The organism is Brevibacterium aurantiacum, from assembly GCF_900169065.1.
Taxonomy (GTDB): domain Bacteria; phylum Actinomycetota; class Actinomycetes; order Actinomycetales; family Brevibacteriaceae; genus Brevibacterium; species Brevibacterium aurantiacum.
On record NZ_FXZB01000015.1, the window covers coordinates 57,012 to 114,682 of the forward strand.

Below are 57,671 nucleotides of genomic sequence, written 5' to 3' on the forward strand. Positions count from 1 at the left end.
TACCCAATCATCATCCTGCCCTTGCTCTGGTTGCTTAGTCTGATCCGCAACGAACTGCGCCACCGGCCGCTCACCGTCGCTCTGAGCCGCCACCCCTGAGGAGTCCTCGCCATGCCAATCACTCTCTTGAACCAATCCACCGCCGAAGTCACCCACACCCGTGTTCCCCCGCTGGTCATCGCTCACCGAGGAGCGTCCGAGCAGCATCCCGAGAATACGATCCCCGCCTTCGTCGCCGGCATCGATCAGGGTGCGGACATGATCGAGATCGACGTCCACATGAACAAAGACGGCGACCTCATCGTCATCCATGACGACACCCTCGACCGCACCACCAACGTCGGCACGATCTACCCCGACCGTGCCGATACCAGCGTGAGCGCCATGACGACTGCTGAGATCGCCGCCCTCGATGCGGGCTCGTGGAGGGGGCAGGTGTACAACGGCGTCAGGGTCCCTCACCTCGCCGAGGTGCTGGATCTGGTGCACGTGACCCGCACCGGGCTGCTCCTCGAGGTTAAGAAGCCCGCCCAATATCCCGGAATCGCCGAGGTGCTCGTTGAGTCCCTGACTGCCGTGCCTGAATATCTGGACCGGGCTTTGGCCGCGGGAATGCTCGTCGTCCAGTCCGGCGACTGGGCCTTCGTTCGCGAGTTTCACGCTTTGGCCCCAGAAATCCCTGTCGGTGTTCTGGGTCGGCCCTGCCCCGATGAACTGCTCGACTTTGCTACCTGGGTCGATCAGATCAACCCGCAATACACCGCAGCCGACGCGACCTTCCTCGGCCACGTCCACGGGCTGGGAATGTCGAGCCTGGTGTGGACCGTCAACAGTGTCGAGGACATGGAGAAGGCCATCGACCTCGGCGCCGACGGCATCATCACCAACAGGCCCGACCGACTTCTCGAGGTCGTCGAAGACCTCTGAGGCGGGCTTCAGAACAGCCGGGCTTCAGAGCAGCTGGCCCTCAGGATCGCCGAGACTTCGCCACTGCCGCAGAGACGAACAGAGCCACTGCGCCGATGAAGAGCCCCAGCACTGCTCCCTGCCACAACACCGGGATCAGGGCGCCAAGAGGTAAGAAAGCCACCAGCTGGCCTGTGGCGAGATTGCACAGATACATTCCGCAGACCAGGGTGATGAAGCCGGAAGCTCTGATGGCCAGCGACCATCCCGGTGACGAGGCGTTGACCTGTGCGCGCAAAAGCAGGAACACTGCGGCGACCGTGGCGACTGCAGAGCTCAGGGCGATCGGCCACTCCGACCGATACCACGAGGGCAGCGCAATCTGTTCGAAGGTTTGGAACATCAGCGCGTGGCAGCAGAACACGATCACCACGCAGGCGAGGAGAACGAGTCCCGGGCCGGTTGTCGCCCGGTCTGCCGCCGCAGCCTTGCCCATTACAGTAACGAGGACCCCCGCGATGACGAACGGGAACACGAACGCGCCGATGAGCAGTGCGGATTCTGTGAAGGTCAGCGCCAACATTTCCGGCCTCGGTCGTTCGATGCTTCCGACGACCTCGGCGATGGCCGAGATTCCGAAGATGGCGATGCTGAGCACGGTGATGATGCTGCGCGGGATGGGCGAGAGCTCGCGTGCGATGACGATGGCAGCGGCGCCGGCCAGGCAAGCCAGGGCGGACATGGCAATTCCGGCTGGCAAGCTCTGGGCTGAATAGTACTCAGCCTTCGCGTACATGAGAGCACAGAAGCCGACCCAGGCGACGAAATGAACGATGAACGCGAGTGCGACGATCGTGAAGCGCATCGGAGACGGGCCAACGTCGGTTGCCGAATTCTGGCCGTCGTCAGGGGAGGCCAAGCGGTCTGCTTCCTGCGAATATGTCAGCTCATCCATGGGGGAATCCTCTCATGGGAGTCGCATTTTGTGGCCACTTTCCTTGCTGGAATAGGGAGGGCTGGCTGTGGTGGTGTCCTGAAGTCCGTCGATGTAGAAGCTGGGAGTTTGGACTGGCGGCTTCCGGTTAAAGATTCATTTATATCTGGAAGCGATTTACACTTATATCTGAAAGGTGGAGGTTGAGTTGACTGGAAATCGCGAAATGACGTTTGACTCAGCGACGTCTGCATCCGTTGCAGAACTGCTGGATCGAACGACGAGGACCGACAACGAGTGGGTCATCCGGAAATCTGATTTGGCTCCCCGCGTCGCTGACCTCATTGAAGCCGTGCTTGAGTCGGTTGCTCACGGTGATGCCATCACCGTCGGGCGAGTACCAGAAGTGCTGACGACCACTATGGCGGCGAAGATACTGGGAATGTCGCGTCCGACGCTGATGAAGCACATCCGCGATGGCCGCCTGACTTCACACTCTGTTGGCACTCACACTCGCCTGCGGCGTGAAGACGTCGTGGAATTCAGGCGTTCGCTTCGGGCAGATTGCGCTCGAGCGATTCAAGACCTCATGGAGTTGGAAGACGAACTCGGGATCTGAGGCACAGCTTCTCAACTCGGGCCGCCCAATGAGACGCTGGGGGCATGGCCAATGAACTCGCGTCGTCCACCAGCCCGTACCTCCGCGCCCACGCTGACAATCCCGTCGACTGGCGGATGTGGACGAAGGGCAACCTCGCCGAGGCGGCCCGTCGTGACGTGCCCCTGCTCATCTCGATCGGCTACTCCACCTGCCACTGGTGCCACGTCATGGCCCACGAATCCTTCGAAGACGAAGCCATCGCCCGCATCATCAACGAGAATTTCCTGCCGATCAAGATCGACCGTGAAGAGCTGCCGGACATCGATGCCTATTACATGAACGCACTCCAGGCCATGCGTGGACAGGGCGGGTGGCCGATGACCATCTTCGCCACCCCTGCCGGCAGTCCCTTCTACGCCGGCACGTACTTTCCGCCGGCTCCGCGAGGCAATCTGCCCGCGTTCACGCAGGTGCTCTCGGCTGTGTCCCAGACGTGGACGGATCGCCGCGACGAGGTGACCGAGATGACCCAGCGCATGGACCGTGGATTGGCCGACATGGCCAGCGCCGTCTCCGACGCACTGCCGGCTGAAGCCGCCTCTGAACTGTTGAGCGCCGAGGAACTCGACTCGGCCGCCGAATCCCTGCTCGATTCCTACGACCCGGCCTGGGGCGGGTTCGGCAAGGCTCCGAAGTTCCCGCCGCTGATGAACCTCATGCAGCTCCTGGCCACGTTCGTGCGATTGGGCGGAACCACCTCGGCGAGGGAGGAAGCACTTGCTCCGGGAAGGGTCGACAGGGTCGGCGCCGACGGACACCTCGAGGGTGAACTCGTCCTCGACTGCCTCATTGCGGTGCGCAGCACCTTCGCGCGGATCGCCAGCGGCGGCATGCGTGACCAGGTGCGCGGCGGCATCGCCCGCTACAGCGTCGACAGGCAGTGGTTCGTGCCGCACTTCGAGAAGATGCTCTACGACAACGGGCTCTACCTGCGCGCTGCTGTGCAGTGGGCGAAGGTCGAACGCGCGCTCAACCCAGACTCGAAGTGGCTGGCGCTCGCCGAACGCGAGATCACCGACACCGCGAACTTCCTCACCACGGACCTGTCCGACGGCGATCGCTTCATCGCAGCCCTCGACGCGGACTCCCTCAACGGCGACGGGGTACTCGAAGAGGGTGCCGCATACGTCGTCACACCCGAGGAGTTCGCCGAGGTGGGGGAGGAGGGGCTGCTCCAGCTCGTCGATTCCCCCGCCGCCGCGGAGCTGTCTGGCTCCGTCGTGGCTGCGATCCGCATCATCGACTGGTTGGGCATGGACGAGGTGCCCTTCGATGAGGACCACCCAACTCCGTGGGAGACCTCCGCGACGGCTGCGCAGAGGGACGGGCTCAGGAAGCTGTTGGACCAGCGGTCCCAGCCTGCTCGCGATGAGAAGACGATCACCGAATGGAACTCGCTGGCGATCACGGCACTGGCCGAGGCAGCGCTGTACACGGATGCTGCGCTGTCCTCTGATGCAGCGGCGGGCTGGGGGAGTCAGGCCGGGCACTTGTGGGATGCAATGGTGGCGCGCTTCGGCGGTCCCGGTACTGCCGCTGGCTCCGAACATGGTGCCGGTACGTTGCTCGACGTTCGTCGCAGCTTCACTGGTGAGACCCCGGGACCTGGTCAGGCGGGCCTCGCCGACTGGGCCCAGTTCATCACCGCAGGGATCACGGTCCGCCAGCTGCCGGATGCATCGGTGCAGGTGAACGACCTCAAGTCATGGGGTACGACAATGTTCGCAAACTTCACCGCCGAGGATGAGGTGCTCGAGGTCTTCGACTCCATGGGTGATGAGATCCTCGATGTGAGAGCTTCCGACCCGGTCGACAATACGGTGCCCTCCGGCCGCTCGGCGGCGGCAGAAGTGGCTCTTCTGCTCGCGGAGATCGGCGTGGACGGAAGTGCAGGCAGCAGTGTTCATGCCGGCAACGACGTTGCCGATGACCTCAGCGCCGGCGGACTTCTAGAACTGCGCGACCGACTACTCGGCGTCTACCGGGCGCTCGCCGGCCGAGCACCTCGCGGCTGCGGCCACGCGCTGTGGCAATCGGAACGGGCACTCAAACCGGTTCGCGTCGCAACGCGCAATGCGACACTGAGCGACATCGCGGCCAAGCACCCGGCGGTCACGCTCATCACCGGAGCAGCAGGCGTTCCTGCCGAAGACGGTTCCGAGGTTGAGGTGCCCGAGGGCGCCGCCATCGTCTGTCAGGGAACGCAGTGCTCATTGCCGGTGACGACGGCCGAGGATCTGAAAAAGCTGCTCGACGCTTAAGCGTCATTCGACGAGCTGCAGCCCCCGGAAGCGGTTGAGAGCGGCCGCGATCTCCTGGGCTCGCGGTCGGGCGACATGTCCCGGATGGTCGCGGTTGCCGGTCAGGCCATCGACGCCCTGCGCATCGAGCATGTCGTCGATCTCGGCCAGCGCCTCGGTCAGTGAGGTCCGGTTGTCGAAGATCTCTGCCATGTACTCCAGCGCCTCGGCGATGCCCGCCGTCTGCTGCACATCGACGAGCTGAGACACGGCGCTGAGGTCGATGAATGCCTTGCCGAACTGGACCTGGCCGAGGCCCTTCGCCTTCGCTGACTTCGTCTTCGAGCTCGGGCGCAGTGCCTTTGCCGTCGGTATTCGGGGCCGAGGCGTTGCAAATGTGTCGCTGCTGCCACCGGCTGAGTCGGACTTGTCATCGCCTGAGCCGGCTGGGCTCGTACTCGCGAAATCTGCCGGGTTCACACCGACGAGCTCATGCGCCTTCTCGGTGACCTCCTGCGGTACGTAGGCGTCGAGGGCGATGACGTGGTCGGCGACTTCGAAGAACGCACTCGATCCACCGGCGACTAAGACCGTGGACACCCCTCGTTCGGAAAACAGCGGGCGGATGCGGTCGACGAACGGTGTGATGGGTTCGCGGTCGGCCGGGATCAGCGCACGCATGCGCTCATCGCGGATCATGAAGTTCGTCGCCGAGGTGTCTTCGTCGATGAGCAGTGAACGTGCACCGACCTCAACAGCCTCGACGAGGTTGGCCGCCTGCGAGGTCGAGCCGCTCGCATTCGTTGTGGTGAAGGATCCTGTGTCAGTGCCGGATGGGAGATTGTTGATGAAGGGCGAGATGTCGTCGCCGGTCACGGCGCGACCGTCCTCGGCCCGGATGGAGGTGGCGCTGGGTTCAGTGATGACCCATTCGCGTCCGTCGCCTGCGATGTGCGGGTAGACGCCGCGTTCGAGAGCACGCAGGATCGTCGACTTGCCGTGGTACCCGCCGCCGACGATGACGGTGACGCCATGCGGGATCGCCATGCCCGTGAGGCTGCGTCCGCTCGAGAGCGTGACGGTGTGTTCAAGTGAGGTGGGGCTGGTGAACGCCACAGCGTGAGAGTCCATGGGCAGATCCGAGTCTCCCGAACGCCTCGGCAGGATCGAATCGTTGCCGATGAACGCGAGGAGCCCTTCCTCGCCGAGGTGGTTCTGCAGTTCCAATTGATCCCGGTGGAGCTGGACGTGCTCGTGTAGGCCATCAGCGCGCAGATTGGAGTGAACGAACATGGCCTGAGCGAGCTCGGGCACATCGCGGGTGAGGATGTCGGCTGCCTGATGGCCCAGGATGCGCCGGCCGCGAGCAGGGAGATTGACGAGCAGGCGAGCTTCGAAGCCGTCATCGTCGATGACGACATTGGTGCGCTCAAGAACTTCTTGGCCCGGACGTCCGAGGATGATCGAGCGCCGGTCGTTGCGGTGCAGGAACGAATCACCGACGCGGAAGAGGAAGTCAGAGGCGGCGATGCGATCTGCCCGTTCGGTGGTGATGTCAGTGGGGAACCCCGCCTCGGCGCGGTTGATCCTGATTCGGACCTTCGACGGGGAAGCAAAGGGGTCGACCTGGACTCGATCGATGAACACGGTGACCGGCCCGAACTCGTAGCTGCCGCGGATCTGCTTGTAGTTTCCGTAGCTGCGGCCATCGAGGTTGTGCAGGGTGGATGCAAGATTCGATCGTGGGGAGTTCATCCGTGGAATGCTACTTGATAGAGGTCAACGCAGGCCAAGAGTCAGCCCGTGCTGGGTGCGTTCACCAGGGTCGGCTACACGCATGCCGCAGGGTCAGTCGCGTGCGCGTCCCAGGTAGAACTTGGCGGCGTTGTCCCAGAACACTGCGGTGAGCTCGTCGGGTGACAGGGTGTCTCGGATGATGTCGAAGTCTGCGTTCTCGAACGGTCGAGGTGCCCTGGTCGATGGCAGGTCGGTGCCCACCATGAGTGCCGAAGGATCGACGTCGACGATTGCTCGCATCGTGGTGGCCGGGTCGAGTTCGACACGACCGAAACCTGTGGCCTTCACCTTCACACCCCGTTCAACCAAGCGCAGAAGCGCAGGCAGTCCGTCGCGGTGCATGCCGAAATGGTCGATGCTCACCGAAGGCAGTCCGGCGATGCGCTCGCCCAGGTCGTCGTCGATGCTGCGGGAATCGATGTAGAGCTCAGAGTGCCATCCGGCGAGGTCATGGACCCGGCGCGCCATGTGTTCCATGTCGTCTAAGACCGCGGAGCCTCCTCGGGCGACGTTGAAGCGCAGCGCCTTGATTCCGTCGCGGTCGAGTTCGAGGATGCGTTCGTCGCAGGTATCGGTCGGAAGCTGGGTCACGCCGACGAAGTCGGGCCCAAGAGTGCTCAAGGCATCGACGAGGTAACACTGGTCGAAACCTTGGAATGATCCGGCGACGACGACTCCACCTGCGATGCCCAGGCCGCTGATGCGCATCAGGTAGTCCTCGACCGTGAACGGATCCGGCAGGTAGCCGTTGTTCTCAACCAGGGGATGTTTGGGATCGATGATGTGCAGGTGCGCGTCGAAGACCGGAGTCGGAGAATTCATGGCCCCAATTTACCCCCGTATCCGGCAAGCTACGTTCCATCTCAAAGGGTGGCCACTCGGTCGGCAAGAGTGAAACTCGAATGGCTGAGTCCCGGCCTGTGTCGGGGTGCCCTGCGACGAGATGGGGTGCATTGCCGTGAGAACTAAGGCTTAGTCCCACCTATCGGCACTGCGGGTAACGATCTCGACAATATGACCACAGGTCGGGACGCGAGAGAAGAAGGTGAGCGGACGCTCGGTATATTGTGAGGTGGTTCACAACAGGCCCTGAACAAATTGGCTTGAGCTTTTCGGCCCGAGCATCTGAAAGGACAACGATGTCCGGACGACCTTCCGAGGCGCCGCCTGCGAATCCGCTTCCGCAGACGAACGTCGACGAACTGATCGCGCAATACGATGAGGAACTTCCTCAGCGCACCCTGACCCGCAGGCTCGACCTCGGTGTGGGGATCGTGTGTTTCGTCGTGTCATTGTTCGTACTCAAACAGGTCTTCTTCCCGTTGGCCCAGGGCAACCAGTACTACCTCATGTGGTTCCTGGCATTCGTCCTACCGCTCGTCTTCATCTGCTATCGGCCAGGATTCGGACGCAAGACCGACGTCGCAGACCAAGCAGCGGAGGTTGCCGAGGCTGTCGATAGCACCGGCACGGTCGACAGCGCCACGACAGCTGGCAACCCCAAGACGGCCGGCCAAACCAAGGCGAAGCGTCGGTCGAACGACAACCCCTCGATCATCGATTGGGTCCTCGTCGCCCTCACGTTCCTCACCTGTGCCTACCCGGTGCTGCCCTTCTTCTCCGGCGGCTTCAACGAGTTCCTCAACCGGCAGGGTTCGCTGACCTCACTCGACGTCATGATGGGCGGAGTTCTCCTGCTCCTCGTTCTCGAGGCAACACGGCGAACCACGGGCCTGATCCTGCCGATCTTCTGCCTCGTCTTCTTCCTCTACAGCTACTACGGGGCCTATATTCCGGTCAGTTGGCCAGGCTCCCACGCCGGCCAGAACTTCGATCAGATCGTCAACGCCCTCTACAACGATGCCTCCGGCTTCTACGGCATCCCCCTCGACGTCGCTGCCACCTACATCGTCCTCTTCACGATCTACGGTGCGGTCCTCGACAAGACCGGGGCAGCCAGCTTCTTCATCGACCTCAGCTTCTCCCTATTCAAGAAATCGAAGGCCGCACCCGGGCGCACCGTCGCACTCTCCGGTTTCCTTCTGGGTACGGTCTCCGGCTCCGGCACAGCCACAGCGGTCTCACTGGGCGCCGTGACCTGGCCGGTGCTGAAGAAGGCCGGGTATCCGAAGGAGAACGCAGGCGGAATGCTCGCCGCCTCCGGCATCGGCGCGATCCTCTCACCCCCAACCCTCGGCGCCGCAGCCTTCATCATCGCGGAGCTGCTCAACGTCTCCTACGGTCTCGTCCTGCTCTGGGCAGTGGTCCCGACCCTCCTGTACTACCTGGGCATCTTCCTCGCCATCGAGATCGACTCCCGCAAGATCGAGGTCGACTACACGCCGCCCCCAGGCCTGCGCGCGTGGCCCATCCTCAAGAAGGGGTTCTACCACTTCATCTCATTGGGCATCATCGTCGTCTTCCTCTCCATGGGCATGGCACCCTTCAAAGCCGTCGTCTACGCCACCTTGGTCGGGATCGGCTTCGGCATCATCGAAATCGTGCTCTCCCGCCTCGGCGAGCCGAAGACCATCCTGGCCGCAATCTGGGACGTCTTCTACGGTGCTCTGTCATCGGGTATCCGTTCGGTCCTGCCGGTAACCAGCGTCTGTGCGGCCGCGGGCATCATCGTCTCAACGATCACGAAGACCGGCCTTGGCCAAGTCATCTCCGACATCCTCATCAAAGGTGCGCAGGCACTGTCGACAGACCCGACTGCGGTCCTCATCTTCACCTGCATCTTCGCTGCCGTTGCCGTGACCATCCTCGGCCTGGCAGTGCCTGTGACGGCCTCGTTCATCATCAGCTGGGTCATCGTCGGCCCGGCGCTGATCTCACTCGGTGTCCCCGAGGCCGCCGCCGCGATGTTCATCTTCTACTACGCGGTCCTGTCCGAGGTCTCACCCCCGACGGCTCTCGCGGCCGTCGCGTCCTCAGCGATCACCGGCGGTCGGGTCATCGCAACGATGTGGCAGGCCTGCAAGTACGCGATCCCCGCCTTCCTCGTCCCACTGGCCTTCACCTTCACCCCCGAAGGCGCCAGCCTCGTGGCCCAGGGCGGATTCATCGGCGCAGTGTGGACCGGGCTCGTCTCCGCGTTCGCCGTGGCCGCACTCGCCGCCGGTGCCGGTGGCTGGATCATCCGCCGTGCGGGCTGGCCCGAGCGCATCCTGTGCTTCATCGCCGCAGGAGCCCTGCTCTACCTCCAGCCCATGTCGATGATGATCGGGTTCTCCGCTCTCATCCTCGCCGTCATCGTCCACCTGCTGCTGCGTCGCAAACCGAAGACCACCTCGGCGACTACCAGCGATATCGGATCCACCGAAACACGCTCGACCGGATCTCCGGCCGAGTCCAACTGAGAAAGGGACGAAGTCCATGAAGCGAACAAGGATGTTCACAATCACGGCATCAGCCGTTGCCGCGGTGCTGGCGTTGAGCTCATGCGGCGGTAAGCAGGAAGCCAAACCGGCAGGCGAGGGAGGTGGCGACTGCACCGCGGCCTCAGGGCAGATTACGGTTGCCACAGGTAACTCGACGGGCGTGTACTACGTCCTCGGCGGCGGTCTGGCGCAGATCATCTCCGACAACACTGACCTCAAGGCCACCGCGGCCGAGACCGGTGCCTCCGTGCAGAACCTGCAGCAGCTGGCATCCGGGGACTACGACATCGCGTTCTCGCTCGCCGATACCGCAGCCGATGCCGTCAACGGAGATGCCGACTTCAAGCAGCCCGAGGATATCTCGGCCCTGACCCGCATCTACTCGAACTTCACACACGTGGTCGTGCGCAAGGACGCGGACATCAAGTCCGTCAAGGACTTCAAGGGCAAGACGATCTCCACCGGCTCACCGAAGTCGGGCACCGAGGTCATCGCCAACCGTCTCATCGAAACGGCTGGGCTCAAAGAAGGCGACGTGACCACCCAGCGCCTCGACCTGACCAAGACCGTCGACGGGATGAAGGACGGCACGATCGACGGCATGGTGTGGTCCGGCGGCCTTCCGACAGCCGGCGTCACCGACCTCTTCACCTCCAACGGCAAGGACGTCGAATTCCTCGACATCTCCAAGCTTGAGGACCCGATGAAGGAGATCAACCCGGTCTACGAGGTCGACGAGATCCCGGCCGACACATACAAGGGCGTCAAGGCCGTCAAGACCATCGCCACCCCCAACGTCCTCATGGTCCGCAATGACATGGACGAAGGCACCGCGTGTGCGCTGACGAAGCTGGTCTATGACAAGAAGGCCGATCTGGAGAAGGTCCACGCAGCGGCGAAGGACATCGAGCTCGACACCGCCGAGGCACCCGATCCGATCAAACTCCACCCAGGCTCGCAGAAAGCCCTGGACGAACTGAACAAGTAAGTAGGTCGGCTGACGCCACGCGGCGGGCTGTGCTGGAGGCTTCAGGCGGCCGCGCCGAGCCGAGCCGAGCCGAGCCGAGCCGCGCCGTTGAGCGTCAACCGAAAGGGATCGATCGAAGTTTCATAGCCCACGTTCAAAGCGGGGCTATGAAACTTCGATCGGTTAGTTGCTGCGTGTAGCCGCGGGCAGCCCGGGCGGGATCGTCGCAAACCGCGTGTGGCCGCGGGCGGGAGGCGCGCGACAGGGGCGATCGAGTGGACTGCGCGCGAATCAGACAGTCTGAGTCAGACTGATCGGGTTGCAATCAGCTCAGTCTGACTCAGTGTGGCGAACTCCGTGAGTTGGAGCGCTCTGCGTGCGAATACTCCACCGCAGCCCCGGCGCCCCCGCCCCCACGGAAGCGCCCCCGCGTTCACCCCTGCAGGAATGCCTTCGCAGCAGCACCGAGCGAGACGACATCCTCAATCGCGACCATTTCGCGCGCCGAGTGCATCGAGTACAGTGCCGGTCCCACATCGACGGTGGTCATGCCCAGGCGGGTCGCGGTCAGCGGGCCGATCGTCGACCCGCAGGGCATCGCATTGTTCGACACGAAGTTCTGGTACTCGACCCCGGCCGCCGCGCAGGCCTGTGACCAGGCCGCGGTGCCCACGGCATCCGTGGCATAGCGCTGCTGGGCGTTGAGCTTGAGCAGCGGACCACCGCCGAGGCGGGGGCGGACATGAGGGTCGTGGCGTTCCGGATAGTTCGGGTGGGCGGCATGCCCGGCATCCGAGGATACGCATATCGACGAGGCCAGTGCAGCCAGGTACTCGCTGCGCGTCGAGCCCGGGAACAGGGAGGCGATGATGCGTTCGGTGACGTCAGCGAGGAGCGGCCCGCAGGCACCGGAACGCGAGTTCGACCCGATCTCCTCATGATCGAATCCGGCGAAGAGCGCGATGGAATCCAAGGACGCAGCATCGACGTCGACCAGGGCATTGACTCCGGCGTGGACGGAGAGCAGGTTGTCCAACCTCGGCGCGGCGAAGAACTCTTCCTGGGCACCGAAGAGCCCTGGGGACTGGACGGGGATCGTGTAGACGTCGTGTCCCACGACCTGCTCAGGATCCACCTCGGCGGAGGCGGCGAGGATCTCGATGACATCGGCTTCGGCCAAATCTGCCAGGCCGATGATCGGAGTGGTGTGGCGCTGCTTGTCCAACGTCAGACCGTCATTGACCTGCCGGTCGAGGTGGATGGCCAGCTGCGGGATGCGCGCGATCGGCGGGGTCTGAGCGAGGATGACGGAGCCGTCGGCGAGACTGAGCTGCCCGGCCAGTGCCAGTTCCCGGTCGAGCCACGAATTGAGCAGCGGGCCGCCGTAGATCTCGACGCCGATCTGGCGGGTTCCCTCGGTGGTGAACTCATCGCCGGGCTTGAGTTTGAAGGCTGGGGAGTCCGTGTGAGAACCGAAAACGCGGAAGCCGGGAATCGTGGTGAGGCGTCCACCCGAGTTATCGGACTGTTCACTCGCGTCAGTCTCGGCGGCATCGGCTTTGCCTGCTGGAGTCCGCCATGCGATGATCGCACCGTCGCGAATGACATAGTGGCCCTGACCTGGCTCGAGAGACCAGACCTTGCGCTCATTGAGTCGGCAGAAACCTGCGGCCTCCAATCGTGCAGCCGCCGTCGCGGTGGCATGATAGGAGCTGGGAGAAGAACTGATGAAGTCTGTCAGATCGGCTGCGACCTGGGTTTTCGTACGTGATCTCACGGGCGATGTACTCATTTCCACAGCCTATCGTTTGCGGTAGCTTTGGCCACAAGGGCATTGGTTCTCGAATCCGCGTCGACACGGCGGCGGGGGAGGGGCCAGTGTCACAGGAGCCATCGACCGCTCGGACTTCGTCGTCCATCGCCCGAGTACCAGCGCCGAGAAGTAACGCAATGCAAGGAGTGTTCGAAGTGAACCAGTTCGTGACCGAATGGAACACCTGGAGGGATTCTAGGAACTCGGCACTGGCGACTCCCTTCGGCTGGCTCAGCGTGTCCGGTCTGCACTGGCTCGAAGAGACGACGACCTGGCCCGAGGCTCCCGGTACCTTCACCATTGATGACGATGGCTGGGTCAGCGTGGCCCTTGAACCCGGGACCAAAGCCGGTCCTGCTGCCGCGACCTTCGACCTCATGAGCAAGTCCGCCGAGGCGGGCCCGAACACCAATGATGCGTCTCCTTCCAGCTCGGCTTCGGTGCCGAGCGACACCACGGTCCTGCCGAAGATCCCAGAGATCTCAGGGCCGGAGGTGCGCGTGGAAGAGAACGGATTCAGCGCGAAGCTGCCCACCGGTGGGTCCCTCCAGTGGTTCACCGTCGGCAGTGTGCTCTACGAACTCATCGACCGTGCCGGCCGAATCGGGATCCGGGTGCGTGATTCCAAATCGCCGCTGCTGGGCAAGTTCTTCGAAGTTCCCGTCTTCGACCCGAACCCCAACTTCGTATTCCTCGCCAAGTTCACTCCCTTCGACAAGCCCGAAGTGCACACGATCAACACCGCGCAGGATGACCTGCAGGTCCAGACCCCTGCAGTCGGAACCGTGACCTTCACCAGCGAGGCAGGCGAGGTGACGCTCTTGGCCACAGGCAACCCGGCCAGCGGTCTGCAGCTGGACTTCCACGACTCCACGAACGGCGTCTCAACACCCGCGTGGAGAACCCTCGACCTGGGCATCCCGAACCATGACGGCTCACTGGTCGTCGACTTCAACCGGGCCGTGAACTACCCGTTCGCATTCACCGCCTTCGCCACCTGCCCGGCCCCGATCGAGGGCAACGTCGTTCCGTTCGACGTCACCGCGGGGGAGCGCACACCACCGTTCTACTTCTCTGAAGCCGGCATCAACGTGCCGTTCCTGTTCTATGTGTGGTGGGACGAGGAGAGCGCCAAGGTGACCCGGCCGTGGTATGACCGGTTCGGGCTCGACATCACGCTGCTCAACCCGAACCACGAACACAGCGCTCTGTCGCTGGTCGGCTTCGACGGTGTCGCCATGTCCGGAGCCGACGTCACCCCACTGTCCCGCAAGGCACGGTCGCGCCTGATCAAGGTCGCGACCGAGGCACTGACTTCTCGTATCCCGGTGATCGGCATCGGCGCCTATGCGGAGTTCGTCATCCGGGCGCAGCGTGAACTGCGCGAATCCGAAGGGTACGTCGACGGCATCGAGCAGGAGTACGCGGGCACGGACGGCAAGCTGCTCATCGTGATGAACAATGAGCTCGCGCCCCAGAACGCCGGCTTCGACGTCGTGCACACCGATGCCAGCGGACTCCTCTACATCGAGATGCCCTATGACATTCCGCTGGAGTCGAATTTCGCTGAGATCGAGGACTTCGAAGCCGCGATGGAGTCCGATGCCCCGATCAACAGTTGGGAAGAGTTCGACTTCCGCGTGGTCAGCCTCATCCGCCAGCACCGCTGAGGACTCGGCGGCACACGCACACGCCGAATGAGCCGAATGAGCCGAGAGCCCGAATCTCAGCAACCCGAAGGGCGCTGAGCAACCCCGCTAAAGGTTGCCCAGCGCCCTTCGGGTTGCCGGGATGAAGCCCGCCTACACGCTGCGCCTACACGCTGCGCCTTCGTGCCGATCTCACCAGATGGTGACGCGCTCTTCGGGGGCGAGGTACATGCCGTCGGATTCGGTGACCCCGTAGGTGTCGTGGAAGGCGGTCATATTCTTCACTACCTGGTTGCAGCGGAACTCCTCCGGAGCGTGCGGGTCGATGCTCAGCCGACGCACGCGCTCCTCGGTGCGCATCTTCGCCCGCCAGGCCTTGGCCCAGGCTTCGAAGAACGTCGCGGCCTCATCAGCTGACGGCATCCGTCCCAATTCCAACTCGAGGGCTTTCCAGCCGATGGACAGTCCGCCCAGGTCTCCGATGTTCTCACCCACGGTCAGCGCGCCGTTGACGTGCTGCGCTTCGTCCAGACCGGCGGGAACAAGTGCCTCGTACTGGGCGATGAGGGCGTTGGTGCGTTCCTCGAAGCGCTCCCGATCCTCGCCCGTCCACCAGTCGACGAGGTTGCCGTCGCCGTCATAGCGTGAGCCCTGATCGTCGAAGCCGTGCCCGATCTCGTGGCCGATGACCGCGCCGATGGCACCGAAGTTCGCCGCCACATCACCGGCGGCGTCGAAGAACGGTGGCTGCAGGATCGCGGCCGGGAAGACGATCTCGTTCATCACCGGGTGGTAGTAGGCGTTGACGGTCTGCGGCGTCATCAGCCATTCGGTGCGGTCGATCTCCTTGCCGATGCGCTTGATCTGACGCGCATGCTCGGCGCGGGCGCAGCGGCGGACGTTGCCGACCAGATCGGAGGAGTCGATCGCGGCCGGGTACTCGCGCCACACCTCGGGGTAGCCGACCTTCGGCGTGAACTTCGAGAGCTTGACCAGGGCCTTCTGCTTCGTCTCCTCACTCATCCAGTCGAGCTCGTTGATCGACTTGTCGTAGGCCTTGATGAGCATGTCGACGAGGTGGTCGATGGCGTCCTTGGCCTCCGGTGGGAACTCCTGGGCCACGTAGAGCTTGCCCACTGCCTCGCCGAGGAGGCCCTGCACCAGTCCGACACCGCGCTTCCAGCGCTCCCGCAGGGCAGGGGTGCCCGAGAGGGTGCGGGCGTTGAAGTCGAAGTTCTCCTCGACGATCTCATCGGTCAGCAGCGAGGCTGTCGCGGAGAGGACCGAGAAGCGCAGCCAGATCTTGATGGTCTCGATGTCGGTGCGCTCCCACTCCTCGGCCATGCCGGTGACGAAGGAGGGCTGGCCGATGACCAGGTAGGTCAGCTCGTCGTCGGCATCGGCGGTCAGGGTGGAGAACCAGGAGTCGAAGTCGAAGCCTGGACCCAGTTTGCGCAGCTCATCAAGGGTGACCTTGTTGTAGGTCTTCTCCGCGTCGCGGCAGGCGACCCGGTCCCAATGGTGGCGGGCCAGGGAGGTTTCGAACGCCATCACCTTGGCGGCCACCTCGGCGTCGGAGATGTTGCTCCTGGTGCCGATCCCACCGAGGGCGGACATCTTCTTCACGTGCTCGACGAACTTCACGCGCACCTCGGCGTGGTCGTCGTTGAAGTAGTAGTCCTCGTCGGGCAGGGAGATCCCGGCCTGGTCGAGGTAGAGGGCGTAGATGTCGGAGTCCTTCGCATCTGCGGTGACGTAGCCGCCGAGCACGCCGCCGATGCCTTCGACCTCGAGGCGGCCGAGGAGATTGGCCAGTTCGGACTTGTCCTCGGCAGCGTCGATGGCGGCGAAGGAGGAGTCCAGGGGAGTGACTCCGAGTGAGTTGATCTGGTCGAGATCCATGAACGAGGAGAACACGTCGGCGACCTTCTGGCCTTCGCTGCCCGGCTCCTGCGGGGCGTCGGAGACGGAGGTGATGATGTCGCGGACCTTGGTCTCTGCGGTGTCGAAGAGTTCGCGCATGGCGCCGTCGCCGGCACGGTCGTCGGGGATGGTGAACGTGTCGATCCATTCGCCGTTGATGTGGCGGAACAGATCGTCCTGAGGGCGCGCCGAGGCGTTCGATGTTTCAGAAGTCATGGTGCAACAGTATCGTGATCAGTAGACAGAATGGCCAGGTGTCACCGGTGCGGATTCGCTGGTGGCCCGCGACAGTTGTGGGTATCGGATCGAGCAGGAGAATCGTATGAAGATGGCATCCGTGGTGTTCGTGTGCACGGGCAATATCTGTCGTTCGGTCACGGCCGAGCGTGTGCTCCAGCATCATCTGGAGCTCAACGACGCCGAGGCTGTTGTTGACTCGGCCGGCATCAGTGATGAAGAGGCCGGCAACCCCATCGACCCCACCCAGGCGCGGGTGCTGGCCACGGCCGGCTACCGCACCGATGATCATGTCGCCCGGCAGATCACGTCCGAGTGGTTGTCCGAACGTGACGTGGCCATCGCGATGACCCGCAGGCATTACCGTGCCCTGCAGAACCTCATCGCAGAGCTCCCCGCCGAGGTGCGTCCGCGGTTGCGTATGCTGCGCGAATTCGATCCCCGGGTGACTCCAGGCGAGACCGGTGATGCCCCGGCGCCGGACGTTGAGGACCCGTGGGCAGGGGAATTGAAGAAATTCGAAGAAACTCTTGAGACAATTGAAATGTCCGTGCGGGGAATCACAGACTATCTGCACTCTTTGGCCGAGCAGACTCGGTGATACTGAAGGTAATTGTTGAAGGAGAAAACTGACATGACTCGAACCACGTGGTCCGCCCTCAAGCTCGGCTTCGCCGCCCTGCTCGTGGCTGCCTTGAGTGTCTTTGCTTTTGCCCCGGCCAGTGCTCACGACCAGCTCGTCTCCTCGAATCCCGAGGATGGATCGAAGGTCGACCAGCAGCCGGAATGGATTGAGATGGTCTTCTCCGGTGAGGTCCAGGAGGTCGGCTCAGAGGTCAAGGTCGTCATCGACGGCAAGAACGTTTCCGCTGGTGAGCTCGCCGTAGACGGCAAGAAGCTCACTGTGGCCCTGCCCGACAACCTCAAGCCCGGCGACTACAAGGTCACCTGGCGTGTGGTGTCCTCGGACGGTCACCCGATCTCCGGTGACTTCGACTTCACAATCGCTGACGCCGAGGGCGCTGGCGGTTCGGTCGAGCAGTCCTCGCAGGCCGGACTCGGCGGCGGCGTCGTCGACGAGCCCAGCAAGGACACCGAAGAGCGCGGCGAGATCGGCGAATCGACCGGAAGCGATTCCGGCATGTCGACCCCGATGATCGTGCTGCTCGCTGTTGGTGGCCTGGCCATCATCGTCATCGTCGTCCTCCTCATGCGCCGCAAGGCCCAGGGCCTGCCCGGCACCAAGAACGACGACTCGGGAGACGGTCCGAAGCGCGACTGAGTTTGTGACGTGATGCGTGCAGGGCACGTAATCCACAGAGCGGGGCCCCGGGAGTGATGAACTTCCGGGGCCCCGCTCTGTGCTGGTAGTGCGGCGTGGACGCGCTGGCCTGGCCGCGCGTGCGTCAGGCGGCTGTACGGTTGCCGCGCGCTCGGTCGGCGAGCAGGCCGATGAGCACCGCGACACACCCGATCGCTGAAATCGCGAGGGCCAGGAAGATGCCGTCCCCACTCGGGTGACCATCTGCACCCAGGTGCGCGGCGAGCACCGCCCCGGAGATCGCGCTGCCGAAGGAGCCGCCGACGGTGCGCAGCACCTGGTTGAAGCTGACCGCACTGCCCAATTCCTCAGTTGCCACGCTGCGGGCGATGAGGGCTGGCATCGCGGCATAGGTGGTGCCGACGCCCATCCCGACGACGAACATGCCGATCAGGATTTCCCAGAGTTCGGTGTGAGCGAAGAGCAGCAGCACCGATGACGCTGTGACCAGAGTCGCGCCCAGCGGCAGCAGAGTCGTCATCTGAATCCGCTTCGTCAGATGTCGCACAAGACGGTTGGCGAGGAAGCTGCCGACAGAGAACGGAAGCATCACGAAGCCGGCCCAGAACACCGGCAGGGAGACACCGTAGCCGGTCTCACTCGGCGCCTGCGCGATGATGCTGCCGATCGAGAGCACCATGTACATCACTGTGCCCAGCGTGATGGCCGTGAGGTTCGCGACGAGTGCGTCCGGGCTGCGGAGGACCCGAAGGTTGATGAGCGGATGCTTGACCCTCAGCTCCAGCAGGACCCAGATCGTGAGCAGGACGAGCGCGACCGCGAAGCAGCTCAGGGTCGCCGGGGTCGCCCACCCCCAGGTCTCTCCTTCGCTGACTCCGAGCAGCAGTGCCGCGAGTCCGAAGGCGAGCACTGTCGCACCGGGGACGTCGAAGCGGACACGCGGTGCCTGGGTGTCTGGTCCCGATGGGACGGCGACGATCACGACGATCATGGCTGTGGCGACGAAGAGCGCTGCGAACCAGAACGCGAACTGATAGTCCAGCGATCCCGCGATAAGTCCCGTCAGGGGATACCCGATGCCCATTCCCGTCGACACGGTCACCGACAAGCTGGCGATGCCGCGCGTGCTCTTCTCCACAGGCAGATACCGGCGGGCAAGTGCGATCGTCATGGGCACGATGCCGTAGCTCAGTCCCTGCAGCGCGCGCCCGATGAGGAAGACCGCAAAGTTGTTGGCAAGAGCGGCGACCACCGAACCGACCAGGATGATGGTGAGAGCGCCGACGAGGAGTCTCTTCTTATGCGGGCCATCGCTGAGGCGGCCCATCACCGGGGTGACGATCGCGCCGACGAGCAGGTTGATCGTGAGCATCCATTGTGCGGCGCTGATCGAGACATGGAATTCTGTCGAGATCGTCGGTACGAGGAGCATGCCCAGCGAGCTGACGACCGCCGTCGACAGTGCCGCATAGACGAGCGCGGGAAGCAGTCGACCGCCTGGTTGAGGCTCACTCATCCACGGACTCCTGCATGAGTTTGCGCAGCACGGGAACTGCCGCCGACAGTGTCGCACGCTCGGAGGCATCGAGATGTTCGACAAGCGCGTCGGCGAACCACCGAGTACCGGCCTCATGTTCGCTCTCGAGAGCGCTGCGCCCCGTCTCGGTGATTTGGACGCGGACCTTGCGACGGTCGACGTCGTCTCGTGCCCGGGTGACATAGGACAGCTCTTCCAGCTCGCGCAGTGCCACGGCGACCGCCTGCGGAGTGATCCGCTCTGCTACTGAGAGTTCGGATGCCGTGGCCGGTCCCCGTTCGTTCAGGTGAGTGAGGATGCCGGACTTCCCTCGGGAGGTCGTCCGTTCCGCGTAGAAGCGGCGGATGAGCGGACGGAGCGCGCTGCGGAACTCGGCAGCAAGGTTCGGATCGGGCATTACCTCATTGTACAAACAAATTGATCAATCTACTTGCCTATTCCGGAGTGAACGGTCACAGAGGCACGGGAAGCGCTAAGCCGCACGGACCAGCAACGTGACTACAACGGGACAGCACAGTCGGAATAGAACTACGTCGAGCCGCTGTTGTCCCTGGTAACTGATCTTTCTACTTTCTCGAACGAAGGACCGCATCGCTTTGTCCGTTCCACTGAATATTCTCGACCTCGTCCCCATCCGTGAAGGATCCACCGCCAGCGGAGCCATCGACACCTCGATGCAGGCCGCACGCCTGGCCGATGAACTCGGCTACAGCCGTCTGTGGTTCGCCGAGCACCACAACACCATGGGACTGGCCGCGAGTGCCACGGCGCTGCTGATCTCCCAAGCCGCGTCCGTGACCGAGAGGATCCGTGTGGGGTCAGGCGGAGTGATGCTGCCCAACCACGCTCCACTCATGGTTGCCGAGCAGTACGGAACACTGGCCAACATTCACGGCGATCGCATCGACCTTGGATTGGGCCGCGCGCCCGGCACCGATGGAATGACAGCGCAGGCGCTCAGCCGTTCCTCGGCCGAACCGCAGTCCTTTGCCCAGAACATCTATGACATGCAGGGCTGGTTCAGCTCCGAGGGCAAAGCCCATACAATGCCGATCGAATCCGCTGTCTCTGTCGGAACCGAGGTCCCCATCTGGGTGCTCGGCTCGACGACGAACGGTGCCGCGATCGCCGGTCAGCTGGGGCTGCCGTTCTCGCTGGCCTCACACTTCGCGCCCGACCAGATCGATGCAGCGATCCGCGTCTACCGCGAATCCTTCACCACCGAGGCTCCCACCGCACAGATCGACAAGCCCTACGTCATGGCTGGGGTCAATGTGCTGGTGGCCGAGACAGACGAAGAGGCCGAGCGCGAGTTCACGACAGTGAAGCAGATGTTCGCCGACATCGGCCGCGGCCGCCGCCGTCATCTCCAGCCGCCCGTCGATCCGAGTGAACTCGCCGGAGGCGGCGAGAGCCCGATGCTTCGAATCAGCGCGGTCGGCTCACCCGAGACGGCAACCCGTCAGTTGTCGGAGTTCGTCGAGCGCACCGGTGCCGACGAGCTCATCACCGTCACCTACTCCTATGAACCTGCAGCGGCCGAGCGTTCCCTCAAGCTGCTCGCTGACGCCTGGTTCTGAAGCGGTTCGAACTGGCGGTCTCAACCATCAGCGATCCTCCCGTCGGGCACCCTTCGGATTGTCGAGGGGTGCCTGTGCCAGGGGATGGAATTCCTCCAGGCTCGCCTGTTTCGCAATGTCGGCCATCGCTTTTTTGAAGGCTGGTGATGATGGCGGATTCAGTACTAGGTGGGGCAGTTGCGGGCGGAATGAGTCCATCAGCGGTTTGAGCGGACCAGAGAGCATTGAAGCTACAACGCTGCGCTCGAACTCGATGGAGTCCGACATAAGAAACCGAACGAAGTCTGATCCGTTCTCGTAGCCATTTCGGTGGGCAAGGGGATCGAGGAGTGCACGCAGCCGGTCAAAGTCGACCTTGCCGAATGTAGTGTCTCCGAACGCGTCGGCGACTAGCGAGAGATCTTCGTGAGAGTCAATGAGATCTGCGATCGTTCTCTCTATCGTTGTGCACGGCAGGCCCTCAACTATGGTGATGTCGTCGCTGGTGATCGCGCGTCGCCGGAGACGAACGTCTTCCCTCCTCGTTCGCTTTCGCGAAGTCGACACGAATTCAAGCTTGTCGGGAATGAGCTGTCCGATGCCCCACAGTTCTGCGGCAGGCCGATGAGTGACTGTGAATCCTGCTGGATCGTCCTCCATGCGTTCGAACGCGAAGCGATGGGGGTCAAGTGACAGCCAGGCCGCTTTAAGTGCTGAATTTTTCCCGAACGCACCCTCGGCGGTGGCGTACACACCATGAGCGAGGCGCTCAATCACACCCTGACCGGCGAGACGACTGAGCGTCAGTCTGGACACGCCCCGACGCAGGGCCTGCTGTGTTGTCAGCATGCCACCTTGCTCGGACGCGAGATCCAGCGCTACAGTTACCATCTTGGACATACACCAATTGTATCTCATATAGATACTTTCGGTGCATATGCCTCACTCCACCAGCCGCACATGCGCAGCCAGACCGGCATCCTCTTCGGCCAGTACCCTCGCGGTCGAGAGGATCGTTGTCTCCATCGCCGAGGCGGCCCTGGTCGGCCGTACGTCCGCTCGGGTGGCGAGGCTGACCGTGCGTGACAGGCTCGGCTCCAGCAGCTGTGCCGAGGTCAGCCGGGGGCGGTCGACGAGGACCATGGCCGGGACGATCGCGACCCCGAGTCCGCGTTCGACGAAGCGCAGCACTGCGTCCATCTCGGCTCCCTCGACGACGATGTTCGGCGCCAGGCCCGCAGCATCGAAAGCCGCCGAGGTGGCTTCGCGCAGATCGTATCCGTGATGGAAAAGCACCTGGGGGAGTGCGGCAACGTCCCCCAGAGTCACCGTGTCACCGGGCAGAAACTCAGCACCGCCCCGAGGTGACTCTGCCGCGGCGATGACCACCAGGTCCTCACTGAGCACCCCCTGCATCCGCAGCCGCGGCATCTGCGCACTCGGAGAGTGTGTTCGTGTGATCAAGGCAAGGTCGAGTTCCCCGGCGCCCAGCGCCTCGATGAGTTCCCGCGAGCCTTTCTCCACGAGCTCGAGCTCGACCCCGGGATGCTCATGATGGAAACCGCTGATCGCCTCGGCGACCAAGCTGACGCACAGCGTCGGGGTCGCACCCAGGCGGATGCGACCCTTGCGCAGTCCGGCGAGCTCATCCATGTCACGGCGGACCGCCTCGGCGTCGGCGAGCATTCGTCGGGCGCTCGGCAGTAGAGTCTCGCCCGCGGCGGTGAGACTGATGTGTCCATGGGCGCGATGGAAGAGCTCGGAGCCGAGCTCCTTCTCCAGCGTCGAAATCTGCCGACTCAGCGACGGTTGTGCCAGGTGAAGTGTGGCGGCGGCCTTCGTGAAATGACCGGTGTTGGCGACCTCGACGAAGCTCGCGAGCTGTTCCAAATTCATACCCATAGCGTATCGCTATCGAGTTGAGCGAAACAATACATTGGACGCATGAAGTGTCCGAGCCTAGCGTGGAATGCATGAACACCACACAGGGAAATGCCCGCACCAAAGAACACACGATCTCCACCTCGGTGCTGGTCATCGGCACCGGCGGATCCGGCCTGCGCGCCGCGATCGAGGTCGCCGAATCCGGCACCGACGTCCTCGCCGTCGGCAAGAGGCCCAAGGACGACGCCCACACCTCGCTGGCGGCCGGCGGCATCAACGCGGCCCTGGCCACCATGGACCCCGACGACTCCTGGCAGCAGCACGCAGCCGACACGATCAAGGAATCCTATGACCTCGCCAACCCCCGCACCGTCGAAATCGTCACCCAGGGAGCCGAACAGGGAATCGCTGACCTGGAGCGATACGGAATGGACTTCGCGAAGGAGGACGACGGTCGGATCTCGCAGCGCTTCTTCGGCGCCCACACCTGGCGTCGCACCGCTTTCGCCGGCGATTACACGGGACTTGAAATCCAGCGCACCCTCATTCATCGTGCCGAGGCCCTGAACGTCCCCATCCTCGACCGCGTCTACATCACCAAACTCCTCGTCGCCGATGGCCGCGTCTTCGGTGCCTTCGGCTTCGACATCGTCGACGGTTCCCGGTACCGCATCCATGCCGACGCGGTCATCCTCGCCGCCGGCGGGCACAACCGGATCTGGCGCCGCACCTCGTCTCGCCGCGACGAGAACACCGGCGACTCCTTCCGTCTGGCCGTCGAAGCCGGAGCTCGCCTGCGCGACGCCGAACTCGTCCAGTTCCACCCCTCGGGCATCATCGAACCCGAGAATGCCGCCGGAACCCTGGTCTCCGAGGCTGCCCGCGGTGAGGGCGGCATCCTGCGCAACGGACTGGGGGAGCGGTTCATGGAACGCTACGACCCCGAACGCATGGAACTCTCCACCCGCGACCGCGTGGCCCTGGCCGCCTACACTGAGATCGCAGAGGGCCGCGGCACCGAAAACGGCGGTGTCTGGCTCGACGTCTCTCACCTGCCGCGCGAGACCATCATGAACCGCCTGCCGCGCGTGTTCCAGACGATGATGGAGACGCAGATGCTCGACATCACCCAGTCACCGATCGAGATCGCCCCGACCGCGCACTACTCGATGGGCGGGGTGTGGGTCGACCCAGTCGAGCACAGCACCGACGTCGAGGGACTGTGGGCCATCGGCGAGGCCTCGTCCGGGCTGCACGGGGCCAACCGCCTCGGCGGCAATTCCCTCATCGAGCTCCTCGTCTTCGGTCGTATCGTCGGCCAGTCCGCCATCGCGTACTCGTCTGATCTGGGTGCGCAGGTGCGGTCGCAGTCTGCCATCGCCGAGGCGCGGGCTGAGATCGATGATCTCCTGTCCTCCGAAGGGACGGAGAACGTCCGCGCCCTGCAGCGCGAGATCCGCAACCTCATGACCGAGCACGCCGGCGTCGTCCGTGACGAGGCCGGGCTGCTGGCAGGACTCGAAAAGCTTGCGTCGATCGAGGCGCGCATGAGCGAGGTGGGCATCCACCCCGACATCGCCGGCTACTCCGACCTCTCGCATGCCTTCGATCTCAAGTCTTCGGCACTGGCGGCCCGAGCGACGCTGGAATGCGCGCTTGAGCGTCGCGAGACCCGCGGCTGCCACAACCGCAGCGATTACCCCGAGCAGGATGAGAAGCTGCAGGTCAACCTCGTCTGGTCACCTTCGACCGGGGTTGTGAAGGAGAGCATCCCGGCAGTCGATCCCGAGGTCGCCGAGCTCATGCGCCACGAGGAGATCAGCCAGGTCGGCAAGCTCGTGGAGTGAAGCGGAACTCATTGAGCGCGAGCTCACCGCCAGGAACTTCAGGCGGTGAGCTCGCGCTTCCAATCACCAACCAGGCTGACCAGGGCGAAACCTGTGAGGAATGCCGGGAATATGACAATGAGTCCGAGACTCACAATCTCAAGGTTGGTGTCGGTCGTGTCTTTGAATAGGAGAGCTCCGGTTGCTGCCAATGCAGTGGCTCCCCACGCGGTCCCCACAACGGCGCCTGGAACTCGTGGCAAAGCCTTCAACAGCATTCCGACGATGAAGCTGAGGGTGATGGCGCTCCAGATAATTGATTCCACGTTGATCACACCACCGAATACCCAATTCGTGGGTGCCCGGGAAACTCCTCCGCTATTTCGCTTGGCATCGGGCGCGTCAATTGCGCCGAGGACTACAATAACCGACAAGGATCATTGAGTAAAAAATGTCTCGCATTCTGTATTGACTGCGTTATCGGTATTACCGGCGTTGTCTACAGTGCCTACGAGTTCCGAGTTCTTGAACGACACCTAGACCACGATGTCGAGACAGGCCAGGATCGTCTCATCGGCAAGCACATCGACGGAGGCGAGCCTGCCATATGCGAACCGGAACCAGTAGATCGCCCGAGGAGTGCCATCGCTCGACACTGAATAGTCCGTGACCGCACCGCTCGATGTCTGATCCTCTGACGAGCCTTCCCAGCGCAGGTCTTCGCTCTGGCCGCCCATGCGAGGGAAGTCGCCGAGGTGTTCCGGTCGATGGCAGCGAGCGCGCCGGATAATCTGAACCTGTGGCTGGAGCTCCTCAGTTTCCCCGGCGCCGATCCGATGGTAGCGATCGACTCAACCTGCATCGGATCCGACGCTGAGGCCCGCAGCCTGATGCGCGCGAGCGATGCATTGCCGACACCGCTCTCTGACACTCGCGCACCGATGAGCGTTGCGGATCTGGGAACCATCACCGCCGAACCGACCGACCCTGTTCCCGGCAGCTCCCGCGCGGAGCTGCTCACCTCACTCGACGACTCAGCCCTCGACGCACTGCTCGAGACGCCCATCGATCCGCTGCTATCGGTGCAGGTCAGGCACCTCGGCGGGGCGCTCGCGCGAGCAACCGACAATCCGCACGGGGCATTGAGTGAACAGTTCAGTGTCTACATGTTCGGACTGCCCGCCACCGAGGAGGCCGCTGAGCCCATCACGAAGAAGCAGGCAGATCTGGCGCGGACTCTGCCGACGACCGGACGCAAGCCCGTGACGTTTCTCAACCCTAGCGAGAGCCTCGCGGATGCACTGCCCGAAGAATTGCTGCTGCGGCTGCGCCGGCTCAAGAATGAGCGGGACCCGGCCGGGATCTTCCGCGGGAACTTCAGCACCTTCGGGTGATAGGTGCATCGATGACTGATGCATCTATCAATGTATGCATCTGATAGAGTGGAGCAATGAAAGACCTGCTGACGCTCCCGTGGGAGACCACCGACGATGCTTCCCCGATCGCTGCGCGGATGGCTGCGTGGGCCGCCCGCGAGATCATCGAGCAGCGCTACGAGCCCGGCCAACTCCTCACCGAGGCTGAGCTCGCCGAGGCTCAGAAAGCTAGCCGGACACCGGCACGGGAGGCGATGCTCCAACTCGAGCGCTGGAGATTGGTCCGCCTCGTACCGAAGAAGGGCGCGATCGTCACCACGGTGTCCCGTCAGGAGCGCCGCGACCTGCTGGCGGTACGCGCCATGTTCGAGACCGACGCCGTCCAGGCATTCACTCTCGACAGCGACTTCGCGCCGCTGGCAGCAGACCTGCGCACGCTCCTCGATCGGCAGCAGAAGGCTCTGGATGCCAGTCATCCACTCGACTTCGCCAGTGCCGACTACGCCTTCCACTCCCGCATCATCCGCAGCGGCGGCAACAGCATTGTCGAGGAGATGCTGACCACGATGGGCCCGCGCTTGGCCCGCCTGACCTACCAAGTGGTCATCGATCAGCCCAGTTCGCTGCACACCCTCTTCGACGAGCATGCCGAGCTCACCGATCTCGCAGAACGCGGTGAGGCCAAGGACTTCGGAAAGGTCGCGCGCGAGCACATTCAGTCCTCCCACTTCCCCGAGAACCAGTGACATCGGAAACCGCAGCACTCAACCCAGAATCGCCAGCAATGACTTCAGAACCCGCAACTGAAACAGCAGACCACCAGATCGCAACGACAATCTCTCACTCCGCAACAACAGTGCCCCAACGCAGAGCTTGGCTTCGCGTCGTGCCCGCCATGTTCCTGCTCGCCTGGGGCGGCAACCACTTCACCCCACTCGTGCACATGTACGAAGAGGACGGCGGCTACGCGGTCTGGCAGGCCAATCTCCTCCTCGGCATGTACGTCGGGGGACTGATACCGGGGCTCCTGGTCGCCTCGGCGCTCTCAGATAGACGTGGACGCAAACCGATTCTCATTGCCGGAACGATCGCCGCCATTATCGGCAGTGTTCTTCTTGGCATCGGCTTCAACCTCTTCTGGCTGCTGTGTGTGGGCCGCGTGCTCGCGGGAATCGGCGTGGGAGTGGCGATGTCGGTGGGCACGAGCTGGATCAAGGAACTCTCGTCACCACCGTTTGACCACAAGGCCGGAATCACCGCCGGTGCTCGCCGCCCGGCGCTGACGCTGACAGTGGGATTCGCCATCGGCGCCGCGGTCACCGGCTGCCTGGCGCAGTGGGGGCCGATGCCCGAAACGATTCCCTACGCGGTCCACGGGTTGCTGTCCATCGTGGCGCTGTTCATCGTGTTCACCGCGCCGGAGACGCTGACGAGGGAACGCCGGTCGGCCCATCATTGGTGGCGAGGCCTGCGGATTCCGCTTGTCGGCCACCGCACCTTCGTGCGCCTCATCATCCCCGCCGCACCGTGGGTCTTCGCCGCCGCAGGTGTTGCCTATGCGGTCATGCCCGCTCTGGTCCAGGATGAGCTGGGGGAGTGGACGACCATGTACGCGACCGTGCTGACCGTCGTCACCCTGGGCGCGGGGGCGCTGGTGCAGAACCTCGTCCCACGCATCAACAGGTGGACGGGCGGACGTGCGCTGGTCGTCGGGCTCACGCTCATGACCTTCGGCATGGGGCTGGCAGTCGTCGCGGCACTGGTTGCCAACCCGTTCGTCGCCTTCGTCGTCGCCATTGTCCTCGGCATCGCGTATGGCATCTGCGTGGTGGCCGGTCTGGTCATCGTCCAGGCCATCGCCGAGCCGAAGGACCTCGCGGGGATCACCGGCGTCTACTACTCGCTGGCGTACTCCGGGTTCCTGCTGCCCACAGTGCTCGCAGCGCTGCTGCCGCTCATGCCCTACAGCATCTCGCTTGGGGCAGTCGCAGTGATCTGTCTGCTCAGCCTCTCCGTAGTGTCGCTGGCGTCGAAGGCTCGCGCGTAACGCCGTTGCGTCCCTCGCGATAGACAGCGGCGCGAGCACCATTCGATCAGCCGCGGCAATTAGGCTATGAAGATGGAGGTGACATCGTGAGCCAAGAACCACCGTCATTGTTTGAGCCTGACGATGTGGGCCGCCCGCTGGCCGATCGTCTGCGCCCGGAGTCCCTTGAAGATGTCATCGGGCAAGATCATCTTCTTGGCGACGACGCACCGATTGGTCGGATGGTCGCCGAGAGCAGGCTGGTTTCGATGGTGCTGTGGGGGCCGCCGGGCTGTGGGAAGACAACCATTGCGCGACTGCTGGCCGAACGCACCAACCTCGTCTTCGAGTCGGTCTCAGCCACATTCTCCGGTGTCGCAGAACTCCGGAAAGTCTTCCAATCGGCAGCCAAACGGCGCGAGATCGGCCAGGGCACGATGCTGTTCGTCGACGAGATCCACCGCTTCAACCGCGCCCAGCAGGACTCCTTCCTCCCCTACGTAGAAGACGGCACGGTCGTACTCGTCGGCGCGACCACGGAGAACCCCAGCTTCGAGCTCAACTCCGCACTGCTCTCCCGCTGCCAGGTATTCGTACTCAAACGCCTCTACGAGGAAGCGCTGACCACGCTCATCAAACGAGCAGAGGAAACCACTGAGAGAGAACTGCCGCTTGATGCGCAGGCACGACATGCCCTGGTGGCAATGGCCGATGGCGACGGTCGCTACCTGCTCAACCTCATCGAGCAGCTCCAAACCGTCAGCGGTGCTCTCGACACCGCTGGCCTTGACGAGCTGGTTCAACAGCGCGCACCGATCTACGACAAGGCGCAAGAGGGACACTACAACCTCATCTCCGCGCTGCATAAGTCAATGCGCGGCTCAGATCCCGACGCGTCACTGTACTGGTTGGCGCGCATGCTCGAGGGTGGGGAAGATCCCCTCTATATCGCCCGACGGCTGGTCAGATTCGCCAACGAAGACATCGCGATTGCCGACCCGCAAGCCATCCAGCAAGCGCTGGCGGCATGGGACGTGTTCGAACGTCTGGGCTCCCCAGAGGGGGAACTCGCCATCGCCCAAGCCGTCGTCTATCTCGCAACCGCACCGAAGTCCATCGCCGTCTACCGTGGATTCAACGCCGCGAAGAAGCTCGCGAAACAGACCGGGTCTCTCATGCCACCAGCAAATATTCTCAACGCCCCGACGAAGCTGATGAAGAACCTCGGCTACGGGGAGGGTTACGAGTATGACCCGGACAGGCCGGGGGGGGGGTTCCGGTGCGAACTACTTTCCCGAGGGCATGGAACCGGAGAAGGTGTACCGACACACCAGCAACGGTTACGCGCACATCATCGCGAAGCGTCTGACCGAGTGGGATCGGATGCGTGCTGAAAAACGTCAGCACGAAGGTCGCGCCGACAATGACCCGTCAGACGATGGGGACACATGAACAAATAACGGATGGGCGCAGGCGCCATTCCATCCGCAGGCTTGTAGAGTGAACAACGTTCGCATCGATGCAAGAGGAGCTATCAACAATGTTCGGACGACAGCGTCAGCACCAATCACAGGCGGTCAGCGCCTTCATCGACATCATGGGCAGTCGTCATGTGCTCACCTCCGCCCGGGCGACGGAGCCCTTCGCCAAAGGCAATCGCTTCGGCGGCGGCAGTGTGCTCGCGGTCCTCAAGCCGGGCAGCCTTGTCGATATGTGGCGGGCTCTGCAGGTCTGCGTCGATCACGATCTCATCGTCATCCCACAGTCGGCGAACACCGGCCTGACCGGAGGTTCGGGTCCCGGCGATCAGGACTACGATCGTGAGATCGTCATCATCTCCACCCTGCGCATCAACCAGATCCATCTCATCAACGATGCTCGTGAGGCCGTGTGTCTGGCCGGATCCACGCTGTACGAACTCGATGACAAGCTGGCACCTCACGGGCGTGAACCTCATTCGGTGATCGGTTCGTCGTCGATCGGTGCTTCGGTCGTCGGCGGCATCGCGAACAACTCCGGCGGCAGCCAGATTCGCAAGGGCCCGGCCTTCACGAAGCACGCGATCTTCGCCCGGGTCGATGACGAGGGCAAGGTCGAACTCGTCAATCACCTGGGCATCAGCCTCGGCGATGATCCGGCCCATATCCTCGACAGACTCCAACGCGGCGAATGGGACGAAGCCGATGTCACGCCGCCCCCGGAAGACAGTCTCGATACCGAATACAGCGAGCACGTCCGCGAAATCACCGATTCTCCTGCCCGCTACAACGCCAACCCGAAGTTCCTCCACGAGGCGTCAGGGTCGGCCGGTAAACTCATGGTCTTCGCCGTGCGCACGCGGACCTTCCCCAAGCAGAAGGATTCGACGACCTTCTACGTGGGCACCAACAGCCCCGCCGAGCTCGAGGCCCTGCGCCGGGCGATCCTGACTTCGGACATGCCGCTGCCGATCTCCGGTGAGTACATGGGACGGCCCTCCTTCGACCTTGCCGAGAAGTACGGCAAGGACACGTTCGTCTCCGTCAAGCACGCCGGCAGCCGCGAACAGATCAAGCTCTTCGCGTTGAAGAACTGGGCGAACGGGGTGTTCGCGAAGCTGCCCTTCTTCGGACAGACCGTTGCCGATTCCATTGCGCAGGGTGCCTTCAGCTTGCTGCCGCAGCAGCTGCCGGACCGCATGCTTGAGTACCGCGATCGCTTTGAACACCATCTGCTCCTCGTCGTCAGCGGCGACCAGAAGCAGAGGACCGAGGAGTTCCTCACGACCTTCTTCGCCGAGGTGGGGCATGACGGTGACTTCTTCATCTGCACTGCCGATGAAGCTCAGTCCGCCATGCTCCACCGCTTCGGTGCCGCCAGTGCCGCCACACGCTACTTCAATCTCCACCGTGACGAGTCCTCGGAGATGATCACCTTCGACGTTGCGCTGACACGCGATGACGAGGATTGGCTCGAGGTGCTGCCAACGGAGATCTCAGACCAGCTGCACATCAGTTCCTATTACGGCCACTTCTTCTGCCACGTCCTCCATCAGGACCATGTGGCGAAGAAGGGTGTTGACCCGGTGGCGTTGAAAAAGCAGATGATGGCGCTGCTCGAGGCACGTGGAGCCGCCGTGCCCGCCGAGCACAACTACGGTCGCCTCTACCAGGTGCCGCCGGAGATGGAAGCCCACTTCAAGGAACTCGACCCCTGCAATGTCTTCAACCCGGGCGTCGGTGAGACCTCGCCCCACAAGAACTGGGCCTGAGGCGCACTCCGCGCATCGCTCGCATTCTTGGCATCTCGTGCGTCCGTCGCCGCAAACAGCAAAAACACCCCGGTGCGCCGGGGTGTTTTCGCGTTAACGGTGACGGACGCTCAGGCAGTGATGCGAAGTGACGTTGCCGCGAAGAAGAGCAGTGATGCCCGCCGTGGGCCCGGCAGTCGGTTGAACAGATGCCCACACCGCCGAGGTGGGTCAGTCCTCGTCTTCGATATCTGCCGCCGCGGCCGCTTCGGCACGGGCCTGCTTGATTTTGCGTATGCGAGAGAACGTCATGAGGGTGATCGTAGCGATGAAGCCGACCGTCGCACCGATGACGATGGCGTACGTGCTGGTTGCAGCACCGAGTGTGGTGCTTGCTCCCATGCCGGCATCGATGAGCGGATGGCCCTCACTCATGTGGAAGACAATCGCACTGACCCAGACAATGGCGAACACCGCGCCGGCGATGTTGCCGACGATCAGCCGTTTCGCTGAGACGCGGGCCATGGACATCGCGAAGTCCACATTCTCGCGCTTGCAGTACCCCGAAATGGCGCTGCTGGTCACGATGGAGCCGAGGATGATAAATGCACTCCACAATCCCGCGCCGAGAACTGCGAAGATGAGTCCGAGCGCGAAGAACACGTAGGTGGAGACGACGGCCCCCAGCGTATACGCGCGCAGGATGACGTCGCGCTCGCGTTCATCACCCATCGACGGGTCGTTGAAGCCTGCGATCTTGTCGGCGAGTTCGTTGCTGCGGTTCTTCCTGTCGCTGCTGTTGTTCATTATGCTTCCTCCTGAAGTGAAAAGATTTCTTCCACTGTGGTCTCCAGCGAACGGGCGATGCGCAGTGCCAGATAGACGCTGGGTGCGTAGTCGCCGCGCTCGGTGGCGATGATCGTCTGACGCGAGACGCCGGTGCGTTGGGCAAGTTGGGCCTGCGTGAGACCGGCGGCCTTGCGGACGTGCTTGAGATTCGAAGTCTGAACGTCCATCCCGTTTCCTGATGTCAACTATTCTTTACATAAAAAGTAAAACATCATTGACATGCCACGTCAAGAATCTTTGACATTTGGCGGCCATCACTACCGGTAACGGCACAACCTCCCGTTGCAACGCGGTGTTTTGATGCTCGTGGTGCGTGGTGCTCGCCCGCGAGCGCGATGGGCCTCTCGCCGAGTTGGACTGGCTGGTGCTCGGGGTTCCACGGTTCGAGCGTGGGGCCCGGCCCCGTCGGGCTCTTCAGTCTGCTCGTCTGCGCAGAAGGATCACTCCGTCGGCCCTCGCTCTCTAACCCTTCAGCGACACGTTTCGCCCGGGCCGGTTGACCCGCACCTCGTGACTCGACCGCTTCGGGTTGAGCAGTTTGAGCAGCGACAGCGCCAAGAGAGCACCGACGATGGCACAGCCGGCCGGCAGCAGCATCGCCGTCTTCGCATTCGAGGCGTCGATGATGTTGCCGGCGAGGGCCGATCCGAAGGCGACGCCGAAGCCCAAGGATGTGCCCAGCCAGGCGAAGGCCTCAGTCAGACGCCTCGGCGGTGCCAGTGCCTCGATGACGGAGTTGGCGCCGATGAGGCTCGGGGCGATCGTGAAGCCGACGATGAACAGGATGATCGTATAGGAGACCATTCCCTGGGCCAGCATCATCGAACACGCGCCGATGGCCAGCAGGGCAACGGTGACGCCGAAACGGTGATGGGTTGCAGAGTTCCAGTTCCTCGACCCGTAGAGCGCACCGGCGATGAGTGAGCCCAGGGCGAAGGCGCTGAGCAGGATGCCGGCCAGGGACTTCACACCCTGCTCGTCGGCGAAGGCCACGGCGATGACGTCGATGGCGCCGAAGTTCACACCCAGGAACACATTGACGATGATGATCGTGAAGATCCCCGGATTGGAGAACACGTGCCCGCGAGCCTCTGTGGTGCGTTCGATCGGCGGGGGCTCGGTCGACTTTTGGATGTAGAGCAGAGCCGAGCCGATCCCGGCGGTGAGCATCGAGAGGATGATGCCTGCCGGGGGGAACACGGCAGTGGCGAGCACGGTGGCGACGACGGGGCCGGTGACGAAGAGCAGCTCATCGGCGACGGACTCCCAGGAGAAGGCGGTCTGCAGCTTTTTCGGCGAATCCACGATGTGTGACCAGCGCGAACGCACCAGCGACCCGACGGAGCCGACAGTGGCACCGCCGATTCCGGCGAAGACGAAGATGAGGCCCACCCACCAGTCTGCGTAGACGGAGACGATGAGCATCGAAAGCGCCACGAGGTGGGTGATGACGATGGGCACCATGACGGTGGCTTGGCCACGACGGTCGACAAGGCGCGCGATCCCGGGGCCGGCAAGAGCTTGGACGATCATGTACACGGCGGCGACGATGCCTGCCAGACCATAGGAGCCGCTGACGCCCTGGATGAACAGAACGATTCCCAGGCCCAGAACTGCGATGGGCATACGTGCAACAAGACCGGCCAAGGAGAACTTGAGAGCACCGGGAAGAGACAGAATTTCCCGATAGTTGTTGAACACCAGCAAAGTCTACCTAGCGCATGAAGCGTCCACTATACGGATACGACGTTGTTACCGGTGAGTCGAGTCACCTCGGCGACGGTCATTCGAGTCGCAGGCGAGCGATCAACCCAGGTCACAGGCAAGACACACCCGCGCACCGGGGCAAGGTGTCCGGGGGAATGTAACAAAAGCTATATAATTGCAGAGATTGCAATCCTCTCCCGCCGGCACCCACGCCGCATTGACTGAAACCCGGAGTGCCGATGACGGACAACAGCAGTATCGATGATCTGTTCGACAGCCAGGAAGACCGACCGCAGCGTCCCAAACGCAAAAAGAAGAAGGTGTGGCGCAAGATCCTTGTCGCCCTTCTCGTCATCGTCATCCTCGGCGTCCTTGGTGTAGGCCTCTACCTGTGGAACGTGGGGCGGACCTTTGACAACAACGCGAACAAGCTCACCGACGAGCAGATCTTCGGCACGCAGCGCCCCGATGACCAGAAGGAGGACGGCGGCACGAACATCCTGCTGCTGGGCTCCGATGAGCCGATGGACCAGGTCGACGTCAATGACTCCCGCGGACTGCGCTCGGACACGATCATGGTCATGCACATCCCGGAGTCCGGATCCAATGTCCAAGTCATGTCGATCCCGCGTGACAGCTGGGTCGACATCGAAGGCCACGGCAAGGCGAAGATCAACTCCGCGCTCTCAACCGGCGGTCTGCCCCTGGCCGTGTCCACGATCTCGGACTTCATCGGCACGGAACTCGACCACGTCGCGATCATCGACTTCGAAGGCTTCAAGGCCCTGACCGACAGCCTCGGCGGAGTGATGGTGAACTCGGAGCAGGCGTTTGAGAAGAACGGCTACACCTTCGAAAAGGGAGAGAACGTCCTCGACGGCGACGAGGCGCTGACCTTCGTGCGAGAACGCAAGTCTTTCCAGGACGGTGACTTCCAGCGCGCCCGTAACCAGCAGGCCTTCATCCGGGGACTGACCAACGAGATCATCTCCGCCGACACCCTGTCGAACCCGAAGAAGATTCAGGACATGGTCAAGAACTTCTCTCCGTACATGTACGTCGACTCCGGTCTCGACGCCCAGTACATCTCTGCCACGGCCTTCGCGATGCGCGACGTCCGCCCCGGCAACATCGAGTTCTTCACCTCCCCAACCGCGGGAGTCGGAACCTCGAGTGACGGTCAGTCGATCGTCAACGTCGACGAAGAGGAACTGAAGAAGGTCCAGGACGCGTACAAAAACGACACCCTCGATGAGTACGTCCAGAACGCTCCGGAGTCGCACCTGTAAACGTCAGACCAGATACCTCGCCGAGGTGGCCCCGCCCACCCTTGCACGTGAAGAACCCCGCCCCCTGAGTTCTCAGGGGCGGGGTTCTTCGCACCCGTATCGGGTGATGTCGCCTCAGTTGCCGAACTGGACCTTGTGGACTCCGTGGGGTGCGCCCCATTCTCCGCCGTTTGACACCTCTTCGTTGGCGACACCGACGGACATGGTCTCTCCCGTCACGGTGTTCTCATAATCCGAATAGATGGTCCCCGCTGCTCCGTCGCCGCCTGTCCTCACCCAATGTGTTGCATTCTTCGAGCCGTGCTCGTTCAGAGCCTCGACGACCTGCGGTGAGGCAAAGGCTTCGACCCGCTCCGAGTTGTCTGCACCCCAGGCTCTGACGAGCTCATCGGCGTAGATGCCGGTGTCGGTGGGATAGTGAACCGATTGCGGTGCGGCGTCGGCGGCTGTGCTCGTAACCGCTGCGGGTGCAGGTGCTGCCAGTGCGGGACCACTGGCCAGGCCGATTCCTGCGAGGCCGGCGACGGCGGTGATTCCCAGAGCTGCTGCGCGATTGCGGATGGTGGTCTTCATAGTGTCGATCCTTCTTCTTCGAGGGGCGTCTTCGCTGTGTGATGCCTGCGGTGAGTGTGGTCACCGGAGCGGTGACACCTCATCGACGCCTGCCAGTATTGCGGTCGGACTTGAAGTCAGGACCACACTGCCTGGGAGAAAACTCGGAGAGGGTCACAGCCTGGAGACGAGCTGTCTGCAATCCTGCGGCGGTCGCGCAAGCGCGCGGAATCCATAGGATCCATACGACAACGAATATTGCCTGATGACGCGGTGCGAACGACTGCTTGGCGGTGTCGACCAGACTGTGACACACGGTTGTTGCAGAGCGCTGTTTGCTACGTTTTCGTCTGCACAGTGAAACCCAATCGTGACCGGACCTCGCCGAGGTGGTTCTTCGTTCTCGTCGGACGTGATCCGGGCCATATGAAGACTGGGCTCGAAGGCCTAGAGTGGGCTCTGAGATTCATCCCATTCGTCACTTGGAGGAAGTGGACGATCCGAGCAGAGAGCGGAGGCCCGCATGACCTACGTGATCGCGCAGCCGTGCATCGATGTCAAGGACAAGTCGTGTGTCGACGAATGTCCTGTCGATTGCATCTACGAAGGTGAACGCAGTCTCTACATCCATCCCGACGAATGCATCGACTGCGGTGCCTGCGAACCGGTCTGCCCCGTCGAGGCGATCTTCTATGAAGACGATGTCCCGGAGGAATGGGCGGACTACTACACCTATAACGTGGACTTCTTCGACGAGCTCGGTTCGCCGGGAGGCGCTGCAGCCCTGGGCAACACCGGCCGGGACCACCCAGCCATCGCCGCCCTGCCGCCTCAGAATCAGGACGTCGAGCTGTAACCAGCTGGTGGCTGGGAGCCGCTTCGGGCTACTCCAGCACCCCATCCACCAATGTCCGAGCGTCGTGCTGGACGGCCCGCAGATGGTCCTCATCGCGCAGAGACTCGGCGTAGATCTTGTACACGTCCTCCGTGCCGGAGGGTCGCACCGCGAACCAGGAGTTCTCGGTCGTGACCTTGAGCCCGCCGATGGGTGCGTTGTTTCCCGGCGCCGAGGTGAGTGTTGAGGTCACCGGTTCACCGCCGACGGTCTTCGCCTTCACCTGGGAGGCGTCGAGTGCTCCCAGTTTCGCCTTCTGCTCCCGGGTGGCCGGGGCGTCCTGGCGGGCGTAGGCGCTGGTGCCGAAGTTCGCAGCCAGTCCCGCATAGCGCTGGGATGGAGTCTGTCCGGTCTTCGCGGTCATCTCAGCGGCCAGCAGAGCCATGATGATGCCGTCCTTGTCAGTCGACCAGACCTTGCCGTTGCGACGCAGGAACGATGCGCCAGCAGATTCCTCACCGCCGAAGGCCAGTGTCGAATCGAGGAGTCCGGGGACGAACCATTTGAACCCGACGGGAACCTCGAACAGTCGCCGATCATGGGCGGCGACGATTCGGTCGACGATCGAAGAGGTGACCAGCGTCTTGCCGATGCCGGCGCTGGAGGACCATTCGGGTCGGTTGTCGAGCAGGTAGTCGATGGCAGTCGCCAGATAGTGGTTGGGGTTCATCAGCCCGGCGTCGGGAGTGACGATGCCGTGGCGGTCGGCATCGGCGTCATTGCCCGTGGCGATGTCGAAGTCGTTGCGGGAGGCGATGAGCCCGGCCATGGCGTAGGGCGAGGAGCAGTCCATGCGGATGTTCTCGTCCCAGTCCAGGGTCATGAATGACCAGGTGGGGTCGATCTCGGGGTGGACGACGGTGAGATTGAGATCGAAGTCCTCGGCAATCGCGGCCCAGTAGTCGACGCTGGCTCCGCCCAAGGGGTCGGCGCCGATGTGGATGTCGGAGCTGCGGATGACGTCGAGGTCGATGACCGACTCGAGGTCCTCGGTGTAGTTGGAGATGAAGTCGAAGTTCTCGGTGTTCTCCAGGTGGAAGGCCCGCTGGAACCCGGTGCGTGGAATCTTCTCCCATCCTGCTTCGAGGTAGGAGTTCGCGCGTTCGGCGATCCACGTCGTTGTCTCTGAGCCGGCCGGGCCGCCGTGCGGTGGGTTGTATTTGATGCCGCCGTCGGAGGGCGGGTTGTGGCTGGGGGTCACGATGATGCCGTCGGCCTGCGCATCCGTTGCGGTCTTGCCCGCGTTGAAACCCAGAATCGCGTGGGAGAGCACCGGCGTGGGAGTGAAGCCGTCACGCTCATCGATGAGTGCGGGCACCTCAGCCGCGGCGAGGACTTCGAGGACGGTGAGGAAAGCGGGTTCGCTCAGCGCGTGGGTGTCACGGCCTAGGAAGATGGGCCCGTGGATGCCCTGTTTCTTCCGGAAGTCGACGATGGCGGCGGTGATCGCTGCGATGTGGGCTTCGTTGAATGCGCGGTTGAAGCTTGACCCGCGGTGTCCCGAGGTCCCGAAGCTCACAGCCTGCGCGGGCACGGAGGAATCGGGGACGAGATCGTAATACGAATCAAGCAGTGCGGAGATGTCAACGAGATCCCTATCCTGGGCCAGCTGGCCGGCGCGAGTAGTCATGGTTCTACCTTGCCAAATCCGAGCCACCCCGCACAGTTGTGTCCACGGAGTTCCCGCATCGTGGACGGTGGGTGTCCACTCTGCCCGACGTCAGACGGCGTGAGCCGTCACATCACCCAGGGTTCCTCGCCGGTTTCCGACACGATCGGCTTGCCGTGGTCGAGGTTCCAGGAGCCCATGCCACCGGCGACGTTGATGGCGTCAAAGCCGTTGTTCGTCAGCCAGGCGACGGCGCGGTGGGACCGGCCACCAGTGCGGCAGATGACGTACATGTCGTCATCGAGAGGCAGGTCGTCGAGTCGGGTCGGCAATTCGCCCAGCGGCACGTGCAGCGCGCCCTCGATGTGCCCGGCCTCCCATTCGTCGTCCTCACGAACGTCGATGATGGCAGCGCCTTCGGGGATCTCTGTCACGGAGACTGATTCTTCATCCATGGCCTCAGTCTAGGCATGAGCATATTCGCTGTGCATCCCGCGACCGTCGACAGCTTCGTCGAGCACAGCATCCAGTCTGATTGAGAACGGGACGCACGTTTCTGATCTCGAGTGAATCAGTGTCTGATGGTTGCCTGGCAAACCTGGAAACTTCTCTACGCCCTCTTCTGTTGTCGGCGGCCCCGTGTGAGACTTGGGGCAAGAATCGTCTGTGAAGGGAATGTTGATGAGCAGCAGAGATATAAGCAACGAATCCACTGGCGAGAAGAAGGCACGCGATGCTGCGGCGAAGCTCGATGAGGCGACTGAGCCACTGGGCGGCACCTCCGAAGTCGATTCGCAGACGCAGGTCGGATACACCGAAGAGAACGTCGAAGATCGTGCCCAGGACACGGCTGCTGACATCGGTGTGACCCTGCATCGCAACCCCGACGGCTCACATACGGCCGTCGATGAAAGCGCTGTGAAGGCTGCTGAGAGAGAATCCGATGCGAGCCCAGCAGCAACGGGCAACACGACGAATACAACAGGTGGGGCTGACACTGGGTCCCTCGAGCAGAAGGACGTCGTGAAGATCCTCCGCGACAGCGGCTATGTGATGCTCACGACCGCCCTCGATGACGGCAAGCTGCTCGCCCATCCGATGGTGCCCCAAGAGGTCACCGACGACGGTGACGTGTGGTTCTTCATCGATCTGCAGGGCGACCAAGCAACAGCACTGCTGCAGAATCCGCAAGTCAATATCGCCGTCTCCGAGGCGGGCAACTGGCTCTCGGTGGCCGGTCGGGTCGACTTCGTCGATGATCAGGCCAAGCTGGCGAAGTTGTGGAACAAGGAAGCTGCCACCTGGTTCGACGGTGGACTCAATGACCCGGACCTCGGGCTCATCAAGGTCACGGGAGAATCCGCACAGCACTGGGGTCTCAAGGGCGGCAAGGTCGCTGGCTTGGCCCAGATTGTCAAGGCCAAGGTCACGGGACAGCGCACCGGGGGAGGCAGCAGCACCACAGAACTCTGAGCCCAGGCCGTGTTGACCACTGCCGCGTCTCATCTCACACCACACTTCGCAGCTTGCGGTCTAGCATGGAGACATGGCAAAGACGATCGTCATCATCGGTGCAGGGCTGGCCGGAACCACCGCCGCCCGGGAGCTCAGCGAACGCGGTCAGGCGGTCACACTCGTCGATCCGGCCGCGGGGGAGACCAGCGAACGGCCCCCACTGTCGAAGCACCTCTTCGACGACTCCAGGTACCACCTGCCCTTCCATCTCGAGGCAAGTGACCTCATCACCTTCGTCCGTGACAAGGCCACAGAGATCACCCTCGCCGAGGTGGCCGACCAGTCCCAGCAGGCCGGCACCGTTCACCTGGCGTCGGGGGAGACCCTGGACTTCACCCACTGCATTCTCGCCACAGGCATGGAGGCGAACCGACCGGAGATCCCCGGATACCCGGACGCCCTGCCCGTGTACAACCTGACCGAAGCTGAATGGATCCGAAAGTTCGTCGCCGAATCCGAAGGACCATTGAACGTCGGAGTCCTCGGCTCCGGATACTTAGGCATGGAAGTGGCGACCTCGGCGGTCGCTGCCGGACATGAGGCCACCGTCTATCTGCGCGGTGATGAACCTCTGCGGAAACAGCTCTCAGCACACGTGCGCACGGCACTGTTTGAAAAGCACAAAGACGCCGGTGTGAAGTTCGTGGCCCACACCAGCAGCCCGGACGACATCCCGGCAGATACTCACAACCTGTTCGTCACCAGCGTCGGTGCTCGCCCGGCTCTGATTCCCATCGATGGCGTTCGACCCGCCGTGGCGTGGGAGGTGAATGAGAAATTGGCAACATCTCACGCCGGAGTCTGGGCTGCGGGTGATTGCGCACTCATCACCGACGGAGCCTTCGCCCTCGACCACCCGTGGGCATGTGAGCCCGTGGCTGAGAGCCACGGCAAGTACCTTGCCGAACTGCTCAGCTCCGACGACGGCGGCACCGGCGAACCCTGGTCGGATATCCCGTGGCACTGGAGTTTCCAAGGCCCAGAAAAAGTCTTCACTGCAGGTCTGACCAGCCCCGATGCCACAGATACGCTCATCAGGCACGATCCCAGCGGCAAGAAATTCCAGGTCTTCCATTTCGACGGATCAGCCCCAGACGCACAGCTCGTTGGTGTCGAGACGCTCAACTGGCCTCCTCTGCAAGCCGCGGCTCGTCGCGTACTAGCGGGTAATAACATTCCGACGAGGGCTCAGATCGAGGACCCTGACTTCGACTTCAAGGCTCATAGCCGACTGTGAGAATCGGCTACCCTCATCACGTAGACTTCCTGTGTTCGCCCCCAGTCGCCGACGAGAGAAACTTCTGTTCATGGATATGGCTAAGCTAGCTGAGGAGCACGGGCTCGAAAGAGTCGGCGGGCGGCCGTCACTGCCCGAGTACATCAAGCAGCTGATCACTCGCAGCGACTTCACCTACACTCTCGCCAAATACCGGATGCAGAGTGAGAACGAACGCAACCGCCTCGGTATGCTCTGGGTGCTGTTGCGTCCAGCGTTCTCAGCCCTGATCTACGGCACGGTCTTCGGGTACATCATGAAGGGCGCCACAGCGCGACCCGACGACTTCGCACCCTTCGTCATCATCGGCGTCTTCGTCCTCGAGTTCTTCAACACCTCGATGAACGGTGGTGCGAAGTCGATCATCTCGAACGCATCCCTTGTGCAATCCCTGCCGTTCCCGCGCATCGTGCTGCCGATCGCCACGGTGTTTCAGAATCTCCTCAACTTCATCCCCACATTCATCTTCATGGCACTCCTTGTCATGCTTTGGGGAGCGCGGCCTAGCTGGGACTGGTTCCTCTTCATCCCGCTGGTCATACTGTTCTGGATCTTCAATCAAGGCGTGGCATTCATCTTCGCTCGGGCCACGGTCCACTTCCGTGATCTCTCCCAGGTCACTCCCTTCATTTCGCGCATGATCTTCTACACCTCTGGTGTGTTCTTCGACCTCAAGGTCATGGTCGAAAAGATCAATCCCGCACTGCAGCCCTTCGCCGATTGGCAGCCACTGAACAATGTGCTGTCAATCGCTCGCGGCATCCTCATGAAGGACGGAGTCATTCCCTACGACTACTTCTGGCACCTTGCCATCTGGGCTTTCGGTATTTTCATCATCGGCTTCGTCTTCTTCTGGCAGGCCGAGGAAAGGTTCGGTCGCGATGAGTGAGACGGAAGAACCGGAAACGTTCGATACAGGCAACCTTCCTGACGTAACGAGGAACAACCCGCCCGTCGTGGTCTGCGACAACGTCCACGTCCGTTACAAGACCTTGGCTACGGGCAAGAAGCTCAAGCTCGGCAGCAAAGACGTGATGACGAAGCGGCGCGGTCTCCGAGAGGTCCATGCCCTCAAAGGCGTCAGCTTCGTCGCTCACAAAAACGAATCCATCGGCATCATCGGCAGCAACGGCTCCGGCAAATCCACGCTCATGCGTTCGATCACGGGCCTGACGCCCACCTCGGAGGGCGCGATCTACGCGACCTCGAGGCCGAACCTCCTCGGTGTCGGCGCAGCGTTGATCCCTGACCTCTCCGGTGCTCGCAACATCGTTCTCGGCTCCCTGGCTTTAGGACTGACCCGCGCCGAGGTGGAGGAGAGGTTCGACGATATCGTCGAGTTCACCGGACTGAGCGATTTCATCGACCTGCCGATGCGAACCTATTCCTCCGGCATGTCCCAGAGGCTGAAGTTCGCCATCGCGACCTCGGTTCAGCACGAGATCCTCATCGTCGATGAGGCGCTCAACGTCGGTGACAAGAAGTTCCGTGACCGATCCGAGGGCCGAATCCGTGCGATCAGAGAGAACGCCGGTACGGTCTTCCTCGTCTCCCACTCGATGCGCACGATCAAAGACACGTGTAACCGTGCGTTGTGGATCGAGCAGGGTGTCCTGCGTGCAGACGGACCGGCTCTCGAGGTCATCAGGGAATACCAGGCCTTCACGAAAGCGCAGAAGGACTGATCGCGAAAGCGACCAAAGGACTGCTGTCACGCGCGGTCACCTTGTGAGACGCGCTCGTTCATCGCCTGGCAAATAGGGCATCGCGCGCATCATCCAGGGCATTTCCGCCGGTGGAGAGTTCGGTTCGGTGAAGGCCAGCGAGGTCAACCACGTCGACCTCTTCGTCCGGTCCGGGGGCTTTCCCACTCCGGTGTCGTTCCCTTTCGTCATCGGCCGTGATCTCGTGGGTACCCTCGTCGCCATCGGGGAAACAGCCGAGAACTTCAGGTCGGGCGATCGAGTGTGATCCAACAGCCTCGGCTATGAGGGTCGCCAAGGCACGTTCGCCGAATTCGTCGTTGCACCGGTCGAACGGCTTTACCCTCTTCCCGAAGGCCTCGACCCTGCCGAGGCGGCCCCTGTCCTGCACGTGGCAGGAACCGCCTCTATCGGACTCGTCCGAGAGGCGGCGCTGCGACCGGGGGAGACTATCGTGGTCGGCTCGGCCAGTGGGGCAGTGGGCACAGCGATCGTCCGACTCGCGGCAGTCATGGGTGCCCGTGTCATCGCCGGTGCCTCAACCGGAGACGAACATTGGGTGAGCGACTGCGGAGCCGACCTTGTCATCGATAAGCATGCCCCTGACTACTACATGCAAGTCGAGCGGGCTGCCCCGCGCGGCGTCGACGTGTGGTGGGATGCCAGCGGCGACGATGACTTCGAAAAGTCAGTTCCCCTGCTCGCGCACGGTGCGCGGGTGATCGTGATGGCCGGAATGCAATCCTCGCCGAGGGTGCCTATCAACCAGCTCTACACCCGCGATGCCAGCGTGCTCGGGTTCGCGATCAGCAACGCCTCGGCCGCGGACCTCGCCGAGGCGGCGAAGGTGATCAACCAGATGCTGGCAACTGGGCGTCTGAAAGGTCGAGTGGGTGCGACGTTCCACCTCGCTGAGGCGGCCGACGCCCACCGCGCCCTCGAAGCCGGGGGAGTTTACGGCCGACTCCTCATCGTGCCGTGACGTTCGGCACTAGGCCAGTGTGACTACCCCGCAGAAACGAAGGGACCGACCCTGTACGTGAACGGGAACCCACTGAAGGCATATCGCGAGAGGTCCAATAGCCAAATGGAAAGTCTTTTGAGGTAGGGCGGTCTAGTTTTCCTTTACGACATCCCGTAAAGAAAAAGTAGACATCGTAGAATCGATTCGCTTCCAATTCGTGGCTCCGCCCGTTGAAAGGCAGGCTACGTAGCTCGGTCCATCCTGCTCATACTCTGCTGTCGGATTCACTGTACAGACCGTAGGCGTTGACTGGCTGGAGATAGTGAGCATTCCTGCCGGTAGCATCCCCGCGGACTAGGCGCCCATCCTGTACGAGTCGATCCAGCGCACCTCTCGCTCCGGCTAGTGTCAGTCCTGTCAATTTGGAGTAGTCGCCGGATGAAATTCGATCTTGAACCTCAAACCATTGGCTAACAACTTCGGAAGCTGCATCCCCTCCTGGAGTGATGAACCAGAGGACTCGCTGGCGTTGCAACATCTTGCGGTCGGCGGTCTGTCCTCCCACGATGCGGCGAGCTTCGTTCGAAAGTGTCCACACATTCTTCAGCGGAGATATCAGAGGCTGCCCATCAACTACACATCTGTGTGCAATCTCGAGGGCCTCTGCGGCTTCTTCGGTTGTACGTTGCAATATCTTAGACATGCGCTTCACCGTTGTGAACGGATTTCTCAACAGCGTGTGAACAATGAGCGCGATTTGGACGTCGCGTTGCCTGGCCGCTGGCTGAATCTTCGAAGTCAACCGAATGATCGGCAATAGTGGCTGTCCACCCGCGAGGCGAACTCGAACTCGAGGTCCAGGCTCTTCAACAAGCAGTGGTGGTCGGTGTCCGATAGTGACCATTTCTCGGTACATTCTGTCTACCCCGACTCCTTGCTTATCGACCAGGCCAAGTGCACGGGAGGCATCTGCCAGCGCGGGGTATCGACTGAACCGCTGGGTCAACACGTTGTCTGCTGAAATTCCGCCGACAAAACCCCCTGGAGATATGACCGTCAGTGACGCATCGGCTTCAATCCAGGTCGCCGTCGTTGGCTCCTGCAGATTCCAGTCGCGATGGACGACTCCGTTGAGGACTGCTTCTCGGGCAGACCGCGTCGGCAACTGCCTAAGCGCGCGTTCCGAAAATTCACCAGGGAGCGTAACCCTGTCGTTAGCGGCATCCAGAAGTGCTTCGACCCGCTCAATTTGTTCGAGGAGACTTAGGCCTTCGTAGGCTGAATCGGAGGCAAGGATATCTCCGCCTTCGACATCGAGTCGGGTCCACGTAAGCCACGCGCGCGGAGCAGGGCAGAAGAGAATCGCTCCCGCCTCGGTTAGGTAGCCGTCAACGCTGAGCACGCCAATCCGGCGTAACATGTCGGCGGGAGCAGCCGTAGCCAGGTCAGTCTGAGCGTCATCGGATCCGTCGCGCCTCGCCAAGTAATCCCGGGCGACTGCAACGGCCGCTGGCTTCACGCTATCTAGGGTGAATGCTGTGAGCCGAGCCATAGAGTCCCAACCGCTGCGATCTTGTCGACGGGCCCACCACTCACCGCGATCTACGGGGACGGAGGAATCGCCCACTCTCCAGCGGATTCGTCCGCCTGTATCGTCCACAGGCTCGCGTGCCTCGGCCACATAGATAACTAGCAGCCGAATTCCTTGCTCTATACGTTCTTCGATCTCGGGAGCGACTTCGACTCGTCTGTAAATCTGTTGACGTAACCATTCGATGTCTAGGTCTGTACCGAGAAGATCGCCAGAGCGGTCTTCAACTCCGATGATCAATGCTCCGCCACCAGGGGTGTTCGCCATGGAGGCAACTTCATTCGCGAGCTGATCAGCGGCTTTCGTGTTTTCCGGTGTACCAGGAAGTAGACGCCCGGCGGCACCTCGGCGTCCGGCTTCTTCTTTGAAATCCACTCGCTGCCGTTCGGCGCTGTCAGGCAAGGTACCGTTTCGCAACGAGTTGAGGCATTCATCCACCTCTTCGCGAGACCGTGCGCGGTCCCTCATCAGTTCTGTTCCTGGCTCAAACGAAAACTCATTCTGCGGTTGACTCATAACTTTTACTTTACACTACCCGCTAAAGAGAAAGTTTGTTGTAGAAGAGCCCGGAGCTTTCGCTTTACCAGCCGTGAAGCGGAGTGGTCTTAGTTCTCCCGGCGGTTTTAGATTCAGACCGGTCGACCACGCGATGAGAGCTGAATAAGCTCGAAGTCGATAAGCGGCGCCCCGGTTGTTCGTCGCTTATCGTTCACCCTTCACTGTAAGAGGTCTCTCACCCCTCGCTAGCTGCGCCGTCTTTACCAGCCGCAAACTGCGCGAAGTACTCCAGCGCCTCGAACGAGTCCACGGCGTCCGGGGTTGCCACCTTCTCCAGTGGATGCCCCTGGATGAGACGCTTGACCGGCACTTCGAGCTTCTTGCCCGTCTTGGTGTGCGGGACGGCGGGCACGGCGATGATGTCATCGGGCACGTGTCGAGGTGAGGCCTTTTCCTTCAGATCCCGGGCGATCCGCTTCCGCAAGCTATCATCAAGCGAAACACCTGATGCCAGCACAACGAACAGTGGCATCCAGTACCCGCCGTCGGGCTGCTCGGCACCGATGACCAGGGACTCGGCCACCTCGGGGATGCCATCGACGACGTCGTAGATGTCGGCACTGCCCAGGCGCACTCCCTGCCGATTGAGGGTGGCGTCCGAGCGGCCGGAGATGATGACGCTGCCGTGGTCGGTGATGGTGATCCAGTCGCCGTGGCGCCAGACTCCGGGGAACATCGAGAAGTACGTGTCGCGGTAGCGCTCACCGTCCGTATCGTTCCAGAACTTCACCGGCATCGACGGCATCGGGGCGGTGATGACCATCTCCCCGACCTCGCCAATTAAAGGCTGCCCCGAGTCATCCCAGGACTCCAACGCCACACCGAGGACCGGCCGCGAGAGCTCGCCAGCCCAGATCGGACAGTTCGGCGCGGATCCGGCGAAGCCGCTGACGACGTCCGTGCCGCCGCTCGTCGAGGCCAGCTGCACGCGCTCGCCGACAGCATCGCGCACCCATGGGAAGCAGTTGGCAGGCACCGGGGCACCGGTGGCACCGATCGTCCGCAGCGCGGTCAGGTCGAACTCCTTACCGGGTTCGATCCCCGCCTTCATCCCGGCCAGGAAGATCCCGGGACTGACCCCGAGCACATTGGCCTTCGTCTCCGCGGCGATCTCCCACAGCCGGCCCGGCCCCGGATAGAGGGGGCTGCCGTCGAAGCACACCGTGGTCGCACCGCCCACCAGCGCCGAGGCGACGAGGTTCCACATCATCCAGTTCGTATTCGTGTACCAGAAGAACCGGTCACCCGGCCGGATGTCGAGGTGGAGACCCAGCAGACGCAGATGATCGATGACGACCCCGCCGTGGCTGTGCACGATCCCCTTGGGAATCCCCGTCGTACCCGAGGAATACAGCACCCACAGCGGGGTATCGAAATCGACGCGCGCGAACTCGGGTTCGACATCCCCGGAAGCGACATCGTCCCAGGTGGTGAGGTTCGTGATCTGCCCGTGTTCATCGATGAATTCCTCGCCGAGGTTGCCCACCCCGACCACGGCCCGCAGGCCCGGCATCCGGTTGGCCAGATCCGCGACCTGGTCGCGGCGGTCGAAAGCCTGCCCGTTCCACAGGTATCCGTCGGCGGCGAAGAGCACCTTCGGTTCGAGCTGGCCGAGTTTCGTCCCGGCACCTTCGGCCGCGTAGTCCTGGGCGCAGGCGGACCAGATGGCACCGAGCGAGGCGGAGGCGAGGAACGCGATGAGGGTGTGGTGGGTATTCGGCAGGTATCCGACGACGCGGTCGCCTTCTCCGACTCCTTGGCCGCGGAGCCAGGTGGCGACGGAACCGACCTGGCGGCGCAGTTCACGCCAGGTGGTTTCGGTGCGCTCGCCGGATTCTCTGATGGTGATGATCGCCGGTTCGTCGGCAAGTTTGTCGTCGAGGCCGGCCCGCAGGGCGTGTTCGGCGTAGTTGAGGCGGGTGCCGGGGAACCAGGTGGCACCTGGCATGGACCGGTCGGCGAGCACTTCGGTGTACGGCTCTTCGGCGACGACGTCGAAGAAGTCCCAGACCGTACCCCAGAAACCGTCTAGGTCGGTTACCGACCACTTCCAGAGGTCGTCATAGGTGGCCAAGCTTTGGCCGGTGCGCTGATTGGCGAAGTCGATGAAGTCGGCGATCTGTGGACGCGGGGTCTGGTCAGGGTCGGGGAGCCATATCGGTTCAGCGGTCAATTCTTCTCCTCAGCACTTCGGTGGGCGGTAGCTATAGCGGTCTCCACCAGCTGAAACGAGGCGGACTCGTTCTGCGGTGGAGGCTTTGAGTCCACCTTACGCCGCCATCCCAGCGGCTTTTGCAGGCCGCCCAAAACGCGACTGCGCCGCTGAGTATTTTCAGCGGCGCAGTCGATCGGAGCGTGGATTCAGCCTCAGCCCCACACGCCGCGCGTGTCGTGGACGATCTTCTGAGTGAGCAGAGTCCGATTAGTTAAGGGTTGGGACGAAGTCGCGCAGCCACGCTTTGAGATCGTCGCCGAGATCGTCACGGTCGCACGCGATCTGCATGACAGCTTTGAGGTAGTCGAGCTTGTCGCCAGTGTCATATCGGGCACCCTTGAAGACCACTCCGTAGACGCCGTTCTCGTCCGCGTTCCCGGCGAGCTCTTGGAGGGCGTCGGTGAGCTGGATTTCGTTGCCGCGTCCCGGCTTGGTCGTCTCGAGAACGTCGAAGATCTCCGGCGCCAACACGTAGCGGCCGATGATGGCGAGATTCGAGGGAGCATCTTCGGTGGCGGGCTTCTCGACGAGTCCGGTGATCTTGACGACCTCGTCGTCTGCAGTGGATTCGACGGCGGCGCAGCCGTAGAGGTGGATCGCCTCGGGCGGGACCTCCATGAGCGCGACGACGCTGCCGCCGGTCTTCTCTGCGACCTCGATCATCTTCGGCAGGATGGGGTTACGTTCGTCGATGAGGTCGTCGCCGAGGAGCACGGCGAAGGGTTCGTTGCCCACGTGCTGGCGCCCTTTGAGTACGGCATGCCCGAGTCCCTTGGGGTCGCCTTGGCGCACGTAATGGATGTCGGCGAGATCCGTCGAATGCTGAACGGCGGCGAGCTTCTTCTCGTCGCCCTTCTGCGCCAGTGCATGTTCAAGTCCGTCGACCCGGTCGAAGTGATCTTCCAGCGGCCGCTTGTTGCGTCCAGTGATCATCACAACGTCGCGTAGACCTGCTTCTGCCGCCTCCTCGACGACGTATTGAATAGCAGGTTTGTCCACGACGGGGAGCATCTCTTTGGGTGTGGCCTTGGTGGCGGGGAGGAAGCGAGTTCCCAGGCCGGCGACGGGGATCACAGCCTTGCGCACTCTGTTGTTTTGTTCAACATTCATGCAATGAATTCTATCGAACGTCTAGAGTAGTCTTTGCCAAATCATCCCGCTGTGGCCGGTAGTCAATAAGCTGTTGCCAAAAAGTTATTGTGCTATTAATTGAGCGTGATTGCGATTTAGGCTCTTCAAGCGGAACTGGATTGCGATGAGTCCCTTCAACTCCATATGCCCCGAGTGTCATGCACGATCTTCTGAGCTAGCAATGACTTATCGAGGCGACTGAACTCGTTGTGGTCGACGAGCAGCAGGACGATATCTGCAGCGCCAATAGCCTGGTTGAGCGAGGTCAAAGTAACGTTACTGCAGTTTTCAAGCTCGGCCGGAAGGGCATCGATGTTCGGCTCGACAGCCATGATGGCTGCCTCCGGGAGTTCGTCGGCGAGCTTTCCAACGATCTGACGGGCTGGACTTTCGCGTAGATCGTCGATGTTCGGCTTGAACGCCAGGCCGAGCGCCGCGATCTGAACGTCCCTGATGCGACGGGCCTGGGGGAGGAGCTTGTCGAGCACATATCCGGGCTTCGAGTCATTGACCTCACGCGCGGTGCGGATCAGTGACGACTGCTCGGGTGCAGTGGAGACGATGAACCACGGGTCAACCGCAATGCAATGTCCACCGACGCCGGGGCCGGGCTGCAGGATATTGACTCGGGGGTGGTGGTTCGCGAGCTTGATGAGTTCCCAGACGTTGATATCGAGGCCGTCTGCAATCACCGACAGTTCGTTGGCGAAGGCGATGTTGACGTCGCGGTACGCGTTTTCGGTCAGCTTCGCCATCTCTGCAGTGCGAGCGTCGGTCATGAGGAACTCGCCCTCGCAGAACAGCTCGTACAGGTCGCGAGCACGTTCACCGGCATCGCCGTTGAGGGTGCCGACGATGCGATCATTCGTCCGCAGTTCAATCATGATCCGACCAGGCAGCACCCTCTCGGGGCAGTGTGCGAAGTAGACGGTCTGTGCGCTGCCGGGCTTGAGCGTAAGATCAGGACGTTCCTTGATGATCGTGTCCGCCAGGAACTCGGTTGCTCCGGGAGGCGAAGTCGATTCGAGGATGATGAGCTCGTTGCCCTCGAGTAGGGGAGCGATCTGCTTGCCAGCCGTCTCGATGTAAGACAGGTCCGGTTCGTGCCCATCCTTGAAAGGTGTGGGCACAGCGACGATGTAGTTGTCCGCGTGCGGGGTCTCGGTCGTGGCCCGCAGATAACCTTGAGAGACGACACCGGCCACTGTCGTAGCCATGTCCGGCTCGACGAAAGGAACCTGACCGGCGTTGATTGTGGCTACGGCATCGGCGTTGATATCGACCCCGACGACCTCTGCGCCCGAACTGGCTAGAACGGCCGCGGTCGGAAGACCGATGTATCCGAGGCCGATGACGGCGACCGAAGGGCGTTGAGAGGTGGCGGTGGGCGGCATGTGTGCAATGCTCCAAACTGAAGATGAACGACTTCTGATGTTACCCGAGAGCACGCATCGGCAACGATAGGGGCGCAGCGTGCGGGACCGCCCCTATCATTATGGAAGTGCCGAAACAGGGGGCGGGAGACCTGCCGACTGAACTGGCAACGACATATTCCTAAGCAGGAGGGTGAAATTGACCCCGACAGTTCTCACAGTTTTCGGTACAAGGCCCGAGGCAATCAAGGTAGCGCCCGTCATTCGCGCAATCGAATCGAGTGCGAAGCTGAGTTCGCGGACCCTGGTTACGGCTCAGCACCGCGAGATGCTCGATCAGGTCAATGAGCTGTTCAGCATTGTTCCAGATATTGACCTCAACATTATGTCCAACGGCCAGACCCTCAACGGAATAGCGTCGCGTGTTATCGGTGAGCTCGACAGCGTTCTCGCATTGGAGCGTCCAGACGCAGTTCTCGTCCAAGGAGATACCACCACTGTGATGGGAGCTGCGATTGCGGCTTTCAATCGGCGGATCCCAGTGATTCATCTTGAAGCTGGGCTTCGCTCGGGGAACCTTTCCAGCCCCTTTCCCGAGGAAGCCAACCGCAAACTGACCAGCCAGATCTCAGCACTTCACCTTGCGCCGACACGTCGATCCCGCGCCAATCTAGTGGCGGAGGGGGTTGCCCCGTCCGACATTGTGGTGACAGGCAATACCGTCATCGATGCTCTTCACATTGCGGTCGGCATGAACGTCACGCCGGCTGATGGTGCTGTTGCTGATTATGTCGCTGCCGATCGGCCGAAACTGCTGGTAACGACGCATCGCCGGGAGAACCTCGGATCAGCGATGGAACATATCGGAGATGCATTGGCCACACTCGCCGAATCTCGTCCTGATTTGATCATCCTCCTTCCAGCTCACCGCAATCCGCTCGTACGTGAGTCGGTTCTGCCTCGAGTCAGGAACCTCGACAATGTGTTGGTCACGGAGCCACTCTCTTACGGCGAGTTCACGACGGTGATGGCGGCGTCGGACATCGTTCTCACCGACTCCGGCGGCATCCAGGAAGAGGCACCGAGTCTCGGTAAACCTGTGCTCGTCATGAGGGACAACACCGAACGCCCTGAAGCGGTCGAGGCCGGATCAGTAGCGCTCATCGGTACGGGTACGAGACGAATCGTCGACGAAATCTCGAACCTCCTCGACGATGCGAACGCATATAGAGCCATGTCGAAAGCAATCAATCCGTATGGCGACGGAATGGCAGCCGCGCGGTCGGTTGCCGCTATCGAGGAGTTGTTCGGGGTTGGGGAACGAATTGAGGAGTTCACCGTCTCCGAGGATTGACTACCGCCATCCCGGCTGTCTGGGAAGGCACCAGTGCCGATGCCTGGGTGCGTCTCTCGAATTCACGTCAATCTCGTTCGTAGATATCCCGCGTATAGATCTTCTCGGTGACGTCGGATAGCTCTGAAGTCTTGCGGTTGGTCAGAATGACATCAGATCGTCTCTTGAACTCGTCGAGGTCACGGATGACTTCGGAATTGAAGAAATCCTCGTCTGCGAGTTCGGGTTCGTAGACGAGGACCTCGATTCCTTTGGCCTTGATACGCTTCATGATTCCTTGGATCGCGGATTCCCGGAAGTTGTCGGAGCCAGCCTTCATGACGAGCCGGTAGACCCCGACCACTGAAGGCTGGAGCGAGAGGACATCAGCGGCAACGAAATCCTTGCGCGTCGTATTCGACGACACGACCGCCTGAATGAGGTTTTGTGGAACCTCTTGATAGTTGGCGAGTAGCTGCTTCGTGTCTTTCGGCAGGCAGTAGCCTCCGTACCCGAATGACGGATTGTTGTAGTGGTTGCCGATCCGCGGATCGAGACCGACACCTTCGATGATCTGAGCCGTGTTCAGCCCGTGCGTTGCGGCATAGGTGTCCAGCTCGTTGAAATAGGCGACGCGGATCGCGAGGAAGGTGTTCGCGAAAAGTTTGATGGCCTCGGCTTCGGTCGCATCGGTGAGGAGGACCGGCACATCTTCGTCGAGCGCGCCCTCGACCAGCAGATCAGCGAACAGTTGACCGTCAGAACCCGTGTCGCCGACCACAATTCGTGACGGGTGCAGATTGTCATAGAGCGCTTTACCCTCGCGCAAGAACTCAGGAGAGAACACGATTCGTGCGTGCGGACGCTCATCGCGCAGACGCTGTGTGAAGCCAACCGGGACAGTGGATTTGATGACGATCAGTGCCCCGGCGTTCACTGCAAGCAATTGGTCGAGCACAGATTCGACAGACGTCGTGTCGAAGAAGTTCGAGTCTTCATCGTAGTTGGTGGGGGTAGCGATGATAACGACGTCTGCGGATGCATAGGCTTCGTCGCCGTTGGTTGTCGCAGTGAGGTCCAGCTTCTTGTTGGCGAGGAAATCGGAGATCTCCGGATCAATGATCGGTGAGATGCCGCGATTGATCAGACCGACCTTCTGTGAGGACAGATCGACCGCCGTAACGTGATGGTGCTGCGCGAGCACAACTGCATTCGACAGACCGACGTACCCCGTACCAGCAATGACGATATCCATTTGCCACTCTTTCTGATATGTCGATTCGCCAACGAATTCCTTCGTTGGAGTCGACGTTCCGAACTTCAACAAGAATGCTACGCGAATACACTAGTGTGATCGGCGGGGTGCCGACTGATCTCGCTAATGAGCCGTCGACTACGGCGGCGGAAAAGGAGCTTGCAGGGTGGGGAAACGGTTCAAATCTGCACTAGTTGGTATGGGAGTCGCAACAGCGTTGCTGGCCGTAGCGGGCCCAGCGATGGTTCTGTCCACTACACCGGATATCCGTTCCTCAGCCTTGGCTGTCTGGGCGGCTGTTTTCGGCACCTGGATTCTTGCAGTGCTGTGTGCGGTCGTTGTGTACTTGGATAGGAGAACGAGTCGGATGCTGATGACTCTCCGCCGGGAACTCGCTGCGAAGAACAACTGGGACGTCATTGCAGAGGTTCGCGATACCCGCGTCAAACAATCACGACACGAATTCAAGCAGGAACTGCTGCTCGACCGTATCGATGCAAGCGCTACTACTCTGCTCGGGGATGTTGATTCGCTTCGAGCTGATGAGGTGGTACCGGAGCTGACGCCGATACCGTGGCACGGTGGCGAACCTGGCGGACCGAGAGTTCTCTTTGTCACGAGCAATGGGTCGGGAATGGGCCATCTCTCTCGGTGTCTTGCTATTGCTTCGGAAGCCGAACGTGCCGGGTGTCGTACTGCAGTTCTCACCTTGTCGACGGCATACGAAGTCGTGCGCAAGTGGGGGTATCCGGTCATGTATCACCCCAGTTCGGCCGCCTCTCCGTGGACCCTATCGGCCTGGAACCGGTCGTTCGCCCGCTATCTTCAGCGGCGCATCAGTACTGATCGTCCGGATGTCATTGTCTTCGACGGCACTGCTGTTTATCGGGGTGTCACACAGGTGGCCCGTCGGCTGGAAATCCCCCTGGTCTGGCTGCGTCGTGGAATGTGGAAAGAGGGTGTCACCAGGGTTCAATATGACCAGCCGTTCGACGTGGCTGACTTTGTCATCGTTCCCGGCGAGGTGACAGGGGAGGCTCCCCACGACCAAGGCGAGGTTTCCTATGTTGGACCGGTATCTCAAGCAAGCCAGCTGGAGATTCTGAATAGCGAGGCAGCGAAACAGGCACTGGGTCTCGACAAGGATAAACAGTACGCACTCATCCAGGTTGGCAGTGCACAACTCGATGGCCAATCCGCGGTGTCAGCCAGTATCGATTGTCTCAACGCGTTGAATTCCGAGCTGACCCCGGTAGTTTTAGTCTCGCCGGTGGCCGACCGCGAACCTGAGATCCCAGGGGCAGTGGTCGTCCACGGTCGATACCCGCTGGCCCCGTACTTGAAAGCGTTCGAATTCGCTGTGTGCTCTGCCGGATACAACTCAGTGCACGAGAACCTTGCTGTGGGACTTCCCGCAGTCTACGTCCCGAATACGGACGTTGTGACCGACGACCAGACCGCAAGAGCGGAACTCGTCGCTGAGTCGGGATTGGGGCTCGTCGCGCGTTCTGTATCAGAGCTGAACATTGAGATGAGCAATATGGTTTCCCTCGACAGGAGGACCGCTCTCTTTGCGGCACTAGCCGCCAGACAAGTTGTCGACGGAAGCAATGACACGATTATGGAACTGCTGCAGATCATGGATGAAACCAGAATCGAGAGTCTACATCCGGATGGAACGAACGATCATTCTATTGGTTCCTGAGATCGTCCCGCTCGGCGCGTAGATATCTCTCCATGGCTGCTGTTCTTGCTGCAGATTCCTTGGTTGCTTGTTGCAAGCCGTTGAGCGAACGCGCGATTTCCTGTTGCTGCCGCGCGATCGAGTTGAGAGCCGTACGATTCCATTTGGCGTTGCGTTCGGCAATGAAGTTCGCTTGCTTCCAGGTACTTGGCAGAATCTTCGCGATGAATCTCCGCAAGAACGTACTGCGATTCTTTCGGTATTGCTGAAAATTTTCGATGCCGGGCACTTCAACTTTGGAGCTGAGTGGCGTGAATGGCGCGGCGGCCATTTTGTTCTTCAGAGACTTGGCCTCGGCCCGGGACTTGGCCAGAGCGCGTGCCGTTCGTTCTGAGTACTCAACGCTTAACCGAAGGAGCATCTGGGAAGCCTCTGGCGTCGGCGGGGGCCGGTGACCCGCATCTAGTCGCTTCTCGATGAGCTGTCGGTAGAGCAATCCGAAATTTACGTCGAGGAGCCGGCGCGCCGAAGTCAGCGCAGCGGCAGACGTGTCCTGATATGACTGTGGGTCTCCCACGAAGGCGGCAATTTCAAGAGCCATCTGACTGGGGTCGTTCTGCGGAACAGTTTTGACCCCGTGGTTTCCTTCGAGATAGGCGAGCCAGGGAATATCATACATGACCACGGGTAGGCCCAATGCCTGGCCCTCGACGAGGGTCAAAGGGAACCCTTCGATGGAGCTGGTCATGAGGCACACATCGGCGTGCTGGAGTGCCGATGTCAGCTCTTTTCCATGCAACGGGCCGAGCACATCGACGGATTCGCTGAGCCCGATGCGCTGAGCTTCTCTGAGCAGTATGGCTCGTGTCATGTCGGGCCCGTCAGGTCCGATGATCGACATGTGGAACTCGACGCCCAGATCTCGCAGACCTGAAGCCACCTTGAGCAATTCAGCGACTTGTTTCGTTGATTGCTGGAGGCGGCCCCACCAAACGAGTTCGATGGGCGCAGACCTGAGCTTCTTGGGTTCAGAGTCTGTTCCCTGCTCGATGAGCATGGGTGACGGCGGATTTGGTAAATAGACAGCGTTGTCGACGCCATTGATTGTCCAGAACGCGACGTCAGTCGGAGACAGTACAACGGTGTCTTCCAAAGTGTGCAAGTTGGCGGCGATGAACGACGTCCTAGTCGATCCATTGAATATCGGTCGCAGCGCGAAGTTGTGTACCCAGCCGATGGTCCCGATCCCTACCGCACGAGTTGCGAGGGCGTAGAACGGCCAGTACTCGTTGTAGAGGAGATGGTGGTCAAACACGGCATCAGCGTCGACATCAGAACAGATGTCGATGAAACATTGGATCTTCTCGGCCCAACTGTTGCCGACAATGGTGACATTTCGGGCATCCGGCGTGATCGGATGGTCAATGTCCTGGTCTTCGTGAAGGGCAACGGTCACGTCGATGCCTTCGCTCACCATGATGTGCGCTTGTGCGGCCACGACTCCCTGGAGGCCGCCCGTTTTCAGGTGTGATGTCGTCACGACGACACTTCGTGCCTGCTGGACCGGTGAAACGGCGAGGTGCTCGAACTGCTCCACCAGCATCGGGAGGGCCTCCCTGCAGAAATCTGCCGATGCCAGAACGATATCGAGCGCTCCGACACGGCTCAGCAGCAGATCGAAGCATTGATCTCGCAAGTCTCCGGTGGTGCGTTCCAGACAATCGCGGACCAGATTGCTGATAAGTGATCGACGCGCGGATCGATATGACGCGTGGGCATGGGCGGGGACCTGATCATCGATCGACTCCAATGAATCGACTGCGCTCAGATAGAACTTGAACTGGTCGATAGTGTCGATCGATTGCCCGCTCGTGCCTCGACGGAAGAAATAGCGGTAGAGACGGTTCGAAGTCGACACATATCTGCGAGCATTTGACAGGGCGAGGAACGAAACCGGAATGTCATTTGCTCGATAGAACTGAAATGACTCGTCGGCTTGCCTATATGCATCGCGGAGGAGCTCCCGATCGAACAGGTACTTCCACAAGTGCCCCTGTGCGGGTTGACCAAGTGGAAACAAGGCGGAGACTATCTGCTCGCCGATGAGCTCGGCATGTTTGGGCTGAAGGGAACGTTCGAAGCGAGGTGTTCCTTGGCCGGCGGGCATGACCATCTCAACGCCGAACCCGACGACATCCGCCGATGAATCTCGAGCCTTGGCTAACGTGACTTCCGCAGCGTTGCGGGCCAGCTCGTCATCTCCGTCGAGGAATAGAACGTAACGTGCTTTCGCTGCAGCTATGCCTACCCTTCGCGCTTGATACGCGGAACTATTCTTCTCAAGCCCGATGTATCGAAGCCGAGGATCGTCCGCCATTTGAAGAACTACCTCAGCGGTGTCATCGGTTGACGCATCATCAACGCAGATGACTTCGATGTCTCGTTCAGTCTGCGCCAGTGCACTGTGTATCGCCCGACCTACAAACTCTGCATCATTGTGAACTGCCATGACGATTGACACCGATGGCGCATGAGCTATTGCCGCGGAATCGACGGCGGTGGACATCGTCACGGTTGGGCATACCTCAATCACTCGGTGTGGAGAGCAGCGGGGCCGACGGAATACGACTCATGCAAATCCAGTCTTCAACGCCACATCAGATTACCTCAGTGCCATTCCGTCTTGATTGCGGGCTTCAGCTATGTGACCGGTCAACCGGTAAACCTTGGGTGAAGAACTGAGTAACACCGCCATGCCGTGTGAGGGAATTGAGGCCTTATCGCCGGCGGATACAGCGATGTCTCCCAAGCTATCGAGTCTAGTCGGAGGAGACGTCGACCATCCGGTATGAGAAGATGTTTAGCATGTCTGATCTTCTTGTAGTCGGTTCTGGCTTCTTCGGTCTCACAATTGCCGAGCGAGCGGCTCATGCCGGCAAAAAA

General features: G+C 61.7%; 49 protein-coding genes (1 of these 49 only partly in view). 25 read left to right on the top strand and 24 right to left on the bottom strand.

Features of this window, described 5'->3' with window-relative positions; genetic code table 11:
• Positions 1-111 precede the first annotated feature (111 nt).
• Positions 112-927, top strand: a complete 816-nt coding sequence (locus BAUR9175_RS11560; RefSeq protein WP_009883411.1) for a glycerophosphodiester phosphodiesterase — start codon at positions 112-114, stop codon at positions 925-927.
• Between the two features lie 40 nt (positions 928-967).
• Here BAUR9175_RS11560 and BAUR9175_RS11565 read toward each other — a convergent pair whose 3' ends face one another.
• Entirely contained in the window at positions 968-1,861 is an 894-nt protein-coding gene (locus BAUR9175_RS11565; protein WP_009883410.1) for a hypothetical protein, read from the bottom strand.
• A gap of 205 nt (positions 1,862-2,066) precedes the next feature.
• Between BAUR9175_RS11565 and BAUR9175_RS11570 the strand changes: the two genes are divergently transcribed.
• The gene (locus BAUR9175_RS11570; protein ID WP_009883409.1) at positions 2,067-2,459 is read left to right on the top strand and encodes a helix-turn-helix domain-containing protein; all 393 of its coding nucleotides are present in this window, start codon (positions 2,067-2,069) and stop codon (positions 2,457-2,459) included.
• Between the two features lie 44 nt (positions 2,460-2,503).
• Entirely contained in the window at positions 2,504-4,762 is a 2,259-nt protein-coding gene (locus BAUR9175_RS11575; RefSeq protein WP_101583830.1) for a thioredoxin domain-containing protein, read from the top strand.
• Between the two features lie 3 nt (positions 4,763-4,765).
• Here BAUR9175_RS11575 and BAUR9175_RS11580 read toward each other — a convergent pair whose 3' ends face one another.
• Together BAUR9175_RS11580 and BAUR9175_RS11585 are read right to left on the bottom strand one after the other, a co-directional pair.
• A complete protein-coding gene (locus BAUR9175_RS11580; protein ID WP_101583831.1) occupies positions 4,766-6,496 on the bottom strand; it encodes an ABC-ATPase domain-containing protein in 1,731 nt (576 codons plus the stop codon).
• Positions 6,497-6,589: 93 nt separating this feature from the next.
• Positions 6,590-7,360 (bottom strand): amidohydrolase family protein, encoded by a 771-nt coding sequence (locus tag BAUR9175_RS11585; RefSeq protein WP_101557125.1) that lies wholly within the window; start codon positions 7,358-7,360, stop codon positions 6,590-6,592.
• Between the two features lie 317 nt (positions 7,361-7,677).
• Here BAUR9175_RS11585 and BAUR9175_RS11590 point away from each other — a divergent pair, with 317 nt between their 5' ends.
• Both BAUR9175_RS11590 and BAUR9175_RS11595 read left to right on the top strand, forming a co-directional pair.
• Entirely contained in the window at positions 7,678-9,900 is a 2,223-nt protein-coding gene (locus BAUR9175_RS11590) for a TRAP transporter permease (RefSeq protein ID WP_257944323.1), read from the top strand.
• A gap of 31 nt (positions 9,901-9,931) precedes the next feature.
• Complete coding sequence (locus BAUR9175_RS11595; protein WP_101583834.1) at positions 9,932-10,909, top strand: TAXI family TRAP transporter solute-binding subunit; 978 nt, start codon at positions 9,932-9,934, stop codon at positions 10,907-10,909.
• Between the two features lie 412 nt (positions 10,910-11,321).
• Here BAUR9175_RS11595 and BAUR9175_RS11600 read toward each other — a convergent pair whose 3' ends face one another.
• A complete protein-coding gene (locus BAUR9175_RS11600; RefSeq protein WP_180959239.1) occupies positions 11,322-12,680 on the bottom strand; it encodes a M18 family aminopeptidase in 1,359 nt (452 codons plus the stop codon).
• A gap of 176 nt (positions 12,681-12,856) precedes the next feature.
• On the opposite strand from BAUR9175_RS11600, the gene BAUR9175_RS11605 reads away from it, so the two are divergent.
• Positions 12,857-14,371 carry a DUF1684 domain-containing protein gene (locus tag BAUR9175_RS11605; protein ID WP_257944324.1) on the top strand — a complete coding sequence of 505 codons (1,515 nt, stop codon included), beginning with the start codon at positions 12,857-12,859 and terminating at the stop codon, positions 14,369-14,371.
• A gap of 171 nt (positions 14,372-14,542) precedes the next feature.
• Here BAUR9175_RS11605 and BAUR9175_RS11610 read toward each other — a convergent pair whose 3' ends face one another.
• A complete protein-coding gene (locus BAUR9175_RS11610; RefSeq protein ID WP_101583839.1) occupies positions 14,543-16,489 on the bottom strand; it encodes a M13 family metallopeptidase in 1,947 nt (648 codons plus the stop codon).
• Between the two features lie 106 nt (positions 16,490-16,595).
• Between BAUR9175_RS11610 and BAUR9175_RS11615 the strand changes: the two genes are divergently transcribed.
• Both BAUR9175_RS11615 and BAUR9175_RS11620 read left to right on the top strand, forming a co-directional pair.
• Complete coding sequence (locus tag BAUR9175_RS11615) at positions 16,596-17,111, top strand: low molecular weight protein-tyrosine-phosphatase (protein ID WP_101583841.1); 516 nt, start codon at positions 16,596-16,598, stop codon at positions 17,109-17,111.
• A 33-nt stretch (positions 17,112-17,144) separates the two neighbouring features.
• Positions 17,145-17,792, top strand: a complete 648-nt coding sequence (locus BAUR9175_RS11620) for a copper resistance CopC family protein (protein WP_009884605.1) — start codon at positions 17,145-17,147, stop codon at positions 17,790-17,792.
• A gap of 124 nt (positions 17,793-17,916) precedes the next feature.
• Here the strand turns inward: BAUR9175_RS11620 and BAUR9175_RS11625 are convergent, their stop codons facing one another.
• Positions 17,917-19,308, bottom strand: coding sequence for an MFS transporter (locus tag BAUR9175_RS11625; RefSeq protein ID WP_096146958.1), 1,392 nt, complete (start codon positions 19,306-19,308; stop codon positions 17,917-17,919).
• Entirely contained in the window at positions 19,301-19,726 is a 426-nt protein-coding gene (locus BAUR9175_RS11630) for a MarR family winged helix-turn-helix transcriptional regulator (protein WP_009884603.1), read from the bottom strand. The genes BAUR9175_RS11625 and BAUR9175_RS11630 overlap by 8 nt, the downstream gene beginning before the upstream one ends.
• Positions 19,727-19,925: 199 nt before the next feature.
• On the opposite strand from BAUR9175_RS11630, the gene BAUR9175_RS11635 reads away from it, so the two are divergent.
• Positions 19,926-20,909: an LLM class flavin-dependent oxidoreductase gene (locus tag BAUR9175_RS11635; RefSeq protein WP_101583842.1), complete on the top strand. Its 984-nt coding sequence runs from the start codon at positions 19,926-19,928 to the stop codon at positions 20,907-20,909.
• Between the two features lie 27 nt (positions 20,910-20,936).
• On the opposite strand, the gene BAUR9175_RS11640 is transcribed toward BAUR9175_RS11635, so the two are convergent.
• Together BAUR9175_RS11640 and BAUR9175_RS11645 are read right to left on the bottom strand one after the other, a co-directional pair.
• Complete coding sequence (locus tag BAUR9175_RS11640; protein ID WP_164514358.1) at positions 20,937-21,788, bottom strand: type IV toxin-antitoxin system AbiEi family antitoxin domain-containing protein; 852 nt, start codon at positions 21,786-21,788, stop codon at positions 20,937-20,939.
• A 42-nt stretch (positions 21,789-21,830) separates the two neighbouring features.
• A complete protein-coding gene (locus tag BAUR9175_RS11645; RefSeq protein WP_101583884.1) occupies positions 21,831-22,784 on the bottom strand; it encodes a LysR family transcriptional regulator in 954 nt (317 codons plus the stop codon).
• A gap of 77 nt (positions 22,785-22,861) precedes the next feature.
• Between BAUR9175_RS11645 and BAUR9175_RS11650 the strand changes: the two genes are divergently transcribed.
• On the top strand, positions 22,862-24,619 hold the full coding sequence (locus BAUR9175_RS11650; RefSeq protein WP_096158123.1) for an FAD-dependent oxidoreductase: 1,758 nt from the start codon (positions 22,862-22,864) through the stop codon (positions 24,617-24,619).
• Between the two features lie 38 nt (positions 24,620-24,657).
• Here the strand turns inward: BAUR9175_RS11650 and BAUR9175_RS11655 are convergent, their stop codons facing one another.
• Positions 24,658-25,032, bottom strand: coding sequence for a hypothetical protein (locus BAUR9175_RS11655; RefSeq protein ID WP_146000916.1), 375 nt, complete (start codon positions 25,030-25,032; stop codon positions 24,658-24,660).
• Between the two features lie 102 nt (positions 25,033-25,134).
• The gene (locus tag BAUR9175_RS11660) at positions 25,135-25,335 is read right to left on the bottom strand and encodes a hypothetical protein (RefSeq protein WP_096158125.1); all 201 of its coding nucleotides are present in this window, start codon (positions 25,333-25,335) and stop codon (positions 25,135-25,137) included.
• A gap of 30 nt (positions 25,336-25,365) precedes the next feature.
• Between BAUR9175_RS11660 and BAUR9175_RS11665 the strand changes: the two genes are divergently transcribed.
• The 5 genes from BAUR9175_RS11665 (at position 25,366) to dld (ending at position 31,250) form a co-directional block, all read left to right on the top strand.
• Positions 25,366-25,992, top strand: a complete 627-nt coding sequence (locus BAUR9175_RS11665) for a hypothetical protein (protein WP_096162432.1) — start codon at positions 25,366-25,368, stop codon at positions 25,990-25,992.
• 56 nt (positions 25,993-26,048) lie between these two features.
• Positions 26,049-26,720, top strand: coding sequence for a GntR family transcriptional regulator (locus BAUR9175_RS11670; protein ID WP_101583848.1), 672 nt, complete (start codon positions 26,049-26,051; stop codon positions 26,718-26,720).
• A gap of 38 nt (positions 26,721-26,758) precedes the next feature.
• Positions 26,759-28,021, top strand: a complete 1,263-nt coding sequence (locus BAUR9175_RS11675) for an MFS transporter (RefSeq protein ID WP_226829678.1) — start codon at positions 26,759-26,761, stop codon at positions 28,019-28,021.
• Between the two features lie 86 nt (positions 28,022-28,107).
• Positions 28,108-29,394: a replication-associated recombination protein A gene (locus tag BAUR9175_RS11680; protein WP_257944325.1), complete on the top strand. Its 1,287-nt coding sequence runs from the start codon at positions 28,108-28,110 to the stop codon at positions 29,392-29,394.
• 146 nt (positions 29,395-29,540) lie between these two features.
• Positions 29,541-31,250, top strand: a complete 1,710-nt coding sequence (gene dld, locus BAUR9175_RS11685) for a D-lactate dehydrogenase (protein WP_101583850.1) — start codon at positions 29,541-29,543, stop codon at positions 31,248-31,250.
• Positions 31,251-31,460: 210 nt separating this feature from the next.
• Here dld and BAUR9175_RS11690 read toward each other — a convergent pair whose 3' ends face one another.
• The 3 genes from BAUR9175_RS11690 to BAUR9175_RS11700 form a co-directional block, all read right to left on the bottom strand.
• The gene (locus tag BAUR9175_RS11690; RefSeq protein ID WP_009884586.1) at positions 31,461-32,036 is read right to left on the bottom strand and encodes a hypothetical protein; all 576 of its coding nucleotides are present in this window, start codon (positions 32,034-32,036) and stop codon (positions 31,461-31,463) included.
• A complete protein-coding gene (locus tag BAUR9175_RS11695; protein WP_009884585.1) occupies positions 32,036-32,245 on the bottom strand; it encodes a helix-turn-helix transcriptional regulator in 210 nt (69 codons plus the stop codon). The genes BAUR9175_RS11690 and BAUR9175_RS11695 overlap by 1 nt, the downstream gene beginning before the upstream one ends.
• Positions 32,246-32,540: 295 nt before the next feature.
• A complete protein-coding gene (locus tag BAUR9175_RS11700; RefSeq protein WP_101583887.1) occupies positions 32,541-33,779 on the bottom strand; it encodes an MFS transporter in 1,239 nt (412 codons plus the stop codon).
• A gap of 245 nt (positions 33,780-34,024) precedes the next feature.
• Between BAUR9175_RS11700 and BAUR9175_RS11705 the strand changes: the two genes are divergently transcribed.
• A complete protein-coding gene (locus BAUR9175_RS11705) occupies positions 34,025-35,074 on the top strand; it encodes an LCP family protein (RefSeq protein ID WP_101583852.1) in 1,050 nt (349 codons plus the stop codon).
• A gap of 114 nt (positions 35,075-35,188) precedes the next feature.
• Here the strand turns inward: BAUR9175_RS11705 and BAUR9175_RS11710 are convergent, their stop codons facing one another.
• Positions 35,189-35,647 carry a hypothetical protein gene (locus BAUR9175_RS11710; RefSeq protein ID WP_096177702.1) on the bottom strand — a complete coding sequence of 153 codons (459 nt, stop codon included), beginning with the start codon at positions 35,645-35,647 and terminating at the stop codon, positions 35,189-35,191.
• Positions 35,648-36,149: 502 nt separating this feature from the next.
• Here BAUR9175_RS11710 and fdxA point away from each other — a divergent pair.
• The gene (fdxA, locus tag BAUR9175_RS11715) at positions 36,150-36,482 is read left to right on the top strand and encodes a ferredoxin (protein ID WP_009884581.1); all 333 of its coding nucleotides are present in this window, start codon (positions 36,150-36,152) and stop codon (positions 36,480-36,482) included.
• Positions 36,483-36,510: 28 nt separating this feature from the next.
• Here the strand turns inward: fdxA and pgm are convergent, their stop codons facing one another.
• Both pgm and BAUR9175_RS11725 read right to left on the bottom strand, forming a co-directional pair.
• Positions 36,511-38,151 carry a phosphoglucomutase (alpha-D-glucose-1,6-bisphosphate-dependent) gene (gene pgm / locus BAUR9175_RS11720; RefSeq protein ID WP_009884580.1) on the bottom strand — a complete coding sequence of 547 codons (1,641 nt, stop codon included), beginning with the start codon at positions 38,149-38,151 and terminating at the stop codon, positions 36,511-36,513.
• Between the two features lie 107 nt (positions 38,152-38,258).
• The gene (locus tag BAUR9175_RS11725) at positions 38,259-38,585 is read right to left on the bottom strand and encodes a rhodanese-like domain-containing protein (protein ID WP_101583853.1); all 327 of its coding nucleotides are present in this window, start codon (positions 38,583-38,585) and stop codon (positions 38,259-38,261) included.
• A 226-nt stretch (positions 38,586-38,811) separates the two neighbouring features.
• Here BAUR9175_RS11725 and BAUR9175_RS19870 point away from each other — a divergent pair, with 226 nt between their 5' ends.
• From BAUR9175_RS19870 to BAUR9175_RS11745, 4 genes are all read left to right on the top strand, one after another.
• Positions 38,812-39,603 carry a pyridoxamine 5'-phosphate oxidase family protein gene (locus BAUR9175_RS19870; RefSeq protein WP_307722862.1) on the top strand — a complete coding sequence of 264 codons (792 nt, stop codon included), beginning with the start codon at positions 38,812-38,814 and terminating at the stop codon, positions 39,601-39,603.
• Positions 39,604-39,676: 73 nt separating this feature from the next.
• Positions 39,677-40,882 (top strand): FAD-dependent oxidoreductase, encoded by a 1,206-nt coding sequence (locus tag BAUR9175_RS11735; RefSeq protein WP_101583857.1) that lies wholly within the window; start codon positions 39,677-39,679, stop codon positions 40,880-40,882.
• 70 nt (positions 40,883-40,952) lie between these two features.
• Positions 40,953-41,810, top strand: coding sequence for an ABC transporter permease (locus BAUR9175_RS11740; protein WP_009884576.1), 858 nt, complete (start codon positions 40,953-40,955; stop codon positions 41,808-41,810).
• On the top strand, positions 41,803-42,606 hold the full coding sequence (locus BAUR9175_RS11745) for an ABC transporter ATP-binding protein (protein ID WP_069599379.1): 804 nt from the start codon (positions 41,803-41,805) through the stop codon (positions 42,604-42,606). Before BAUR9175_RS11740 ends, BAUR9175_RS11745 begins: the two co-directional genes overlap by 8 nt.
• Positions 42,607-42,664: 58 nt before the next feature.
• Here BAUR9175_RS11745 and BAUR9175_RS20025 read toward each other — a convergent pair whose 3' ends face one another.
• Positions 42,665-43,015 (bottom strand): hypothetical protein, encoded by a 351-nt coding sequence (locus tag BAUR9175_RS20025; protein ID WP_233429394.1) that lies wholly within the window; start codon positions 43,013-43,015, stop codon positions 42,665-42,667.
• Between BAUR9175_RS20025 and BAUR9175_RS11755 the strand changes: the two genes are divergently transcribed.
• Positions 43,016-43,606: a zinc-binding dehydrogenase gene (locus BAUR9175_RS11755; protein ID WP_050773424.1), complete on the top strand. Its 591-nt coding sequence runs from the start codon at positions 43,016-43,018 to the stop codon at positions 43,604-43,606.
• Positions 43,607-43,853: 247 nt separating this feature from the next.
• Here BAUR9175_RS11755 and BAUR9175_RS11760 read toward each other — a convergent pair whose 3' ends face one another.
• The 4 genes from BAUR9175_RS11760 to wecC form a co-directional block, all read right to left on the bottom strand.
• Entirely contained in the window at positions 43,854-45,695 is a 1,842-nt protein-coding gene (locus BAUR9175_RS11760; RefSeq protein WP_101583859.1) for a DUF5635 domain-containing protein, read from the bottom strand.
• A gap of 217 nt (positions 45,696-45,912) precedes the next feature.
• Positions 45,913-47,910, bottom strand: coding sequence for an acetoacetate--CoA ligase (locus BAUR9175_RS11765; protein ID WP_101583861.1), 1,998 nt, complete (start codon positions 47,908-47,910; stop codon positions 45,913-45,915).
• 249 nt (positions 47,911-48,159) lie between these two features.
• Positions 48,160-49,062, bottom strand: coding sequence for a UTP--glucose-1-phosphate uridylyltransferase GalU (gene galU, locus BAUR9175_RS11770; RefSeq protein WP_101583862.1), 903 nt, complete (start codon positions 49,060-49,062; stop codon positions 48,160-48,162).
• 155 nt (positions 49,063-49,217) lie between these two features.
• Positions 49,218-50,477, bottom strand: a complete 1,260-nt coding sequence (wecC, locus tag BAUR9175_RS11775) for a UDP-N-acetyl-D-mannosamine dehydrogenase (protein WP_101583864.1) — start codon at positions 50,475-50,477, stop codon at positions 49,218-49,220.
• A 178-nt stretch (positions 50,478-50,655) separates the two neighbouring features.
• Here wecC and wecB point away from each other — a divergent pair, with 178 nt between their 5' ends.
• The gene (wecB, locus tag BAUR9175_RS11780) at positions 50,656-51,810 is read left to right on the top strand and encodes a non-hydrolyzing UDP-N-acetylglucosamine 2-epimerase (RefSeq protein WP_101583865.1); all 1,155 of its coding nucleotides are present in this window, start codon (positions 50,656-50,658) and stop codon (positions 51,808-51,810) included.
• A gap of 67 nt (positions 51,811-51,877) precedes the next feature.
• On the opposite strand, the gene BAUR9175_RS11785 is transcribed toward wecB, so the two are convergent.
• Positions 51,878-53,044: a nucleotide sugar dehydrogenase gene (locus BAUR9175_RS11785; protein WP_101583867.1), complete on the bottom strand. Its 1,167-nt coding sequence runs from the start codon at positions 53,042-53,044 to the stop codon at positions 51,878-51,880.
• Positions 53,045-53,243: 199 nt separating this feature from the next.
• Here BAUR9175_RS11785 and BAUR9175_RS11790 point away from each other — a divergent pair, with 199 nt between their 5' ends.
• Entirely contained in the window at positions 53,244-54,749 is a 1,506-nt protein-coding gene (locus BAUR9175_RS11790) for a glycosyltransferase (RefSeq protein ID WP_141322684.1), read from the top strand.
• On the opposite strand, the gene BAUR9175_RS11795 is transcribed toward BAUR9175_RS11790, so the two are convergent.
• The gene (locus BAUR9175_RS11795) at positions 54,736-57,294 is read right to left on the bottom strand and encodes a glycosyltransferase (RefSeq protein ID WP_101583870.1); all 2,559 of its coding nucleotides are present in this window, start codon (positions 57,292-57,294) and stop codon (positions 54,736-54,738) included. The genes BAUR9175_RS11790 and BAUR9175_RS11795 overlap by 14 nt on opposite strands.
• A gap of 290 nt (positions 57,295-57,584) precedes the next feature.
• On the opposite strand from BAUR9175_RS11795, the gene glf reads away from it, so the two are divergent.
• On the top strand, positions 57,585-57,671 hold the beginning of the coding sequence (glf, locus tag BAUR9175_RS11800; protein WP_101583872.1) for a UDP-galactopyranose mutase. It continues 1,071 nt past the right edge of the window; only the first 87 of its 1,158 coding nucleotides appear in the window; it begins with the start codon at positions 57,585-57,587; its stop codon lies off the right edge, out of view.

What these genes read in the sequence shown, in the direction of transcription:
- BAUR9175_RS11560 (WP_009883411.1), top strand. Translation starts at nt 112, where the DNA reads ATGCCAATCACTCTCTTGAACCAATCCACCGCCGAAGTCACCCACACC.
- BAUR9175_RS11565 (WP_009883410.1), bottom strand. Translation starts at nt 1,861, where the DNA reads ATGGATGAGCTGACATATTCGCAGGAAGCAGACCGCTTGGCCTCCCCT.
- BAUR9175_RS11570 (WP_009883409.1), top strand. Translation starts at nt 2,067, where the DNA reads ATGACGTTTGACTCAGCGACGTCTGCATCCGTTGCAGAACTGCTGGAT.
- BAUR9175_RS11575 (WP_101583830.1), top strand. Translation starts at nt 2,504, where the DNA reads ATGGCCAATGAACTCGCGTCGTCCACCAGCCCGTACCTCCGCGCCCAC.
- BAUR9175_RS11580 (WP_101583831.1), bottom strand. Translation starts at nt 6,496, where the DNA reads ATGAACTCCCCACGATCGAATCTTGCATCCACCCTGCACAACCTCGAT.
- BAUR9175_RS11585 (WP_101557125.1), bottom strand. Translation starts at nt 7,360, where the DNA reads ATGAATTCTCCGACTCCGGTCTTCGACGCGCACCTGCACATCATCGAT.
- BAUR9175_RS11590 (WP_257944323.1), top strand. Translation starts at nt 7,678, where the DNA reads ATGTCCGGACGACCTTCCGAGGCGCCGCCTGCGAATCCGCTTCCGCAG.
- BAUR9175_RS11595 (WP_101583834.1), top strand. Translation starts at nt 9,932, where the DNA reads ATGTTCACAATCACGGCATCAGCCGTTGCCGCGGTGCTGGCGTTGAGC.
- BAUR9175_RS11600 (WP_180959239.1), bottom strand. Translation starts at nt 12,680, where the DNA reads ATGAGTACATCGCCCGTGAGATCACGTACGAAAACCCAGGTCGCAGCC.
- BAUR9175_RS11610 (WP_101583839.1), bottom strand. Translation starts at nt 16,489, where the DNA reads ATGACTTCTGAAACATCGAACGCCTCGGCGCGCCCTCAGGACGATCTG.
- BAUR9175_RS11615 (WP_101583841.1), top strand. Translation starts at nt 16,596, where the DNA reads ATGAAGATGGCATCCGTGGTGTTCGTGTGCACGGGCAATATCTGTCGT.
- BAUR9175_RS11620 (WP_009884605.1), top strand. Translation starts at nt 17,145, where the DNA reads ATGACTCGAACCACGTGGTCCGCCCTCAAGCTCGGCTTCGCCGCCCTG.
- BAUR9175_RS11625 (WP_096146958.1), bottom strand. Translation starts at nt 19,308, where the DNA reads ATGAGTGAGCCTCAACCAGGCGGTCGACTGCTTCCCGCGCTCGTCTAT.
- BAUR9175_RS11630 (WP_009884603.1), bottom strand. Translation starts at nt 19,726, where the DNA reads ATGCCCGATCCGAACCTTGCTGCCGAGTTCCGCAGCGCGCTCCGTCCG.
- BAUR9175_RS11640 (WP_164514358.1), bottom strand. Translation starts at nt 21,788, where the DNA reads ATGTCCAAGATGGTAACTGTAGCGCTGGATCTCGCGTCCGAGCAAGGT.
- BAUR9175_RS11645 (WP_101583884.1), bottom strand. Translation starts at nt 22,784, where the DNA reads ATGAATTTGGAACAGCTCGCGAGCTTCGTCGAGGTCGCCAACACCGGT.
- BAUR9175_RS11650 (WP_096158123.1), top strand. Translation starts at nt 22,862, where the DNA reads ATGAACACCACACAGGGAAATGCCCGCACCAAAGAACACACGATCTCC.
- BAUR9175_RS11660 (WP_096158125.1), bottom strand. Translation starts at nt 25,335, where the DNA reads ATGGGCGGCCAGAGCGAAGACCTGCGCTGGGAAGGCTCGTCAGAGGAT.
- BAUR9175_RS11665 (WP_096162432.1), top strand. Translation starts at nt 25,366, where the DNA reads ATGGCAGCGAGCGCGCCGGATAATCTGAACCTGTGGCTGGAGCTCCTC.
- BAUR9175_RS11670 (WP_101583848.1), top strand. Translation starts at nt 26,049, where the DNA reads ATGAAAGACCTGCTGACGCTCCCGTGGGAGACCACCGACGATGCTTCC.
- BAUR9175_RS11675 (WP_226829678.1), top strand. Translation starts at nt 26,759, where the DNA reads ATGACTTCAGAACCCGCAACTGAAACAGCAGACCACCAGATCGCAACG.
- dld (WP_101583850.1), top strand. Translation starts at nt 29,541, where the DNA reads ATGTTCGGACGACAGCGTCAGCACCAATCACAGGCGGTCAGCGCCTTC.
- BAUR9175_RS11690 (WP_009884586.1), bottom strand. Translation starts at nt 32,036, where the DNA reads ATGAACAACAGCAGCGACAGGAAGAACCGCAGCAACGAACTCGCCGAC.
- BAUR9175_RS11695 (WP_009884585.1), bottom strand. Translation starts at nt 32,245, where the DNA reads ATGGACGTTCAGACTTCGAATCTCAAGCACGTCCGCAAGGCCGCCGGT.
- BAUR9175_RS11705 (WP_101583852.1), top strand. Translation starts at nt 34,025, where the DNA reads ATGACGGACAACAGCAGTATCGATGATCTGTTCGACAGCCAGGAAGAC.
- BAUR9175_RS11710 (WP_096177702.1), bottom strand. Translation starts at nt 35,647, where the DNA reads ATGAAGACCACCATCCGCAATCGCGCAGCAGCTCTGGGAATCACCGCC.
- fdxA (WP_009884581.1), top strand. Translation starts at nt 36,150, where the DNA reads ATGACCTACGTGATCGCGCAGCCGTGCATCGATGTCAAGGACAAGTCG.
- pgm (WP_009884580.1), bottom strand. Translation starts at nt 38,151, where the DNA reads ATGACTACTCGCGCCGGCCAGCTGGCCCAGGATAGGGATCTCGTTGAC.
- BAUR9175_RS11725 (WP_101583853.1), bottom strand. Translation starts at nt 38,585, where the DNA reads ATGGATGAAGAATCAGTCTCCGTGACAGAGATCCCCGAAGGCGCTGCC.
- BAUR9175_RS19870 (WP_307722862.1), top strand. Translation starts at nt 38,812, where the DNA reads ATGAGCAGCAGAGATATAAGCAACGAATCCACTGGCGAGAAGAAGGCA.
- BAUR9175_RS11735 (WP_101583857.1), top strand. Translation starts at nt 39,677, where the DNA reads ATGGCAAAGACGATCGTCATCATCGGTGCAGGGCTGGCCGGAACCACC.
- BAUR9175_RS11740 (WP_009884576.1), top strand. Translation starts at nt 40,953, where the DNA reads ATGGATATGGCTAAGCTAGCTGAGGAGCACGGGCTCGAAAGAGTCGGC.
- BAUR9175_RS11745 (WP_069599379.1), top strand. Translation starts at nt 41,803, where the DNA reads ATGAGTGAGACGGAAGAACCGGAAACGTTCGATACAGGCAACCTTCCT.
- BAUR9175_RS11760 (WP_101583859.1), bottom strand. Translation starts at nt 45,695, where the DNA reads ATGAGTCAACCGCAGAATGAGTTTTCGTTTGAGCCAGGAACAGAACTG.
- galU (WP_101583862.1), bottom strand. Translation starts at nt 49,062, where the DNA reads ATGAATGTTGAACAAAACAACAGAGTGCGCAAGGCTGTGATCCCCGTC.
- wecC (WP_101583864.1), bottom strand. Translation starts at nt 50,477, where the DNA reads ATGCCGCCCACCGCCACCTCTCAACGCCCTTCGGTCGCCGTCATCGGC.
- BAUR9175_RS11785 (WP_101583867.1), bottom strand. Translation starts at nt 53,044, where the DNA reads ATGGATATCGTCATTGCTGGTACGGGGTACGTCGGTCTGTCGAATGCA.
- BAUR9175_RS11790 (WP_141322684.1), top strand. Translation starts at nt 53,244, where the DNA reads ATGGGAGTCGCAACAGCGTTGCTGGCCGTAGCGGGCCCAGCGATGGTT.
- BAUR9175_RS11795 (WP_101583870.1), bottom strand. Translation starts at nt 57,294, where the DNA reads ATGTCCACCGCCGTCGATTCCGCGGCAATAGCTCATGCGCCATCGGTG.